The following is a 55,941-nucleotide window of genomic DNA, read 5'->3' on the forward strand; positions in this document are numbered from 1 at the left end:
AAGCGGCGCCACCCCCGTGGCGCCGCTTCCGGCCTCCCTTAGGGAATGATGGGTACCACCATGAGTGCAGCAGAATCCGAGAACACAGGCAACGGCGACAGCAAGGGCGCTTCCGTCATCGTCAACGCCATCGCCGTCCTCCGGACTTTCTCGGCGGACGAGCCGCTGCTCGGCGTCACCGAGATTGCCAACCGCGTGGGGCTGCACAAAAGCACCGTCTCCAGGATCCTGGCCACCTTTGAACAGGAGCACCTGGTGGAGCGGGACCCCGAGACGCGCCGCTTCCGGCTCGGCCTGGGCCTGATCGCCGTCGCCGGGCCGCTCCTCGCCGAACTCGAGGAGCGCCGCGTCGCCTACCCGGTTCTGCGGGAGCTGTCCGAGCAGACCGGTGAAACCAGTGCACTCATGGTGTGGAGCGGTGACGAATCCATCTGCGTGGAGCAGATCGCCAGCCACCACCAGATCAAGCACACCACCCCGCTGGGTGCCCGGTACAGCGACGCCCTCAGCTCCTCAGTCCAGGTCTTCCTCGCCCAGGAGTCGGAGGAAAGGGTCCGTTCCCTGCTCAGCAGCGGGACGATCAGCTATCCCGGCCTGGACGAATCCAGCCTGGATGCCTACCTGGTCCGGCTGAAGGACGACCTCCGCCGCGGCTGGGCCGTCAACTACGGGGAAACCTCCATCGATGAGGTGGGACTGGCGGCCCCCGTTTACGACCATCGGGGTGAGGTGGTGGCTGCCGTCCTTATCCCCGCGCCGCGGTTCCGGGTTTCCACGGAGCGGCTCCAGGCCTTGGGGGAGGCATGTGCTGCAGCTGCTGCCAAGGTCACTGCGCGCCTGGGCGGCAGGCCGCGCCAAGCTGCCGGGCGCGTCTCCGGCCAGCGGCAGCGCGGAAAATAAAGCTTGTAGCTTCAAGTAAGCTCGGGTATCGTTAGGTTGAAAGTTCAACTAATGCCTGAGGACCCGAAATGCCCCTGACCAGTGACCAGTACGTCAGCCGCGGGCTCGGTAGCGCCACCGTTCGCAGCCGGGTCAGCGTTCCCCTGCGCTTTCCGGACGGCTATGCCGCAACCGCCGACGTCCTCACCTTCCACGGGCTTGCCGACGGCAAGGAGCACCTCCTGCTTGGACTCGGCGGCTGGGAACAGGCCCTGCTGCTCCACGGGGAATCGGCGCAGTCCGCGCCCCTTGTCCGGCTCCACAGTGAATGCCTCACGGGCGATGTGTTCGGCAGCGAGCGGTGCGACTGCGGCCCCCAACTGCGCGAAGGGGTGGAGGAGATCGCGGCCACCGGCGGGTTCCTGCTGTACCTGCGCCAGGAAGGCAGGGGCATCGGCCTGTACTCAAAGCTCGATGCGTACGCGTTGCAGGACGCAGGCCTGGACACCTACGAAGCGAACGTGGCCCTGGGTCACGGCGAGGACGAGCGGGACTACACGGCCGCTGCCCAGATGCTCGCCGCGCTTGGCGCCACGTCAGTCCGCCTCCTCAGCAACAACCCGGACAAGACGGCCCAACTGAAGGCGCTGGGCATAGAGGTCACCGAGCAGGTCCCCACGGGAGTGCACCTGTCTCCGGCAAACCACCGCTACCTGGCCGCCAAGCGGGACCGCACCGCCCACACCCTGGACTTTGCGGCCTGAGGCGGGCGGGACAGGCATGACAATCTATATCGACGATGTTTCCGCCGGCGTGTCCACCGTTCCTGGATCCGCGTCTTCGGGGATCCCAACACATGAGGAACTGCTGGCCAGGGTTGATGCCCTGGTTCCCCGGCTGAGGGAGCGGGCGGAGGAAACGGAGAACCTGCGGCGCATCCCGGACATCACACTGCTGGAACTGCAGGACGCCGGCGTCTTCAGGATCCTCGCCCCCATCGGTGTCGGCGGTTATGGCATGGGCGTGGAAACCTATGGTGAGGTGGTGCGGAGGCTGGCCCGGGGCTGCCCCTCCACGGCCTGGAACGCCGGGCACCTGATGGAGCACGTCTGGATGCTCGCACGCTGGCCGCAAGCGGTGCAGGATGAAGTGTTCGCAGGCGGCCCGGCGCCCCTGGCAGCCGCCACCGGCGCGCCGGTCGGCATTGCCGAGGAGGCGCCCGGCGGTTACCTCATCACCGGCCGCTGGAGCTTCGCCTCCGGCGTGCTGCACTCCCAGTGGGCGCTCCTGGCGGTGGACCACAACGGCGTGCGCCTGCAGTGCCTTGTCCCCATCAACGATGTGGAGATAGTGGACACCTGGCACACCGCCGGCCTGAGGGGAACCGGAAGCAACGACATCCACGCACAGCAACTGTTTGTGCCTGCCCGCCGGGCAGCGGCCTGGACCCTGCTGACGGCTGAGGACAATCCCGGCAGCCGCATTCATCCGGACCCCATCATCAGCACGCCCATGGGCACGCTGTTGAACATTGTTGCCCCTTCGGCCGCACTGGGAGCCGCGGAACACGCCCTGGAGCTGTTCCGGGAACAGATGCTCAGGCGCAAGGTCAAGAACACTGCGGAGAGCCGCCAGGCGGACTCTGCCGTTGCGCAGGCGCGCTTCGCCCAGGCTTACGGGCTGGTTGCCACCGCACGGCTGCACTGGGCGGAGGCGGTGCGGCTGGTGGATGCGTCCCATCGACGGCAGCCGAGGACCATGGCGGAGGGGACGAGGGCGCAGTATCGCCTGTCCTTTGCCCTCAGCGGCGAGGCCGCTGCCCAGGCCGTCAACCTGATCATGGCCCGCTCCGGCGGAAGCGCCCACCGGCTTTCGCATCCGCTCCAGCGGATCCAGCGGGATGCGGGCGTCCTGCTTAACCATCCAACCCTGGCCACCGATCCCATCCTTGAGCAGGCGGGCCGGGGGCTCCTTGGCCTGGGTCTGTCGGTCTCCAGTTTCTAGCAGGCACCGACGGCGGCGCTGGCCCCGGGGACCGCCACGTAGACTGGCATGATGCGGTTGGTAGCAAGCGACATTGACGGAACGATCCTCGGCCACGACGGAAAAATCAGCGACCGCACCGTCCGCGCCTTCCACGCATGCCGGGAGGCCGGCGTCGAACTCGTTTTTGTCACCGGCCGGCCGCCGCGCTGGCTGCACCCGCTGCAGGACCGGCTCGGCCATGCGGGAACCGTCATCTGCTCCAATGGCGCCGTGGTCTGGGACCTTGAGGCGGACAAGCTGGTCTCGGCCCGCACCTTGACCATCGATGCCGTGCTGGAGGTGCGCCGCATCATCAAGCGGCTGCGCCCCGCCGCCCTGTTCGCCGCCGAAACGCTGGGCGGGTTCCATCTGGAGCCCGGTTTTATCGAAAACGGCTCCAGCGAGCTGCTCTCCGAATTCACCCCGGCGCCGCTCGCCCAATCGCTGGCGGCGGACGACGCGGTGGTGAAGTTCCTGGCCATTGTCCGCGAGGGCACCGCAGATGACTTCCTCGCAGAGGTGGCTCCCGCCGTCGAACACCTCGCGTCCGCCACGCACTCATCGCCGGGCGTGCCGATGCTCGAGCTCGCGGTTCCCGGGGTCAACAAGGCCGTCACCCTGGCCGAATACGCGGCCAGCCTGGGAATCCGGGCTGCGGACGTGGTGGCCTTCGGAGACATGCCCAACGACATCGAAATGCTCCGCTGGGCAGGCCAGGGCTACGCCATGGCCAGCGGCCACCCTGAAGCAATCCGCGCGGCAGGGCAGCAGGCCCCGCATTTTGACGACGACGGCGTGGCCCAGGTCCTGGAGGCGCGGCTGGCCTCGCTGGGTGTCCAACTGTCCTGACTCTTAGGTGCCGGCGCCGTTTACACAGCTGGCGCTCACCTCGCGTTTACCTTTGCTCCCTAACGTGGGAAACGGAGAGCCCAACCTCTCCGTTCCGGCACAGGGGGAAGCAATGGGAAGAAAAGCGAAGCTTGGAAATGCTGAGGCGCCGCTCCGCGAGGCCGCGCCTGCTCCGCACTGGAAGAAGCTGCGGCAGGGCGACCGCGTCCGCGTCCTCCTGGCCCCGGGTTTCGAAGCCAGCGGCCTGGTGGATGCGGTCACCGCCGACCATGCGGCGGTATGGATCGATTTCGACGGCGGGCGCGGCCGTACGCTGCTGCACTGCAGCGACGGCGTGGACATAGTCCTTCAGGAGGGCTGACCGCCGCGGCCCTGCCGCCCGCCCCCGGGCCGGTGCCGCCTGGGGTACGCTCGCATTGTGGCCCTCCCCTTCTTCGAGCATGCTGATGCAGACGGGTCGCCGCTGCCCATCCCGATGGCCCACCGTGGATTTTCGCGTGAGGGTTTGGAGAACTCGATGGCCGCGTTCCGCGCCGCCGTCGACCTCGGTTACCGGTACCTCGAAACCGATGTCCACACCACGGCCGACGGCGTGGTGTTCCTCTTCCATGACGAGACGCTGGACCGGGTGACCGACGGCAGCGGGAAGGTGTCCGAGCTTCCCGCCCATAAGGTGGCCGAGGCGCGGATCGGCGGACGCGAGCCCATCCCGCGGTTCGATGAACTGCTCGTCGAGCTGCCGGGCGTCCGGCTGAACGTGGACGTCAAGGACTGGAATTCCGTACGCAGCATCGCCGCTGGAATTGAATACCACCAAGTGCACCACCGGGTGCTGCTGACCAGCTTCTCGGACCGGAGGCGGCGGGCGGTGCTGAAGCTGCTGAGCCAGCCGGTGGCAGCGTCAGCCGGAGTGGTTTCGGTGGGCTTGTTCACGGTGCTGGGCCCGATACTCCCCGGACCGGTGTTCAGGTGGAGCATGCGCCTGAACCTGCGAGGAGTCCACGCCCTGCAGGTTCCGGTGCGTTACGGCAGGGTGGAAGTGGTGACGCCCGGGTTTGTCCGCCGCGCCCACACCTTGGGCCTGGTGGTCCATGCCTGGACGATCAACGATCCCGGTGAAATGCGCCGGCTCCTTGACATGGGCGTGGACGGTCTGGTGACCGACCGCGCGGACCTGCTCCGCGAGGTCCTGCTGGAACGCGGAAAGTGGCCGCGCGGCTGAGGTCACCTACGCCCGGCCACTACCCCCGACCCGTGCTGGTGCCCCCGCTACCGCCATTGCTGCCGGTCGGCTCGTCAGGCCCCGCATCCCCGCCGAAGGGATTCTCCGATACGGGCCCGGGGGCTGCGCCGGTCTTGAGTCCCGGAGCCTCTTCCTTCTCCGCTTCCATCGCGTTGGAGCCCTCGCTCAGGGAGGAGTGCACTTCCACGTCATCGTTGGGATCCGCGGGATCAGGAACATGTGCTTTCTCCGTGGGCTTTGATGTCCCTGCCAGATCCTCCATGGCGTTTTCTGCTGCCTTGCCGATGCTGTCGCCGATACCCATGTGGCTGCTCCTTCCGACCTTGCCTGCCGGGCAATCCAGCGGATGCCCGAAGCATTACCCTTCCAGAATTATCAGCATGCTTACAATTAGTCCAGAGCCGGGGTGAGGAACCCCGGCCGTACAGGAAGGACGCATGCACCGTGAGCAGCTACCATCCGGAAAATGATCCCGCGAACCCTGACCAGCCGGGCAAGCAGGGAAGCGGGGACTCCGCCGCATCACCGAATCCGGACCCCGCCGAAGGCAACGTCACCGGGCTGGAGCCGGGTGGGGGAGTGCCTCCCGGCGAGACGCCGCCGGCTGAGGACCAAATGAGCCGCGACCAGGGCCACAGCGAATAGCCCCGCCGGCTGAGGCCTTGTGCCAGTGCGGTTAGCTTGTGTGTGGCTTGCCGGCGGCCTGATCGGGTCCCGCCACGTGGCGGCTGATCCCGTCCAGGTCCAGCCGGCTGTTCCAGCTGGCCCAGTCCTTGGGCCGCACCGAAGGCCGGCCGAGGAGATAGCCCTGCCCGGCTGTGATTCCCAGTTCGGTGAGGACCTTGAGCTCCCCGACAGTCTCGATGCCCTCTGCCACGAGGGAGGTGCCGATCTGGTCCGCAAAGTCCACCAGGCAGGCGGCAAGGGCGCGCTGGAGGCCGTCTTTGTCGACATCGCCGATGACGTTCCGGCCCACCTTCAGGAAGTCCGGGCGGAGGTGCACCATCCGGCTCAGTGCCCCTGCCCCTGAATGGGTGTCATCCACGGCGATCCGCAGGCCCTGGTCGCGCAACGGATTGATGGCGGCGATGAACTGCGGGTATTCCTCGTCCGTGATGGTTTCCGTCAGTTCGAGCACTACGCGGCTGACGGGAAGCTCGATGTGCTCGAACAGTTCCGGAAGCCTGGGGTCAAGGCATGAATCGGGCGAGATGTTGAGTGACACGAACAGGTTCTCGGGAAGCGTCTTAGCTGCGGCGGCAGCAGATCCCAGTGCCGAAAATTCGAGGTTCGCTCCCAGCCCCACAGCGGCTGCCTCAGCGAACCACAGTTCTGCCGCAGCACCGTCGTCGCTGACGAACCGGGACAACGCCTCGACTCCCACCACGATTTTTTCTTCCAGCCCGTAAATGGGCTGGAAGGCTGTCATCAGCATCTGGCTCTCAAGCAGGGCGCTGATGCGTGACATGCTGCGGATTGCATCGATCTGTTCCGCCACTTTGGGCGGGACGGCGGGTGTGAGGCGCATCTGCCTGGCAGTCTCCAGCGTTTCCGCCGTGTTGGCGTCACTCCGCCGGGTCTCAAGGAGGTATTCGAGGAGCGCACGCTCGGGCACTCCGGGATTTTCGTCCAAGCGGTTGCTAAGGCGCTGCCGGACAGCCGCTCCGGCCGGATCCGTGTCCGCCAGCACAGCGGCGATAATTCCCCATGCCTGTATTCGAACCGACATTAGCTACGCCCCCAGTTGACGAAGTAATGACCCAATGGCCCTTTGATGTTCAATTTGTAAACGCCTTTAAAGTCCGGTGCCCAGTTCAACACTGATTTTCGCGGCGACGAAAACCCACACACCGCATCATGATCGTATATCGCAGGAAACAAATGCGCAGTAGTTTCAGCCTTGCTGCTTTGCGCGTTCCGGCTGTTTTGCCACTAATTCCGGAATTTGTTCCGGCGGGACCGGCCTGCTGAAGAAATAGCCCTGGGCGCTGAGGCAGCCCAGGCCGCGAAGGATCTCAGCCTGCTCTGCTGTTTCCACGCCTTCCCACACCGCTTCCAGCCCGCACGCCCGGACCAGCTGCAGGACCGCCGCCACCAGGGCGGGCTGCGTGGGATCGGTTCCCAGCCCGGTGATCAGTGACCGGTCCACCTTGACCCGGTCCACCGGAAGCCGGCGCAGGTAGCTGATGGACGAGTAGCCGGTGCCGAAATCGTCGATCTCGATCCCCACGCCCAGGCCCCGCAGTCCGCCCAGCGAGTACCGGTCAAGATCGTTGCCTTTGACGATGGCAAGTTCCGTCAGCTCCAGCACCACCTGGTCCGGCCGAACGCCGGTTTCCTTCAGGACATTCCTGACATCCTCGATGAACTGCAGGCTCTGCAGGTCTGTGGCGGAGATATTGATCCGGACTGAGAACCGGCTGTCCACGACGGAGGCGTTGACCCAGTCGCGGAGCTGGTGAACTGCCGCCCGGAGCACCCACAGCCCCAGCTCGGAGATCAGCCCGGCTTCTTCCGCCAGCGGAATGAACTCGTCCGGCATGATCAGGCCGCGGGTCGGATGGTTCCAGCGGACCAGGGCCTCAACGCCCTCGATCCGGCCTGAGCCCAGTTCCACGACCGGCTGGTAGTTGAGCGTCAGGCCGTCCGTGCTGATGGCGGTACGCAAATCCTCCACCAGCTGGCTGCGGAGCCTGCGGACAAGCAGGAGTCCCGGCTCGAAGCGGTGCAGCTTGTTCTGGCCTTCCGCCTTGGACGCGTACATGGCGACGTCGGCCTCCATCAGCATGTCCTCCGGCGTCTTGCCCGGCTCGCCGGCGCTGAGCCCGATGCTGGCACCGCAGCGGAGGCTCCGTCCCGGCAGCTCAATGGGCTCACGTACGGCTGCCAGGATGCGGTGGCCCACAAAGCCGGCCTGGTCATGGGTGGCCGAGGGCAGGACGATGGCGAACTCGTCGCCGCCGAGGCGGGCAACGACGTCGGATTCGCGCACGGCACCGCGGATTCGTTCCCCCACGGTGATCAGGACGTGGTCCCCGGCGGAGTGGCCCAGGCTGTCGTTGATGGATTTGAACGCGTTCAGGTCCATCATGAGGAGGACCGGGCTTTCGTCCGATTCGGTGTCGGCCTCAAGGGCGGCGTTCAGTGCGTCGATCAGGGCGGAGCGGTTTGCCAGGCCCGTGAGCGGGTCCTGCATGGCCATCTTCTGCATCTCCAGATGGGCCTCGTGCAGGAGCCGGGTCCGGACCTGCACCCGCTGTTCAAGCTCCTCGTAGATGATCTGCAGGTCCTCGGCGAGCAGGTTGGTGCCCATGATGATGGCATCGAGCTCGTCACGCGCCGGAGAAACCTCGATCCGTGAGGTGAGGTCGCCGGACGCCAGCCGCACAATGCCTTCCAGGAGCCGGGAGAGCCGCGGGTCGTTATCCGCAAACATCGGAGTCCTGCATCCCGCTCAGTTTTCCTGGCTGCGTTCAGCGTCAAGGGGGAGGCTGACCGTGACCGTGGTCCCTGCGCCCAGGATCGAGGAAACGTCGATCCTGCCACCGTGCCGGGACACGATGTCCTTGGTGATGGCCAGCCCCAGCCCTGTCCCGGGAATCGCCCCCGACATGGCGTTTGATGCCCGGTAGAAGCGGGTGAAGACGTGGTCGATCTCGTCGCTCGAAATGCCGATGCCGGTGTCCGCCACACTGACCGTGGCCCACCGGGTGCCATCAGCCGCGGCGTGCGACTCGCTCCCCACCTGGATGCGCCCTCCGCTGGGGGTGAACTTGATGGCATTGGAGACCAGGTTGGTGAACACCTGCTGCAGCTGCACCTCGTCGGCAAGGATCTCCGGGTCCTCCGGAACCTGCTCCACGGCGATGGTGACGTTTTGCAGTGTGGCCAGGGGCCGAAGCGCCGCGGCCACGAGGTCCAGGGTCTGTCCCAGCCGCACCGGGGTGAGGTGCATCAGGCTGTCATCAAGGCCGTTGCGGGAAACGCTCAGCATGTCCTCGATCAGGATCCTGAGCCGCTCCGTGTTCCGGACCACGATGTCCAGCATCTGGTGGACTTCGGGAGAGACGGGCTGCTCGGTGCTTTCCTGGATCATGTCCAGGTACGCCATGATGGACGTCAGGGGCGTCCGCAGCTCATGGTTGACCGTGGCAAGGAAGTCCGTTTTGGCCTTGTCCAGCTGCTGCAGCTGCTTCACGACCTGCTGCTGGCTGCTGATCAGGTGGCTCTGGATCAGTCCGTGGGCCGCGTTGCCCGCCACATGTTGGATGAGCCCCAGTTCAGTCCCGGACCAGGTCCGCGGCTGGTCGATCATCGCAATCCAAATAATGCCCAGCGAAGAGCTGCCCTCGCCCATGGGCACGGCCAAGGAGGAAACGGCGTCGCCGATGCCCGGTGAAGCGGCCTCACCCGCCGTCGGCTCCTCCGTTCCGGGCGAAGACGAGGTCTCGGCGCCGGCCCACAGCAGGTCCGCTGCCCGGCGGGCATCCTCCTCGTCCGGCAGTGCCTCTTCGTTGAGCGGCGCCAGCCCGGGCCTGCTCCACGCGGCGTTGATGCGGGGAACCCGGCTGTCCTCGAAAGTGGTCAGCCAGACGTGGTCGGCCTTGAAGGTCCGGCCAAAGCCGGCCACCACATGGCGGGCGATCTCCTCCGGGTCGTTCGTGGCCCGGACAGCGGCAGAGACCTGCCGGAGCTGTTCGCGCAGTGCCTCGGTTTCCTGCCGGGCGGCATTGCGGCGGGCCACCATGTCGATCAGGGCAGTGGCGCGGTAGGCCAGTTCCCGGGGGGCGGGCGGCTTGGCGATGCAGTCGTGGATGCCGGACGGCTTCATGGCAGCGAGCTCTGCAGGATCGTCGAGGTCCACCACCACAAGCACCGGCGCGTCTGCTTTGACGGCGGAGAGCGACGTGTCAACCACGACGACGGAGGGGCGGCATTCTTCCAGGGAAGCAGCAAGTCCGGCAGCGTCCCTTGCGCACAGGACCGAATAGCCCGCATCCCGCAGCGCCTTGGCATATGATGCGAGGCGCGCATCGTCAGGGTCTGCCACGACGGCGGTGCGCGGCGCGCGCAAGTCACTCGGCGTGTCAGCCGCCACGGTGTCCCCTTCCCTCCCAGTTGAGTACATTGTATGGTCACGCCGGGCGGGCGGCTCCCCGGGAAAGAAATGGAGGACTTTTACCGCTCTGGCGGGCGCCGACAGGAGCTGCCAAGGGGTCATGCAGGCGGCAGATCCCGCAGCCGGGTTGTCCGGGCCCCTATATTTGATCCGTGCCCTCCCCCTCGAAGTCCCTCCCGGCAAAGTCACTGTGGTCCATCCTGCAGAAGTACCTGATGGTCCCGAAGCTCATCCGGCTGTCCCGCTCTGCCCCCAAGGACCGGCCGCTGGCATGGGACGCGTACTGGGCCGGCATCAGGGGGGCCGGAGCCGGGGGCGAGGTTCTCTGGGATTCCGGAACCGACCATGAATTCCTCGGCTACAGGGACGTGCTGCTTCGCCACCTGGACCCGGACCTGCCCGTGGTGGACGTGGGCTGCGGCCACGGCAGTTTTACCCGCGCATTGGCCGCAGTCTTCCCCGAGGTCATCGGCGTGGATGTTTCCGGGCAGGCCATAGCCTACGCGGGCGCCCAGGCACCCACGGCCGGCAGCCCAGGCCCTGTGCGCTACGTTACGCGGGACATGACCGCGCCGGGGGCGGGCAGGGGATTGGCCGGCAGCACTGACGCAAACGTCTTCATCCGGGGCGTGCTCCACGTGCTGGATCAGGCCGACCAGGCGGCGCTGGTGGAAAACCTGCGGCTGCTGGTCGGAAGCCGGGGCACCGTATTCCTCGCCGAAACGAATTTCCAGGGCAATCCCGTTGAGTACGTTTCCCACCTCGGTGCAACCCGCCAAAGCATCCCGGCCCCCCTTGAGCGCGCGATCCGCGGGCTGCCGATGCCCGGCCATTTCGGTCCCGAAGAGCGCTCGCGGGTACTTCCGCCGGAGAGTTGGGAACTCCTGGAAGACGGGGAAGTGGCCATCGAAACACATCCAATGACCGGGATCGGCGGGAAGAGCCGGGTGCCGGGGTATTTTGCTGTGCTCCGTCCGAGGCATTAGCCGGGGCTCAGCCCCTTCCGCCCGGAGGCTGGCTCCTTTCCGAAGGCGCATCGCGCCGCCACTCAAACCCTTGACACGCAGGCGGATCGGGATGCTGAATGGCAAGTACACTTACTGCCGACCGGCAGGGGAAGGGCAGGCGGAGTCATCCAAATCCCCTAAGTATTCACAGGAGGTCACCTCAACGGAGGACGAACCGGAGCGCGAGGGCCGGAGCCTGGCCGCCACGCACGACGAAGAGCGAAAAGGGCAGGATCCGGCACATCAGCCGGGGGAATGGTTTGAAAAATCCGACTCCCGGGGACTGAACTTCATTTACCAGCAACAGCGCAGCGACGGCCAGCAGTCAAACATCTTCCGGCTGGAGAATCCCGGTCGCGAAGACGCCTAAACCGCGCACCGTTCTGCCGCCAGCACCAGCACCGGCCCATGAAGCCGGCGCCGGTTTGCCGACGGTGGACGCAGACCTTACAGGAACTACCATGCGCAAACTCATTCCCTCCGGTTCCCTCCGCGGGATGCTGCTCCCGCCCACCTATGGGAACCATGTCACCCGCTCCACGGAGTTCACCGTCCTGTCCGTCGAGATCTGGTCCGCGGGATTGGTGGTCAACATCCACTTGGCCTCCGACGGTGCGCCCGAGCCGCGCATCAGCCTCCAGGACCACTTCGGAACGGCGTACTCGTTCCGGGATTCCGCCACCGTGGGGTCGAGGAACCTCCAGGTGTTCACCCCAACGGTGCCTGCCGGAACCAGGAGCCTGACCATCAGGTCCGCGGACGATCCTGAGGGGCGCCCTGTAGTGACCTTCGCGGTGCCGCTGATGGCCGTGCCGGAAGAGCCTGATTCTTCGCAGGACGGCGAATATCCCTCGGCGCCGGAACTCCGCCGCCCGGCTTGACCGAACGAAAGGCTGCCACCATGCAGGACACCGCAGGATTTGCCCCAAGCACCGCCATCGTTACCGGCTCGGACTCCGGCATTGGGAAGGCAACGGCTGTCGCCCTTGCCAGGGCCGGCATGGACGTGGGTGTCACCTGGCACTCAGACAAAGCCGGCGCTGAAGGCACGGCCGAGGAAGTGCGGCGGCTGGGGCGCAAGGCTGTGGTGCGCCGGCTTGACACCACTGAACTCCGCGCCGCCGGGGCCGTCATTGACGAATTGGCGGACGAACTGGGCGGAGTGGACGTCTTCGTCAACAATGCCGGGACCGGCGACGGCACCAAGTTCCTGGACCTGGACGTCGACACCTGGATGCGAACACTGGACACCAACCTCAACGGGGCTTTTGTTTGCCTGCAGGCCGCCGCCCGCCGAATGGTGCAGGCCGGCAAGGGCGGACGCCTGATTGCCGTCACCAGCGTGCACGAATTCCAGCCGCGGGTGGGTTCGTCCGCCTATGACGCGTCCAAGCACGGCCTGGGCGGCCTGATGAAGACGCTGGCGCTCGAGCTCGCCGAACACGGCATCACGGCCAACAGTGTGGCGCCGGGCGAAATCGCCACTCTCATGACAGGGCAGGAAGACGAGGACCCCACCACCAAGGACCGGCCGGGCGTGCCCCTGGGCAGGCCCGGTGACGCCCGGGAAATTGCCGCGGTCATCGCCTTCCTTGCCTCGGCAGGTTCCAGCTACGTCAACGGCGCATCCTGGGCGGTCGACGGCGGAATGCTGCAGATGGGGCCGCAGGCCGGCTCGCACATCACCAGCCACGAGTGGCGCGAGGGCTAGCCTCGACGCCTGGGGGTCCGTCCGGACTGCGGATCGGGCAAGCGCTTTCCTATCAGCTGCTGGCATGATGGAGCGCATGCGCATTCTTATTGCTCCGGATAAGTTCAAGGGTTCCCTGACCGCGGCCGAGGCGGCGGCTGCAATCGCCGAAGGTGCTTTGCGGGTCTATCCTGACGCCGTCGCCACGCAGTTCCCCATTGCCGACGGCGGCGAGGGGACCCTGGAGGCGGCGGTTTCGGCGGGCTACGAGGAGCGCCTCAACGCCGTCGTGGGCCCCATCCTTGCGCCAATCGGCGCCGCCTGGGCCATCAGCAAGGCGGACGACGGCAGGGTCACCGCCGTCATTGAAACGGCCCAGGCCTCGGGCCTTGCGGAGATGGACCCCACCCCGGCCAACGCCCTCCGGGCCCACAGCTACGGGTGCGGGCAGCTCATCGCGGCAGCCCTGGACGCCGGCGCCAACGAGATCGTGCTGGGCCTCGGCGGCTCGGCCATGACCGACGGCGGCAGCGGGGCACTGCGTGCCCTGGGCCTGAAGCCGCTGGACTCCGCGGGGAACATCGTGCCCCTGGGCGGCGGTTCACTCGCGGATGTCGCCGCGCTGGACACGAGCGGGCTGGACCCGCGGCTTGCCGCCACAACCTTCCGCATCGCCGTCGACGTACGCAACCCCCTCTACGGACCCGAAGGCGCCGCGCACGTCTTCGCACCGCAGAAAGGCGCGGACCCGGACACGGTGGAACTGCTCGACGCCGGCCTCCGCAACTGGGCGTCCGTCCTGCGCGAAGCCACGGGCCGGGACGTTAACGTCGCCGGGGCGGGCGCCGCCGGCGGCTTCCCGGCGTCGTTCCTTGCCTTCACCGACGCCACGCTGGAAGGCGGCTTCTCGCTTGTTGCCGGGCTGACCGGGCTGGCCGGACAGCTGGGTGAGGCAGACCTCGTCATCACCGGCGAAGGATCCATGGACTCGCAGTCACTGACCGGAAAAGCGCCCATCGCGCTCGCGGACGCAGCCCGGGAGCGAGGCATCCCGGTGATCGTGGTGGCCGGCAGGATCCTGGTCACGCCTGAAGAACTTGCCCACCATGGTGTGGTGGCTGCCGCACAGCTGCTGGACATGGCGCCCAGCCCGCAGGATGCCATGGGAAACGCCGCCAAATACCTGGCCCGCGCAACCAGCCAGGTACTCGAGGGCGCCTAAGGGCTAAACGATAGTGGTGCTGCGCTGCCGCCACCAGCAGGGGCGGTTCCCATGATGGTTCGCCGGCAGATTCCTTTCGGCTGTGCCCGGCTCAGGTGCCGGTTTCATAATGCGGCTCTGCAACGGGTTTGGACTCCGGCGATCCCTTTTCCCGCAGATAGACGGACGCGCCCACCAGGACGGCGACGGCCAGGAACTCGCTCTGCCAGTTCTGGAAGGATTCAAACCAAAAGCGGCTGGTGCCCACGTACTGAATGACCGAGACGCCCGCCTCCCCGTGGCTTTCCTGTTCCTCGTTGTACGCCGCGGCGCCGCCGAAGGCGTGCGCGGTGAACGAGCCAACGAACAGTAGGAACAGGAGGATGGACAGCGAGTGCTCGTAGAGCTTGAGGACTGCGCCGCCGCGCTTCACCGGCCAGGGGGTGGCCTTTTTGATGGCCGCCTGGCGCGGGTCCTCGTCCTGTGGCGCGTCCTTGCCTACAGGCTTGGACTCGGAAGAGCCCCTCTGGAACAGAAAGGCAGTCAGGACCACATACATGGCCATTTGCAGGAACTCCGATTCCCAGTTCTCAAAGGTGGCCTCCACGAAGTCGCCCGTGGCCAGGAATGCCAGAACTGATACAGCGGCTTCCCCGTGCGCCTGCTGCTCCTGGCTGTAGTTCGCCGCGCCGGTCAGGATCATGCCCGCAAAGAACACGAGGAACAGGCCCGCGTTCACCAGGAGCAGCCCGTGTTCCCTCACCCATTTGCTGCTCATTGTTAGCCTCCCTTCAAGCCATGAGGCGCCGTGTCTTCAGTGGCGCGCCTGTTCAAATGCATAGGGATGTAGACCAGCAGGACCACCATCACCGCCATCAGCGCCCCGCCTGCAGTAAGGCCGGCCGAGCGGCCGGCGGCCACATCGAAAACAAGCGCAGCCGTACCCGCGCTCAGGAGCGCGATTCCGGCAAGGGTCATCTTGGCGATCGAATCGCCGCTGGACACCAGGGTTTCCTTGAGCCGCTTCCGGAACAGCCGCCGGTGCACGCTCACCGGCAGGAGGATGAGTGCGGTGGTGAGGGCCGCAATCACCACGTTGGCCAGGTAGAGGTTGACCTGGAAATCGTCGAGATCCTCAAACCGCTGCTGGAAGGGGAGGGTCAGCAGGAAGCCGGCAAGGATCTGAACGCCCATCTGCAGCACCCGCAACTCCTGCAGCAGTTCTGCCCAGTTGCGGTCCAGTTGTTCCTCGCGGGTTTCGTTCCGGCCCGATCGGCCTGTGTAATCCTCCACCTCGGACACTGCTTCTCCTTCACTGCCAGCCTCTTAGTTCCCTTTCTACTCTTCCCCGATCCAGAAGCAAGGCTGGCGTTGCACCCGTCCCAACATTTGGTAAGTTTACTGATTATATTCGCACCGAACGGTGGACTTTGCTCCTCCGGCCGGGATAGCTTCGAAGGACCGGTGCACAGCGGAGCTCTTCGAAAACCGACACAGTGAGCAGGCGGACTATGAGCGACACAGGCAAGCAGACAGACCAGCCAAAGGATCCGCGGGGCGGCTACCACTCGGGTCCGTTCCCGGAGCAGGAACAGAAGCAGCCCGGCCTCACGGCGCCGATGGAACCCAAGCCCGACCATGGCGAACTGAGCTACGAGGGGCACGGGAAGCTTCAGGGCAAGGCGGCCCTCATCACGGGCGGTGATTCCGGAATCGGCAAGGCCGCCGCCATTGCCTTTGCCCGTGAGGGTGCCGATGTGGCCATTTCCTACCTCCCGGAAGAGGAGGAAGATGCGCAGGACACCGCGGACTGGATCCGCAAGGCGGGCCAGCGCGTCCTCCTGTTTGCCGGAGACGGCCGCGAGGAGGAATTCAGCACGCGCATTGCCGGGGAAACCGTGTCCGGGTTTGGGCGGCTGGACGTGGTGGTGCTCAACGCGGCCTACCAGAAGAACCGCGAGAGCCTGGAGTCCCTGGCCACCGAGGAATTCGACCGCGTCTTCAAGACCAACCTCTACTCGCTGCTCTGGACCGCGCGGGCCGCGGTACCGCACCTCAAACCGGGCGCGTCCATCATCACCACGGCATCCATCCAGGCCTTCAACCCGTCGCCGGGCCTCATTGATTACGCCATGACCAAGGCCGCGCAGGTGGCGTTCACCAAAGCGCTCGCGCAGGAACTTGGTCCCAAGGGCATCCGCGTCAACGCTGTGGCGCCCGGCCCCATCTGGACCCCGCTGATCCCGGCAACGGAGTGGCCGGATAAGCTCCCGAAATTCGGCCAGGATACCCCTTTGGGGCGGGCAGGCCAGCCGGCCGAACTTGCCGCGGCGTATGTGCTGCTGGCCTCCGAGGACGGATCCTACATTTCGGGGGCAGTCCTGCCGGTAACCGGGGGCAAGGGGCTCTAAGCCCGGGCCCCAAACCGTACGGGACCCAGCAGACCAGCTTCATCCGAACAGACAACAGGAGGAAACCATGACGCAGGAAAACCAGCACGCGCAGCCCGAAACGGACCCGGGCGGCTACGGCACCCCCACCGCTGAGCAGGAAATGGGAGGAGCCCAGGGCGCCCCGGGCAGCGTGGAAACGAACGAGCCCCAGTCGGAGGCCGGCGGGGATCCGGTACCCCACGACATGGACCTTCCTTCCAGCGCCGCCGAGATCGACGAGTCCAACGACGACTCCCGGGGATCCGCCCCGGTCTCGTCCGAGCCAGGGCAGGAAGCTGCCGGAATTCCGGACGGCAGCGGCAATGACCTGCCCCAGGAGAAGTCGCCGAAAGACGACGACGGCGAGGAGTTCAGCGCCGGCTAAGCACGCTCCGGGGCCGTCCGCGGCGGCCTCCCGCGAGCGTTGGGAAAGTTAGTTCGCATGGAGGCCTCCGCCCTGTGGTTCCCCGGCGAACCGCAGGGCGGAGGCCTCCGGCATGCCGGGACGTCCTGACGCCCACATGCAACCGTCCGGCGGAACTTGCCGTAACCCTCGCGGGCCTTGCCGCACAGGCCGAGCCCGCGTTCGCCGTCGTCATCAGTGACCAGTCAACCGGCAGCCGCGGCTGCGAAGTGTGGCTGCCCCGCAGCGTTCGCTCTGCCGCCGCGATATGCTCCACGCTGCCGGCGGGTTAGCGTTCCGGGACGACTCCCCCTCCTTTCGACCGATCGGGGGAGTAGTCTTAGAAAACAGGTTTTGCAGTAGGCCGGAGCGCTTCAACCAAGGCGTGGATCATGGCCGCTGAACCAACAGGGCAGCTCGGCTGGGGACCCCTTCCAGTACCCCCGGAACAGGTATTCGACAGCAAGGATGTCGAAACCTACCTCTGGGAAGTCACCCGTGACTTCATGGCGGACATCAAGGGCGAACAGCGCGGCATCAGCTGGGCAGCCACCCTTTTCCGCCTGGGCCAGGCCCGCACCGTCGCCGCGGGAACGGAAAAGGCGCGCGAGGCTGACCGCGAACAGTGCTCGTTCGCCGACGGTCCGGTCATGGAGGCCATCCGCAGCGGCGAGTTTGTGCTGTTGTCCGATGTCAGCCGCGACCGGCGTTGGCCCGGGTACGCAAGTGCGGCCGCCAGCCACGGGGTACAGTCGCTCCTCTCCATACCCATCGCATCCGAGGGCGGAACGAGCGCCGCCATCAACCTGTACGCGGCCTTTCCCCACACGTTCACAAGTGACGACCTCCTCCGCAGCAGGAGCTACGCCCAGCAGCTGGCGCGCGCGTTGCGGGTAGTGGTGCGGGTGGCGGAGCGCGCCGAGGCAACGGCGGGGATCGCCGTCGTGCAAAGCTCCCTGGTCCTGGTGGACCTGGCGGTGCGCAGCCTCATGGATGAGTACGGGCTAAGCCGCGAGGGGGCCCTTCGATTCCTGCAGAACCAGGCGCTGCACCACGAACTCGACCTGCGCGACGCAGCCCTGAACGTGGTTGTGCCCGGCTCCGCCCGGGAGAGCCCCAGGGCCGGGGATTCCGGCAGGGAGCCCACGGGGCTGAGGCAGGGAACGCCCGACGGCGTGGCGGACTTCCGCCTGCTGCCTCCTGCCGAGCTGGACCAGCAGGCGGAAAAACCGGGCGGCCGGAAGGCCGGACGGGGCAAGGACACACCTCATCCTGCGGAAGGGAGGACGGCATGACCGCGCAGAAGCACGAGGAGCCGGCGTCGGGAGCCATACAGCATCCCTGGCACCGCTTTGTGGCCCTCGGCGACTCGTTCACCGAGGGGGTGGGCGATCCCGAGCCGGAGAACCAGGGCGGGCTGCGGGGCTGGGCCGACCGCGTGGCCGAGGAACTCAGCGTTGGACGGCCGGATTTTGCCTATGCCAACCTCGCCATCCGGGGCCGGCGGCTGCGGGAGATCCTGGATCAGCAGGTGGGCCCGGCACTGGCCGCAAAGCCTGACCTGGTGACGCTCTCCGCTGGTGGAAACGACATTGTGTTCCGCCGCAGCGACCCGGACAAGCTTGCCGAGAAGATCGACGCCGGCGTGGAGCAGCTCGCCCGCTCCGGGGCCACCGTGGTCCTTTTTGCCGGTCCCGATTGGGGCGCCACCCCGGTCTTCGGCAAGATACGCGGCAAGGTGGCCATCTTCAACGAGAACCTGTACATAGTGGCCGCCCGGCACAACGCCGTCATGGTTGATCTGTGGTGCCTGCGCGACCTCACTGGACCAGGCATGTGGGATCCTGACCGCCTGCATTTCTCGCCGCTGGGCCACCACACCATAGCCATAGGGGTGCTGGAGGCCCTGGCCGTTCCCCACAGCCTTGAACCGATGCGGCCCAAGGCGCTCCCGCCGCGCAGCTGGAAGGCAGCCCGGGCCGAGGACCTGGCATGGGCCCGTGAATACCTTGTTCCCTGGGCCATCCGCCAGGTCAGGCACCCGGCGGCGGCCCCGCTGGCTCCCAAACGGCCCCAGCCAGGACCGGTGTTCGGGCATAGGCATTTCCAGGTCGGCCATCCGGCCGGCCATCCCGCCGAGCCGCCGTCCCTTAAGAAGGCCTAGCGCTTCTTGGGTGTCCGCTTGGCGGCGGCGTTGACGGCTGCCTTCACGGCGGGTGGAAGGCCGGCCTGTTCCGTCTCGGGCTCGGCCGCGGTGCCCCTGGCCTTCGCTATGGCCTTCATGCCGTGGTAGATCACTAGGGCCGCTGCCGAGCCCAGGGCGATGCCCGTGAACTTGAGGTCACCGATGGTCCAGGTGTAGTCCGCAATGCCGATGATCAGGGCCACGGCGGCGGTGGTCAGGTTGACCGGATTCGAGAAATTGACCTTGTTCTGGACCCAGATCTTCACGCCCAGGATGCCGATCATTCCATACAGCATGGTGGCCGCGCCGCCCAGGACGCCCGGCGGGACAGTGGCAATCAGCTCGCCGAATTTCGGGGAGAAGCTCAGCAGGATGGCGAAGATGCCGGCAACCCAGTAGGCCGCCGTCGAATACACCTTGGTGGCAGCCATGACGCCGATGTTCTCGGCGTAGGTGGTGGTGCCGGAGCCGCCGCCGAAGCCTGCCAGGACGGTGGCGGCGCCGTCGGCCATCAGCGCGCGGCCGGAAACGTCGTCGAGGTTCTGCCCTGTCATGGCGGCCACGGACTTCACATGGCCGATGTTCTCCGCCACGAGTACCAGCACCACCGGCACGAAGAGGCCCAGGACGCCCAGGTGGAATTCAGGGGTCTGGAACTGCGGGAGGCCGATCCACGCGGCGGCATCCATCTTGGCGTAGCTCACTTCGCCGCGCAGCATGGCCACGAGGTAGCCCGCTATTACGCCCACCAGGATGCTCAGGCGGCCAAGGATCCCGCGGAACAGGACGCTGACCAGGATGATGGTGGCCAGCGTGACGACGGCGGTGACGGGCGCGGCGTCGAAGTTGTTCTTTGCGGCGGGGGCAAGGTTGAGGCCGATCAGCGCCACGATGGCGCCCGTGACGATGGGCGGCATCAGCCGGTTGATCCAGCCTGCGCCGAACTTCTGCACAATGGCGCCCACCAGGGCCAGGGCCGCGCCGGCCAGCACCACGCCGCCCAGTGCCCCGGGAATGCCGAACTGCTGCTGGGACGCCATGATGGGGGCAATGAAGGCGAAGCTTGAACCCAGGTAGCTGGGAATCCGGCCCTTGGTGATCACCAGGAAAAGCAGTGTGCCGATGCCGGAGAAGAACAAAGTGGTGGCAGGCGGCATGCCTGTGATGATGGGCACCAGGAAGGTGGCGCCGAACATGGCCACCACGTGCTGCATGCCCACGCCGATGGTGAGCGGCCAGGCCAGCCGCTCATCCGGGGCCACCACGTGGCCCGGCTTAATCGACTTTCCGGTGCCGTGCAGCTTCCATTTGATTCCGAGCATGCTCATGGCGGAGGCCTTTCGGGGGCTTTCGGGGGTGCCGCGGAGGGCGAAGATTAACTGGGACAAGGATACCGCCAGCGCCGCGTTGCGGGCTGCTGTGGCGGACGTCACCCGCCGTCACGGGAAGAGGGACGGGCTGGTTGAAGTTGCAAGTATGGAAAGCAACAAGGCCGCCCCGGTAAGCGGGGAGGCACAGCGAAAGGTAAGCCCATGACAATTGCCCACGAAGAAGCGGTTATCGATTCGGCCGCCGTCGACGCCATTTTCGCCCAGGCCCGCACCGCCAACTCCTTCACCGGAGAGGTGACCGAGGATCAGGCGCAGGCAATCTACGAGCTGACCAAGTTCGGCCCCACCGCTTTCAACTCCCAGCCGCTGCGCGTGACCTACGTCCGTTCCGATGAGGCCCGCGCCAAGCTGGTGGAGGCCCTCATGCCGGGCAACCGCGCCAAGACGGCTTCCGCCCCGCTGGTGGCAATCCTCAGCTACGACACCGACTGGGCAGGGCAGTGGGACGCCTTCCTCCCCGGCTACAACGCCCCCAAGGCCATGTACGACGCCAACCCGGAACTCGCCGCCACCACCGGCAACAACAACGCCCACCTGCAGGCCGGCTACTTCATCCTGGCCGTCCGTTCCCTCGGGTTCGCCGCCGGCCCCATGACGGGCGCCGACTTTGGCGCGATCGACGCAGCGTTCTTCCCCGCCGGGGACCAGAAGAGCTTCCTGGTGGTCAACATCGGCCAGCCTGCCGAAGACGCCTGGGGCGAAGCCAAGCCCAAGTTCGCCTACGAGGACGTCGTCCGCACCGTCTGACCCCCGGGACGCTCTCTCACTTAATGCGCCTTTTCTGCCATCGCTCTCTCACCCCTGAGAGAGCGATGGCGCTTAAGCCGCATTAAGTGAGAGAGCGTCGGCAGGGGCGGTGGCAGACTGGGGCTATGCCGATGCGGAACCTCATCCTGGTGGCCTTCGTCGAGCCGGTGGCGGACGGGCTGGTCTTCCCCCGCAGCGAATGGCCGCTGCACATCACCCTGGTGAGGTTCGACGCCGACGCCCCGGACAGTGCCGACGCGGCCGAGCGCATCGCCGGCCTTGCAGAAGGCCCCGCGATGGCCGCCCTGGGCGCCCGGCTGACCGTGGGTGAGGACGCAGGCTTCGGCCGGAACGGCTCCGTGCCCGTGAACCTCATCCAGCCCCAGCCGGACCTGCAGGCCCTGCACGAGCAGCTGGTCTCTGCGGCGGGCAGCCTGGGCGGCACAATCCTGACGCCGGCCCACACGATGGCAGGCTACCGGCCCCATGTCTCGCACCAAGGTGGCAAACGGCTCAACCCGGGCGACGCCGTCGTGCTTGACCGTATTGCACTGGTGGACATGGCGCCGGACGGTGACCGCACCGTCCGGCGCATCCTGCGCCTGTGGACCCTGCCGGAAACCGAAGAGCCGCCTAGGAGATAACGCTGTCCACCAAGGCCTTGGCTTCCGCCTGGACCTGCTTGAGGTGTTCCTCGCCCTTGAAGGACTCGGCGTAGATCTTGTAGACGTCCTCGGTGCCCGAGGGGCGGGCGGCAAACCAGGCGTTCTCCGTGACCACCTTCAGCCCGCCAATGGGCGCGCCATTGCCGGGGGCCTCGGTCAGCTTGGCCAGGATGGGTTCCCCGGCCAGGGACGTCGCCGTGACGTCCGACGACGACAGCTTGCCGAGTGCCGACTTCTGCTCCCGCGTGGCTGCTGCGTCAATGCGGGCGTAGACGGGCGCGCCGAACTGGTCCGTCAGGCCCTTGTACAGCTGCGAGGGCGACTTGCCTGTAACGGCGGTGATCTCCGAGGCGAGCAGGGCCAGCAGGATGCCGTCCTTGTCCGTGGTCCAGACGGTGCCGTCCTTCTTGTTGAAGGAGGCGCCGGCCGATTCCTCGCCGCCGAACGCGCCTTCGCCGGACAGCAGGCCGGGCACGAACCACTTGAAGCCGACCGGAACCTCAACGAGCTTGCGGCCCAGGCTTTCCGCCACACGGTCGATGATGGACGACGAGACGAGGGTCTTGCCCACTACCGAGGCCGGGTTCCAGCCGCTGCGGTTGCGGTACAGGTAGTCGATGGCGACGGCGAGGTAATGGTTCGGGTTCATCAGTCCGCCGTCCGGTGTCACGATGCCGTGGCGGTCGGCGTCGGCGTCATTTCCCGTGGCGATGTCAAAGGCGGACCCGCCGTCGGACATCCGCTTGATCAGCGACGCCATCGCGGACGGCGAGGAGCAGTCCATCCGGATCTTTTCGTCCCAGTCCAGGGTCATGAACGCCCACTGGGGGTCCACCGTGGGGTTCACGACGGTCAGGTCCAGCTGGTGGCGCTCGCCGATCTCACCCCAGTAGTCAACGGATGCCCCGCCCATGGGGTCGGCACCGATCCTGACCCCGGCCTCGCGGATGGCGTCCAGGTTGAGCACGGACGGGAGGTCGTCAACATAGCTGCTGAGGAAGTCGAACTTGCCGGTGGTATCCGCGGCAAGTGCGTCGGCGACGGGAATTCGCTTCACCCCGCGCAGGTCGTTCCCGAGCAGTTCGTTGGCGCGGTTGGCGATCCACCCGGTGGCATCGGAATCGGCCGGGCCGCCGTGCGGAGGGTTGTACTTGAAGCCGCCGTCGGCCGGCGGGTTGTGGCTGGGGGTGACTACGATGCCGTCCGCCTGGGGGGCGCCGGCCGGGGCCTTCCGGTTGTAGGTGAGGATGGCGTGGCTCAGGGCGGGCGTCGGGGTGTAGCCGTGCCGGGCATCCACGAGGACCTGGACGCCGTTGGCTGCCAGCACCTCAAGTGCGGAGTTCTGCGCAGGTTCACTCAGGGCGTGCGTGTCCTTGGCCAGGAACAGCGGACCGGTGATGCCCTGCCCTGCACGGTATTCCACGATCGCCTGGGTGATGGCAACAATGTGTTTCTCGTTGAAGGACGCCTTGAGGCTGGAGCCGCGGTGCCCGGAGGTTCCGAACACCACGCGCTGGCCTGGATCACCCAGATCCGGCGTGATGTCGTAGTACGCATCGAGGAGCGCAGTGATGTCAACAAGGTCCTGGGGTTGGGCAACTGTGCCCGCGCGGCTAGCCATGCCACCAGCATGCCAGACGGGGGCCGGAGTCAAAACGATCCGTCCGGAATGCGGCCGGTGTGTCCGGCCTGTGACGGAATACCGTCATCAAGCGAGTAGTCAACCTGAGTACTGCCCCAGAAAGTACTTATATACCGCCGCCTGCGTGCCCTGTTACCTTCGAAAAAATCCGGCAAAACGTATGGAAGCAAGGCACGACGGCGGGCGGCCGCCGTCGTCCTTCCGGCAGGGAAGCAGGGACGCCATGGGGGCAGGAGACGGGGCAGCCGAGCAGTCCAGGCTGGCCGCGGAGAGGGTGGCCAGGCTCAAGCGCCGGCTCGACGAAGCGGAGCGTTCCACGAAGCCGTGGGACGCAGGCGCCGAGAAGGCAGGCGCCGAGGGCACGACGGCAGTAGCCGAGAAGCTGGGCGAGCTGGTGCCGTTGGGCTGGCACGTGCTGCATGATGTCCACTGGCCCGGCCGGCCCAAGGCAAGCCTGGACCACGTCCTGGTGGGGCCGGGCGGCGTGGTTGTGGTGGATTGCAAGGACTGGACCGGGGAGGTCCGTGTTGCCTCCGGCGTGCTGTGGCAGGGACGATACGCCCGGACCCAGGCCGTGGAGGGGGCCCTGGCCCAGTGCGCCGCCGTGACGTCCGTGGTTCCCCCGACGCACCGGAGGCTGGTGCGTCCGTTGATCTGCATGGCTACCCAGCCGGACCTCTTCGGCGTGACGAACTCGGATGTTGCAGTGGCCGGAACCGGCCGCGTCGTGGGGGCAATAGAGGCCCTGCCTCCGGTCCTGGACCAGCAGGCCGTGGAGGGTCTGTACAAACACCTCGGCCAGGAGCTGACCCACGAACAGGAAGCCGGCATCACGGCGCTGCGGAGCGTACGGCCCGGAACCGCAGTTCCGCCCGCCGGAACGGCAACAACTGATGAAGCAGGGCCAGCAGGTGTTGCCCCGAGGGCGGGCTCGCCGTCCCGTCCGGTGGTCCGGGAGAACCCCTCCGGGACCACGCCGGCCGGACTTGGCCCGGTCCGGCGGCACAATTCGGCTCGGCACAATTCGGTTCGGCACGGTGCCGGCTCGGCGGCGCGCCAGCACGGAGCCGCCGGCGCAGGAAGGCTTGCCCTCCTTGCCGCTTTTGTGATCTTTGCGGTGTACGTCCTGCCCTACTGGGGACAATAGATCCCCCAACCGGCCGGGAGTAGGCTGGAACAAAATCCAAGGGGGAAAACCATGTCCGACCAGCCCAGCCAGCGTCCCGAATCCGCAAAGCCCGAGTCCGCCGCGCCGTCGGGCTTTGAGCCGCCCCGTTTCGCCGCGCCCTCCGCCGGCGGGACACCACCGCAGCCGCAGCCGCAGTACGGGCAGGGCGGTTACGGGCAGGCCGGCTATGGGCAGGGCGCTTCCGGTCAGGACGCCTACGGCGAACCGGGCCAGTACCCGACGCCGTACGGCCAGCAGCCGAGCCCCTATGCCCAGCAGCCGGGCCCGTACGGCCAGCCTGCCAGCCCCTATGGCCAGCCGGCGTACTACGGCATGCAGGCGGAGCCGAAAACGCTGAGCATTGCCAGCATGGTGTGCGGGATCGCCTCCGTCATCATGGGCTGGCTCCTGCTGCCGCAGGTCGCCGCGATCATCACCGGACACATGGCGCTCAAGCGGGAACCGGCGGGCAGGGGCATGTCCATCGCCGGCCTGGTCCTGGGCTACCTGTGCTTGCTGGGCTACGGTGCGCTCTGGCTGCTGGCCATCATCGGGATCACCATAGCCGGCACCACCAGCGGTTCAGGCAACATGTACTGAACGCCAGTCATGGGCCAGGCCAACCGCCTGAACCAGCCGCTGGGGCGGTCCGGCGCTCCCGCGCCCGGGCCGCCGTCGTGCGTCTAAAGCGTGCCTTTACGCCCTGCGTTCACGCCGCCGTGCGTTCAGCCTCGCGGAGCCTGCGTCGGCGGGATGTTGTGGTTAAGGCGGAAGATGTTGTGGGGGTCGTACCGGTCCTTCAGGGCTGACAGCCGCTGGAACTTCTCCGGTCCGTACGCCGCGCGGGCGGCATCCGGCCCCTTGAGCCCGACTTCCGCACCCAGGAAATTGACGTACTCCCCGTGCTCTGCGAAGGGCTGCATGAGCCCGTGTGCTTTGCGGGCGAACGCGGTCAGCCGCTCGTCCTCGGAGGGATCGCGCCAGAACCCGTAGACATTCAGCCAATACCGGGCAGACCGGTTCGGGAACGCCGTGGCATCGTCAGGTACCCGTCCGAACGCCCCTTCCATATGGTGGATATCGATGCCGGTGCCTTCCCACGCAAGCTCGGAGGCGAAACCCAGCAGGACATCCACCGACTCCTCATCGAGGCGGGAAAAGGAGACGTTCTTCCAGTAACCGCGCGAGCCTTTGGGAAAGACGCTGTCCATGGCGCTCTGCCAGTCCAGCCAGGAGGTGGGGCCGACTTCCCCTTCGTCGGGCGGAGCGCCGGCCCGGAGCCGGTCGACAAGGGCGAGCCCGGCCCCGTGGTCCTCCGCGACCCACGCAAACCCGATGATCATCCACGGGTCGCTGCCCATTCCGAATTCCGCAGGGAAGACCAGGAACGAGACGATCGGGTTCATTTCATCGGGCAGGTTCCGGGTCCAGTCGGCAAAGGCAAGGAGGGCGTTCCGCCAGTGTTCCCGCCGGTAGAACAGGTTCCCGCCCAGCGGGGCCGGCGGCAGCGCGCGGGCATGGAAGGTAAAGGACGTCACCACGCCGAAGTTTCCGCCGCCGCCGCGCAGGCCCCAGAACAGCTCCGGGTTCTCGTGGGCGGCGGCGTGCAGGTGTTCTCCGGTGGCGGTGACGATGTCCACGCATTCCAGGTTGTCCAGGCTCAGGCCGCTTGACCGCGTCAGCCAGCCCACGCCCCCGCCGAGCGTCAGTCCTGCCACGCCTGTTCCGCTAATCACTCCCAGGGGGACGGCAAGGTTGTGGGCGGCAGTTTCGCGGTCGACGTCGGCAAGGGTGGCTCCGGGTTCAACGGTCACCAGTTTGCTGCCGGCGTAGACCTGGACGCGCTTGAGCTGGCCCAGATCCAGGACCAGTCCGCCGTCAACAGTGCCGTGTCCTGCAACATTGTGGCCGCCGCCGCGGACGGCCAACGCCAACCCCGTGCGCCGCACTGCGTCCAGAACGGCGTCAATATCCGGCATGGCCCCGGCCCGGACGACGGCTCGCGGCCGGAGATCGACCATGCCGTTCCACACCCGCCGGGCTTCCTCGTACAGGGCGTCATGGGGCTCGATCAGGGATCCGGACAGCTTCCCGCGCAGCTCGTGCAGTGCCTGCTGTACCGCCAGTTCCCTGGTGTTCTCATGGACTGTGGACATCGTCGGTGCTCTTCCGCTTAAGGGGCTAAGCCCCCGGGGATAAGGAAGATATGGAAGGCGTCAGGCGCCTGTGATGAGGAACTGCCGGCAAATTTGGCCGGAAGCAGGATGCGATGTCCAGAGTGTAAAACCGCCGCACCGCGGGGTCAATAAGCGCGCGCTACCCGCGCGTCAGCGGAGCAGCTCCACGTCCGAGACCAGCTCGATGTGGGCAAGCATGGCTTCGGCGGCGCCGTCGGCATCCTGCCCCCTGACGGCATCGGCGATCTTGCGGTGGGAGGCGAGGGACTGCTCGGGCCGGCCCGGCTGGCCGAGGGATTCCATCCTGGTCTCCAAAATCATTTCTGCGATGAAGGCCATGAGCTGCGCCAGCACCGAGGAGTGCGCTGCCGCCGTAATCGCCTGGTGGAACAGCTCGTCGCCGCGGGCTCCGCGGTCGCCGTCGCTGATCTCCTTCGCCATGACCTCGAGCGCCTCGTCGATGGCAGCCAGGTCTTCATCGGTACGCCGGACAGCGGCGAGGGCGGCAAGCTTCACTTCAAGGGTGCTGCGCGCCTCCACGATTTCCGGCAGCCGGCTCTGGTGCTCCCGCAGGCCCTTGATGACCGAGGCCACGCTGGGCCGCCGGGCCAGGACGGCGCCGGTACCGTGCTGCACGTCGATAACCCCGAGCACCTCAAGGGCAACGAGGGCCTGGGCTAGCGTGGCGCGGGAAACGCCTAGGCGCTCGGCAAGGTCGCGCTCCGCCGGCAGCAGGTCGCCGGGCCGCAGCTGGGCAGACTCGATGTAGGACAGGATCTGCTCCACGAGCTGTTCGTACAGCCGGGGCCGCGTGATTCGTTCCAGTCCCAGCCGTGATGCCTTCTCCACAAAGCCCTCGCTACGTCGTCGGTCCCTCCACAATACAGCCTTCTCCTATTGACAGATAGACTCGGTCTCTAGGAGGCTAGTCCAGTGAGCCAGTAACTCACGTCACACTTTCGTCCAACGGAGGACCAACGATGTCCGCTCCTGTTTTGTCCATCATCATTCTTGCGGCGATGTTCCTGCTCGCCACCGTCCTGCCCCTGAACATGGGCGCCCTTGCGTTCGTGGGCGCCTTCCTGCTGGGTACCGTTGTGCTGGGAATGTCCACCAGTGACATCCTGGCCAACTTCCCCGGCGGCCTGTTCCTGACCATCGTCGGCGTCACGTACCTCTTCGCCATCGCCCAGAACAACGGCACCATCGACCTCCTGGTGAGGGGCGCCGTGCGGCTGGTGGGCAACCGCGTAGTCCTGATTCCCTGGGTCATGTTCGCCATCACCGCCGTCATCACGGCCGTCGGCGCCCTGTCTCCGGCCGCCGTCGCCATCATTGCCCCGATCGCCCTCAGCTTCGCCGGGAAGTACAGGATCAAGCCCCTGCTCATGGGCATGATGGTGATCCACGGAGCGCAGGCAGGCGGGTTCTCGCCGATCGCCGTATACGGCGTCACGGTGAACGGCATCCTCGCCAAAACCGACCTGGACTTCAGCCCCACCGCCTTGTTCCTGTCCAGCCTCGTCTTCAACCTCGTGATCGCCCTGGTGCTCTTTGTGGTCCTGGGCGGCCGTGCACTGCTGTCCTCCAAGGTGAGCCACTTCGTGGAGCAGGCAGCCGAAGCGCGGATGGCGGTCAGTGTCGGGGCCAAGTCCGGCGACGTCCCCTTCAAGGGCTTCGGCTCCGGCATGTACGGACCCCGGGATCCGGCAGGCGACGGCGTGGCAGCCACCAAGGAGCGCTCCGAGCGCGTCCCGCAGCTGGTGACCATCGCCGGCCTCATCGCCCTGGCCGTCATCGCCCTCGGCTTCAAGGTGGACGTTGGATTTGTCTCCATCACCATTGCCATCGTGGTGGCGCTCGTCTCGCCCGCTGCCCAGAAGGGCGCCATCAACAAGATCAGCTGGTCCACCGTGCTGCTGATCTGCGGCATGCTGACGTTCGTCGGAGTGCTGGAGGAAGCCGGAACCATCGAGTTCGTCTCCAACGGCGTGGCCGGCCTGGGCATGCCGCTGCTGGCGGCCCTGCTCATTTGCTTCATCGGTGCAGTGGTCTCCGCCTTCGCATCGTCCACTGCCATCCTCGCCGCACTCATCCCGCTTGCGGTGCCGTTCCTGTCCACCGGCGAAATCGGAGCGGTCGGCGTGATCTGCGCCCTGGCAGTTGCCTCCACCATCGTGGACGTTTCGCCCTTCTCCACCAACGGTGCGCTGGTCCTGGCCAACGCGCCCGAGGGCGTGGACAAGGACCGGTTCTACAAGCAGATCCTGGGCTACAGCGGCATCGTCATCGTCGCAGGGCCCGTCCTTGCCTGGCTCGCCCTGGTGGTCCCCGGATGGCTCTAGCCACGTAACCTCAGCACCCGCCTTTCCCGTTCCACCAGAAAAGGAACCAGCGCATGAGCAGAACCGACAGTACGCAAGGACCCTTGTCCGGCCACCTCGTGGTGGACCTGAGCCGGGCCCTGGCCGGACCGCATGCCGGCATGATGATGGCGGACCTGGGCGCCCGCGTCATCAAAGTGGAGAACCCCGGCACCGGGGACGACACCCGCGGCTGGGGCCCGCCCTTCGTGGGCCCCCCTGAGGACCCCCAGTCCACCTACTTCATGTCCTGCAACCGCAACAAGGAATCCATCAGCCTGGACCTGAAGAGCGGAGATGGCCAGGCGGTGCTGCGGGGGCTGCTGGAGCGCGCCGACGTGGTGATCGAGAACTTCCGTCCCGGGGTGATGGACAGGCTGGGCTTCTCCACGGCCGCCATGCACGAACTCAACCCGCGCCTGGTAATCCTCTCCATCACCGGGTTTGGCCACGACGGGCCGGAATCCCGGCGCAGCGGCTACGACCAGATCCTCCAGGGCGAGGCCGGGCTCATGTCCCTCACGGGGTCAGGGCCGGACGACCCCCAGCGCGTCGGGGTTCCCATTGCCGACCTGCTTTCCGGCATGAACGGGGCGTTCGGAGTGGTGGCGGCGCTGGTTGAACGGGACAGGACCGGCCGCGGGCAGGTAGTGCGGACTTCACTGCTGGCATCACTGATCGGGGTGCACGCGTTCCAGGGCACCCGCACCACGGTGGCAGGGGAAGTTCCGCAGGCGCAGGGCAACCACCATCCGTCCATTGCTCCCTATGGCCTTTTTGCCTGCCGGGACGGGAGCGTGCAGATCAGCGTCGGCAGCGAAAAACTGTGGGCCTCGTTCGCCGCGGCCTTCGGCCTGGACGCGGCGGCGCCCGGCTTTGCCAGCAACGCCGAAAGGGTGGGGAACCGCTCCGGCGTGATTGCCGCCGTCGAACGCGCCTTTGCCGGCTACGGGGCAGCAGAGCTGCTGCAGAAGCTGAACGACGCCGGGATCCCCGCAGGGAAGGTGCGCTCGCTTGACGAGGTGTATGCGTGGGAACAGGTTGCGTCCCAGGGCCTGGTAGTTGACGTCGACCACCCGCTGCTCGGCAAGGTCAGCCTGCCCGGGCCGCCGCTGCGGTTCTTTGCCGCCGGTGACGCTGCGGAAACCACCGTCACCGAACACGACGCGCCGCCCTTGCTGGACGAGGACGGGCAGGCCATCCGCGAGTGGCTGGGCCTCGGCGCCGTAGCCGCGGGGGCGAAATAGCATGGCGACGACGGAAAAGGTGCGGCACCTGGGCGCCGCCGAACTGCTGGACAACGTGGTGGACCAGGGTTCCTTCGTCTCCTGGGACACGCCGGTTCAGGAGCCGCCGCTGTCCGGGGAGTACTTCCGCGACCTCGCCAAGGCAAGGGACCGGAGCGGTACGGACGAGTCCGTGATCACGGGCGCCGGGCTCATCCGGGGGCGCCGGGTGGCGGTGATCGTCAGTGAGTTTTCCTTCCTGGCGGGATCGATCGGCCACGCGGCGGCCCAGCGGATCGTGGCCGCCGTCGAACGGGCCACGGCTGAGGGGCTGCCGCTGCTGGCCGGCCCTGCGTCCGGGGGCACCCGGATGCAGGAAGGGACACTGGCCTTCCTGTCCATGGTGAAAATTACCGGGGCCGTGCGGGCGCACCGCCAGGCCGGCCTTCCCTACCTGGTCTACCTGCGGCACCCCACCACCGGCGGCGTCATGGCCTCGTGGGGATCCCTAGGCCACATCAACGTGGCAGAGCCCGGCGCCCTCCTGGGATTCCTCGGCCCCCGGGTCTACGAGGCCCTGCACGGCGAAGCCTTCCCGGAGAACGTACAGACAGCGGAGAACCTGTTCAACAAGGGACTGATCGACGGCGTGGTGGAGCCTGCCGACCTCGCCGACCTGGTGGCCAGGGCCTTGGAGATCCTGTGCGCGAAGCGGGCCGGCGTTCCGGCGAAGCCCGCAACGCTTGGCGTCCGGCCTGCTCCCGTGGATGCGTGGACATCGATCGGCATCTCCCGGCGTCCCCGGCGTCCTGACCTGCGGCAGCTGCTGAAATACGGGGCGGTGGATGCTCTGCCCCTCAACGGAACGGGCCAGGGGGAGAAGGACCCGGGGCTGCTGCTGGCCCTGGCCCGCTTCGGCGGCCAGTCCTGCATCGTCCTGGGCCACGCCCGGCCGCTCCGCAGGGACGCTGCCGGCATGGGGCCCGGATCCCTGCGGGAAGCGCGCCGCGGCATGAAGCTGGCCGAGGAGCTGCGGCTGCCGCTGCTCACAGTCATCGATACGGCGGGTGCGGCGCTCTCGCAGGATGCGGAGGAAGGCGGGCTGGCAGGGGAGATCGCGCGCTCGCTCCACGAACTCATTGGCCTGGCCGCCCCGTCGGTCTCCGTGCTGCTCGGCCAGGGCGCCGGGGGAGGGGCGCTGGCGCTGCTGCCGGCGGACCGGACCATTGCGGCGCAGCACAGTTGGCTCTCACCGCTGCCTCCCGAGGGTGCCAGCGCCATCGTGCACCGCACAACGGCACATGCCCCCGCGATGGCCCAGGCGCAGGGCGTGAACGTCGCATCGCTGTACGCTAACGGCCTCGTGGACCACATCGTGGATGAGCGGGACGACGCCTCCCTGGAGCCGCGCGAATTCTGCCAGCGCATGGCAAAGGCCATCGAGTATGAGCTGGGCTCGCTCGCTGGCCTTCCCGTTCCAGGCCTCGTTGCCGCGCGGTCCGCGAAGTATCGGAGCCTGGGCGCGGGGTGACCTGGCCCCTCCGCGCGCTACCTCCGCTGCTGGACCCTCGCGCGGTGGGCGTTCCTGCGCAGCTGGAGGATGCGGGCGCCGCCCGCCATCGCAACGAGGACGCCGCCGGTCACGCTGGCGATGAACAGGGCCATGCCCAGCGGGACCATTCCTTCCAGCCCGAAGTAGCGGACCACCACCTGGTCCTGGTTCTGCAGGATGAAGATGATCAGCAGGATCAGGATCACCAGGGCCGCCACCACGGCAGCCCACACCACCCCTGCGCGCGTCACCCGGGGCTGATCCGCAGCCGCCGGGGTACGTGTTGTAGGACTGGGGGTAACGGGCGAGCCGCTTGCCGGCCGCGCATTCGGCGCAGCCGCAGTGCCGGTTCGGTCCGCCGGCGGCATTCCTTCGCCACTCGGCTCCGGCTGCCCCTCAGGCCCCGGCGTGTACTGTCCAGCACTCATTCGTGTCCCCTTCCAAAATGCTAAGCATGCTTACAATGCCACCTTAGCGGGCGGGGTTCGGCAGGCACAACGCCAGTTCCGCTGAGCCCCGGCGCTCCGGCACCTCATATTCGCTCTTCGACGGCCGTCAGCTCACCCGCTTCGTCCGCCACAAGAGTCCACCGGGTAACAGTGCCGTCCGGGGCGGGCTGCGATCCGCGGGGCCAGTGCGTTGTCAATACGGCGGCGGACCCCACTTTCCCGCCGCGGTTCGGCGGCAAAGGTCGTCCGCAATGTCAGGGGTTTCGCCGGGACCGCGTCCGGAAGACAGCGGAAGGGCCCTCAGCGAAGACCCCTCCGTTGACTTTTCCACGGACTTTGCGCCAGCGTCATACCCTCTCCCTGCGCCGTTCGGCAGAGGTGGTGCCGGGCTTCGGTGTCTTCCACCAGGCCGGGAAAGCCCAGAACGTGAAGTCCTGCGCCTTGACTGTCTTCTCCGGCATCTCTACCGGGGTTTCCGGGGTGTCCTGCTTGGCTTCAGGCCGGCGGCGGGTTTCCTTCCTATCGCCCCACCCGAAGTCCTTGCTGGATGAATAGCACATCACAGACCTCCTTACAGTGACTGCCCTTTAATCGTCCTCCCGTTTCCGTGGGGAGTCGACACCTTTTGCGCAAAGCCTCTGCGGCGTCACTGTTCAGTCATGCCCGAAGGGTGGTTGTCCGCCGTGATCACGTCCTCGGCCTCCTGCGGTCGGTGGAACTCGCACGGGCCATGGTGCCGGAGGGGCAGGAGGCAGGTCCGTCCAGTGGGCAGGTGGACCATGCCGCAGCGGCCCCTCTCGGCCAGGTCCTCCCGGATGGTTGCGTTGTTCAGGTCCGGCCTGGCCGGGTTCGCTCCGTGGGGTGTTTCGCTGGCAGCGGCTCGGGAGTGTTCAGCATTCATGGTCGGCAACTCCTCGTTGAGTGATGGCCGGATAAGGGAAGCGAAAGCCGGGCGGACTCTGCCAGTCTGGTCCCGCACGGTTACGGGAGCATTAAGCGGGTGTTAGATCCAGGTCAACAAGCCCTCCACGCGGCTTTTAGTACCCCAACTGATTGGCCACCTGGAGCAGGAGGGCCTCGGAACCGGCCGGCCCCACCAGCTGGATGCCCATCGGCAATCCCTGGCCGGGTGCTCCTCCGGTCCAGTGGACAGGAAGGGTGACGGCCGGCAGGCCACAGACATTGACCACGGAGGACCATGGCGCGTACTCGCACTGCTTGCGGTAGTCCCCGTCGGCGTCCCCCGGCCACTGGGCCGCGGGCCACCGGTCGCCGCCGTGCATGCCGGTGAACCAGCCCACCGGACGCGGCGTCTGCGCGAGCGCCGGCATCAGCATCAGGTCCCACCGGGCGTACTGCGCCACAGTATCGTGCTGGAACTGCCGCAGGAAGGCCAGGGATTCAGCGAGTTTCGCCGGGCTGCGCTGCTGTGCCCGACGCCGGAAGGTGCGGGTCAGGGGAGCCAGCAGCGCCTCACGGTGCGGGCTGATCCTGGCCGTCCCCACTGCCGCAGTCCAGGCCGTCGTGAAGGCGTCCGGGTAGCGGTTGTCATAGCGGATGGAAGCCTCGCCGAGGGAATGCCCGGCATGTTCAAGCAGGCGGATGCCCGCATTGAGGGCATCCAGCGCTTCCTGCTCGGGGCTGAAAGGAAACGTCCCGAACCACGGGCTGTCCAGCGTAATCCCGATTCGGAGCTTCGCTGGTTCCTGCTTCAACGCCGCGAGGTAGCCGCCGTCCTTTTCGGGAACATCCCCGGGCATGCCGCGCGTGCGTGCAGCGGGCGTGGACATTGCGGAGGAGGGCCCGGCGGGCACCAGGGCGTCCATCATAAGTGCGGCATCGGCGGAGGTCCTTGCGATGGGGCCGGCCACCACCAGCCGGGCGGGATCCCCGAGGCTTTCCCCGGCCGGGACCAGGCCCCGGCCGGGCTTGAGCCCCACCAGTCCGCAGGCTGCAGCGGGAATCCGGACAGATCCACCGCCGTCGGTCCCCGGCGCGAAAGGAATCAGCCCGGCGGCCACAGCAGCCGCGCTGCCGCCGGAGGATCCCCCCGAGCTCCTGCTCAGGGCATGGGGATTGCGCGACGGCGGCGCGATCCGGTTTTCGCTGTAGGCGGTCAATCCGAACTCGGGCACTTGGGTCTTGCCCAGCGAAATAGCCCCCGCTTTACGGAGCAGGGCCACCAGTGGTGCGTCGCTGAGGGCCGGCTTGTGGTCCACCGCGGCGCTGCCGTGCGTGGTTGGCACGCCTTCCACGTCGGTCAGGTCCTTGTAAGCCAAGGGCATGCCGTGCAGGAGGGGCAACTCCCCGGCCGGAATCCGGGACCGCAGTGAGTCGGCGGAGCGGGCCTGCTCCATCGCCTGGTCCGCCGTCACGGTGACAAAGGCGCCCAGGGGGACGTTCTGCCGGTCTATCCGCTGCAGGAAATGGGCTGCCGCCTCCGCTGCTGAGACCTTCCCCTGCCGCAGCTGGTCCCGGAGGGCCACTGCGGGCAGTTCGTGGAGTTCAGCCACGGGAGCCCGCGGCCAGGGCAGGATGGCCGCGGCCCGTTCGGCCTCGGCCTCCGGCTGCGGCCAGGACGCGGTGTTCAGGAAGCAACTTTCCTCCTTGGGTTCACACAGAAGCTTAACTTGGCTGCGCGCAAGCCCCTCCGGGAGGTAAAGCACTAGGCTTAAAGCGACCCCCGATCCGCGAAGGCAGGAATCACCATGAGCGATTTCGACAACGTTCCCGTCAACGACATCCCCGATGATGCGGTCATCCTGGACGTCCGTGAGGATTACGAATGGGTGGCAGGGCATGCAGAGGGCGCCCTCCACATTCCCATGGACCAGCTTCCGGGCCGTCTGGAGGAACTCGACCCTGACGAGGACGTCTACGTCATTTGCCGCACCGGCGGCAGGTCCTTCCGCGTGGCGCAATGGCTCACGGGCCAGGGCTACACCGCCATTAACGTTTCCGGCGGCATGGACATGTGGCTGGAAGCCGGCAAGCCCCTCGTCTCGGACAACGGGCTGAAACCGATGGTGCTGTAGGCGAGGAAAATTCATGTCCGAGTCCTCCGTGACCTATGCCTTCCTCGGGCCCGCGGGTACCTTCACCGAGGCTGCCCTCATGCAGGTGCCGGATGCCGCGCAGGCTACCCGCGTGCCGTCGTCGAACGTCAATGCTGCCCTGGATAAAGTGCGTGACGGTTCGGCGTTTGCTGCCATGGTCCCAATAGAGAACTCGGTGGAGGGCGGCGTTACCGCTACCTTGGACGCAATCGCCGGCGGCAAGGAACTGCGGATTATCCGCGAGGTCCTGGTGCCCATCAGCTTCGTGCTTGTGGCCAGGCCGGGGGTCGGGCTGGCGGACGTGCGCCGGGTGTCAACCCACGGCCATGCCTGGGCGCAGTGCCGGCTGTGGATGGACAGGAATATCCCATCAGCGGAATATGTACCCGGTTCATCCACTGCCGCTTCGGCAATGGGGCTCCTGGACGAGGCCTTCCATTATGACGCGGCCATCTGCGCTCCCCTGGTAGCCCGGGAACAGCCCGGGCTGACCGTTCTGGCGGAGGACATCGGTGACAACCCGGAGGCCGTGACGCGCTTCATCCTGGTCAGCCGCCCGGGCGCGCTGCCCTCGCGCACCGGAGCGGACAAAACCACCGTTGTGGTGCCGCTTCCGGAGGACCGTCCGGGAGCCCTGATGGAGATCTTGGACCAGTTTGCCAGCCGCGGCGTAAACCTCAGCCGCATTGAGTCGCGGCCCACCGGACAGTTCCTGGGGGACTACTTCTTCAGCATCGACGCCGACGGGCACGTGGGCGACGAGCGGATGGCCGATGCCCTGGCCGGGCTCCACCGCCTCAGCCCGGCCACGCGCTTCCTCGGGTCATATCCCCGCGCGGACATGCAACGCGCAGTGGTGGAGCCGCACACGGCTGACCAGGCGTTTCGCGCAGCGCGGGAGTGGGTGGAAGGCATTCGCCGGCCTGCATGACAGGGCGGCGAAAACGGCCCTGCCCGCTTCGCCCAAAGCGTACGCAAATGCCCCCTGAAGTACTTTCGCGGGCTGTTGACAATGCGTATGCTTGCCTGATCCACATGGGGGATGGCCCCTAGCGAAGGGAGCGCGTCATGACCACCAGCGGCACCGAAAACGACGGCCAGGGGATGATCGTCAACCCCCGGCCCACTGCCGACAACCAGGACTGGGACGGCGACGACGCCGACCGTGCCGATCGCCTGCGCTTTGAAGAAGAACAAGCCATGATCCGCGAGCAGTCCGAGGCCCATGCCGCCGCCAAAGCTGCCGAGGAGCACAAACGCAGCCGCAACTGACCACTAATCCTCCCCTTTGACCCGGATCAAGAGAGACCGCGGCTCCACCTCGACCGTGAGCTTGGTGGCCTCGCCGGAGGTGTCGCCGTCCAGCTGGATGGGCATCGGTTCCGGACACTTTATGACCACTTTCCCGGAGCGGTAAACGGTCATGTCGGGCAGCTTCCCGGTGTGCTTGAACATGATTTTGACGTACATCAGCAGCCATCCGACGGCACTGCGGGGGCTCATCACCACTACGTCCAGCATGCCGTCGTCGATCATGGCCTGGGGTATGAAATCGATGCCGCCGGGGATCAGGCCGCAGTTGGCGAACAGAACGCTGCGGATGTTGCGGACCTGCCCCGGACTGCCGTCCAGGGAAATCGTTACCTTCTTCCTGGGTCCCGGGAGATGCCGCATGCCGGCCTCGGTATATGCGAGCCATCCCACGGCCTTCTTCAGTCCGGCATTGGTGTCGGCCAGGATTTCGGCATCCATGCCGATGCCCGCGATCACCAGGAACGAGTGTTCGGTTGATTCCCCGGTCCAGGAGTTTTCAATGCTCATCCGGGCGGTGTCGATGTACCGTTGCCGGCCGAAAAGCGCAGTATTGACGCTGGCATGAAGGTCGTTGACGTCCAGGTCGACGTTCCGTGCCAGCAGGTTGCCGGTGCCCAGCGGGATGAGTCCCATGGCCACGTCCGTGTGCGCGAGGGACTCGGCCACCACACGGACTGTGCCGTCGCCGCCGCCGACGAGGACGACGTCGGGCTTGTACGCCAGGGCCGCCTTGACCTGCGAATAGCCGGGGTCCTCCGCCGTCGTCTCGAAGAAGACGGGGTTCTCCCAGCCCGCCGCCAGACATCCCCGCTGGATGATGCCTTTCGCTTCGCCCGCGCGGGTTTTGATGGGGTTGAGGACTACGGCCACGCGCTGCCGGGCCAGGCCAGGTTCGTGCGCGTCGGCGCCTACGGTGCTGCGGATGTGCAGGGCCTTGAGCTTGCGCACGCCCCACCAGCTTGAGATGGCAAACGCGAGGGCCACCCCAATCAGCAGGTACAGGATCCAGTCGCTCATGGTGGTTCAACAGTAGCCCGGCGAAGCCTTCCGGTCCGGCACGCCCGCTGCCGCCCGCCGTCTTCCGCGGTATTGGATACCCTTGTGTGGTGATCGACGTAAAAGACCTCAGCGAAAACCCGGATAAATACCGTGCAAGCCAGCGTGCCCGCCGTGCGGATGAATCAGTGGTGGACGCGATCATCTCCGCGGATTCCGCCCGCCGCGCGGCGCTGATCCGCTTCGAGAACCTCCGTGCCGAGCAGAACGCTTTCGGCAAGAAGGTGGCACAGGCCAAGGGCGACGAAAAGAAGGCGCTGCTGGCCGAGGTCAAGGAGCTGGCCAACTCGGTCAAGGCCGCCTCCGCCGAGGCCGATGCCGCCCAGACGAAGCAGGAAGAACTGCTGCGCACCATCCCCAACCTGGTTGAGGACGGCGTTCCCGAGGGCGGCGAGGATGACTACGTGGTGGTCAAGACCGTCGGCACGCCCCGCGAATTCCCGGACTTCGAGCCGAAGGACCACCTGGAAATCGGCGAGCTTATCGGCGCGATCGACATGGAGCGCGGCGCCAAGGTTTCCGGCGCCCGCTTCTACTTCCTGCGCGGGGTGGGTGCCCGGCTGGAGATGGCGCTGCTGCAGATGGCCATGGACCAGGCCATCGAGGCCGGTTTCGTCCCCATGATCACGCCCACCCTGGTGCGCCCGGAGACCATGCAGGGCACCGGCTTTGACGTAAAGCACGACGCCGAGATCTACCGTCTCGCCGAAGACGACCTCTACCTGGTGGGCACCTCCGAGGTTGCCCTCGCCGGGTACCACGCGGACGAAATCCTGGACTTCGCTGCCGGCCCCATCCGCTACGCCGGCCAGAGCTCCTGCTACCGCCGCGAAGCCGGGTCGCACGGCAAGGACACCCGCGGCATCATCCGAGTCCACCAGTTCAACAAGGTGGAGATGTTCATCTACACCACCGTTGAAGAGGCCGCCGCCGAGCACCAGCGGCTGCTGGCGTGGGAAGAGGAGATGCTGGCCAAGTGCGAGCTGCCGTACCGGGTGATTGACACCGCGGCCGGCGACCTCGGCATGTCCGCCGCCCGGAAGTACGACTGCGAAGCGTGGGTTCCCACCCAGGGCGCCTACCGCGAGCTGACCTCCACCTCCAACTGCACTACCTTCCAGGCCCGCCGGCTGAACATCCGCGAACGCGCGGTGAACGCCGAGGGCGTCGCGAAGGGCACCCGGGCCGTAGCCACCTTGAATGGAACCCTGGCCACCACCCGCTGGATCGTGGCGCTGCTGGAGCACCACCAGAACGCGGACGGCTCGGTCAACGTGCCCAAGGCCCTGCAGAAGTACCTGGGCGGCCTCGAGGTCCTCCCGGTCCTCTAGCTTCGCCTGCTTCCCGGGGCATCGCACCCTCTGACGGACTTTGCACCAGGGCATTCCCGGGTGCAAAGTCCGTCAGAGGGTTCTTTTTGCCCTGGTGCCGCTGTTAGGCAGCCCGGCATTCCGCAGCACAGCGCCCAGCCTGGCTGCATCCGAAGCAGTCGCCCAGTCCCAGCGCACCACACTGAACCCGGCCGCACGGAGTTTGTCTTCGCGCTTCTTTTCAGCCAGGACGGCTTGGCGGGACGTCTGGTCGCCCAAGTACTCATCGCGCAGGTACTTCGCGTCGCCGTCGAACTCGCCAATAAGTTTGAACTGCGGCCAGAAGAAGTCGGTCCGGGCAATGAAGTGGCCTCCCGCGCGGAAGTTTGCCTGCAACAGGGGCGCGGGGAAACCCAGGAGGTGCATCTGTGCCCGGCTGAGTGATTCGCCGGCTGATCCGGAGTTGGCAACGGCGAAATTGAGCACCTGGGTGACCCATCGCCGGCGTGCGCCAGACTCCAGGCGCGCGGCGTGCCCCAGCAACTCGTCCTTGCTCACCCGGGGGCCTGAAGTACGACGCATGCCGATAGCATGATCGGCCAGCACTGTTCCGGCCGCAAAGTTCTCTCTTGCGATGACCGCCACCACCGTCTCGGGCAATGGCGTTATCTGTAGCCCTCCGAACGCGATGGTTGGTCCCCGGGAAGCATGCCGGGCGACACCATAGGAGGTGAGTCCCTCGAGTCCGCACAATCCGGATGGCATTCGAGCAGCGGACGTAGTGGGAAGGCTCCGGCCCCTATGGCCCCGTGATGCACCTGCAAGGTGGACATGGTCGGGGACAGCGAGCATCTCCAGGTTCCACAGGACAGCGGCTGTGTTGAGGCAGAACTTTGACGAAGGCAGTTCAAGGTTCACGGCAAGGATTGTCTGCCGGTACCTTTCCCATGGTGGCAGTGAGATCCACTCATCTTTGGCCGCGTACACTCCCTTGCGGACACGGACCAGTTCGCCGCGGGCATACCTTCTGCGGAGTGAGCGCGAGTCTCCGGTACTGCGGTGCAATGCGGCGGCATCAATCAGCTGCATGCCTCCATGGTCGCCGCACCACCGAGGGAAGGGCAGGACGGTTCTGCCCCATGTGGACAACGGTGGCACCCGAGCCGCACCGGGAAACGGTCCCTGCACCGGGGCGTGCGCGGGTGCTTTGTCCGTGGGAGGGTGCACGCCTCAGAACACGGAGGTTAACACTCACACCGGGGACAACCTGTGGGTATTAACCAACTGTTCAATAACTCTGTGGCGCGCGTCCTAGCGGCGTTTCGGGGCGTCTGGTTCACTATTGGAATGACAACGCTGACTGAAACCTCAGTCGCCGGCAACGATGACCGGCGAGATAACAACAACAACAACGGCCGCAAGCTGATGGTCGCACTGGACGTGGACGGCACGCTGGTGGACCACGACGGCCACATGTCCCAGGGTGTCCGGGAATCGGCGCAGGCCGTAGTGGCAGCCGGGCACGAGGTGATGATCGCCACAGGCCGTTCGCTCAACGCCACCTTGCCCATCATCGAGAAAATCGGGATTGAGCGCGGCTACGCCGTCTGCTGCAACGGCGGCGTGACGCTGCGGCTCCATCCGGCACTGGACGGCGGCTACGAGGTCATCCACAAGGCCACGTTCGACCCCGCACCCGCACTCCGGGCACTGCGCGAGCGGCTTCCTTCTGCCAAGTATGCGCTGGAGGATGCGGACGGAAACTTCCTGTCCACCGAGCGTTTCCAGGACCCGAGTTTCGGCGTCGAGGCCATCGGCGTGGATTTCCACACCATGCTTGAAGCCACGGCAGTGCGCGTGGTGGTCTTCAGCACCGAAAACACCCCGGAAGAGTTCAATGAGGCCATTGAACACGTGGGCCTCGCCGGCGTCACCTACTCCGTGGGCTGGACCGCGTGGCTGGACATCGCCGCCGCCGGCGTGACCAAAGCCAGCGCGCTGGAAAACCTCCGCGGCAGGCTCGGCATCGAACGCCACCTCACGGTGGCCATCGGCGACGGCCGCAACGACATCGAGATGCTCACCTGGGCAGGACGCGGAGTGGCCATGGGCCAGGCGCCGGAGGAAGTCATCGCCGTCGCCAACGAGGTCACCCACTCAGTGTTCGACGACGGCGCGGCCCACGTGCTGCGCAGCCTGCTGTAGCTGCGGCAAACCTCCCGAGATTCCGGTTCAGCTGGCAGCCTTACGCGGGCTTCGCCTACGCGGCAGCCGGGCTGCGCAGCTGGCTGGACCGCGCAACTGACTGTCCCCGCGTCCGGCGGAAGCCCGCCGTCGGGCAGAATGGAAAGCATGACCCTCACCACCTTCGCCCTCATCCGCCACGGCCAGACAGACTGGAATGCGCAGCGCCGCCTGCAGGGATCCACGGACATTCCACTGAACGACGTCGGCCGGGCCCAGGCGCGTGACGCCGTTGACGTTTTGTCGGCGTACGAATGGGACGCCATAGTGTCTTCGCCGCTGAGCCGCGCTGCCGAAACCGCAGATGTGATAGCCGGCGGACTCGGGCTGGGCGAGGTCCGCCGCCTGCCGGAGCTCACGGAGCGGAGCTTCGGACCGGCGGAGGGAATGCAGGCGGGCCCGGAACTGGAGGCACTCCGCATCCCCGGGGGCTTCCGCGGCGCCGAAAGCGAGGACGAGGCAGCTGACCGCGGTCTCGCCGCCCTGGAGGCACTGGCCAAGGAGTACAGCGGCAGCCGTGTTCTCGTCGTCGCGCACGGAACACTGCTCCGGGTGAGCCTCAGCCGGGCCGTAGGGACCGCTTTGGCCAGCATCGACAACGCTGTGCTGAACCTGGCGCACCACCACGCGATCGACGGCTGGCAGCTCGAATACTTCAACGGCGAGCCGGTGATGGCGGCAACCCAGGCCTGAGGGGGCCGCAGCCCCTACCGGACCGCGAGGATCAACCCCAGCAGCCGGGCTGCCGCGGGCCGGGCCGCGTGCTCCTCGTTCCACTGAGCCCGTGCCACCGCCTTGCTGACCGCCTGCGTGGTGATTCCGAGTTCCTGGGCCACAGCCTTCTGCTGGCCCCGCACGCCGGGCGTCAGCAGGTCAAGCACCCGCCACTCGGCACCGGAGCGGTCGCGCACGATATGCCCCAGCAGCCGCAGCACGGCCTCGGCGTCGTGGGCCACGTCAGCCAGCGGCCCCTCCACTGCAACCGGAACCCGGTCCTTGCTGCTTCGCAGGCGGTCCACGGCGCGCCGGGCATACACCAGCCCGTGGCCCGAAGCGTCCTTGATCTGGTTGGGCAACGGTTCATTGACGGGCCCTACGCCGATGCCCACGTACCAGGAGCCGTCCCGGAGCGCGATCAGGGCCGCCTCCACCGCCTGGTGCGGGCAGTCCACAATGCCCTGGACCTCGTCCTCCACGGACCGGTCAAAATCAAGGCGCGCAGGAATGTGCCGCAGGTCCCTGAGCAGCTGCGGCACCCGGTCGCCATCGCGCCGGCTATCGGTCTGGTTGATTGTCAGCGTGAACATCTGAATCCAAAGACTACCTGCAGGTAGCAGCGCCAAGGCAAGCGGGGTTGCCTCGGGCTGGCCCATCTGGTGCGATGGGGGAACGGCTGCACCTGGCGGATCGAAAGGGTGGGCGAACGCGACGTGAGGATGGTTATGGCCGGCAGCATGGGGCAGGGCGAACTTGAACTTGTGGACCGCTGGTGGCGCGCCGCCAACTACCTTTCCGTCGGGCAGATCTATCTCCGCTCCAACCCGCTCCTGCGCGAACCGCTGCAGGCCGAACACACCAAATCCCGGCTGCTGGGCCACTGGGGCACCACCCCCGGGCTAAATTTCGTCTATGCCCACCTGAACCGCATCATCCGCCGCGACTCCGCCGAGATGCTTTTTGTGGCGGGTCCCGGCCACGGCGGCCCCGCCGTCGTCGCCAATGCCTGGCTGGAAGGCACCTACTCCGAGGTCTACGGCCACGTGGGCAACGATGGCGACGGCATGGCCGAACTCTTCCGCCAGTTTTCCTACCCGGGCGGCATCCCCAGCCACGCGGCGCCGGAAAGCCCCGGCTCCATCAGCGAGGGCGGCGAACTCGGGTATTCCCTCGCCCACGCGTACGGCTCGGTCCTGGACAACCCCCAGCTGGTCACCGCCGTCGTGATTGGTGACGGCGAAGCGGAAACCGGCCCGCTGGCCGCCAGCTGGCACTCCCACAACTTCCTGGACCCGGCCACTGACGGTGCGGTGCTGCCCATCCTGCACCTGAACGGGTACAAAATCGCCAACCCCACCATCCTGGCCCGGATGCCCGAAGAGCAGCTGGAGCAGTTGCTGCGCGGTTACGGGCATGAGCCCTACTTCGTGACAGTGGAAGACCCGGACAACACGGAGCAGGCGCACCGCGACTTCGCGGATGCGCTGGAACGCTGCATGGCCGGCATCCGCGCCATCCAGGACTCACGGCGGTCTCCCCGGGCCGGACAGGACGGGGCGGATGCCGCTGCCCGTTGGCCCATGATCGTGCTGCGCTCGCCGAAAGGCTGGACCGGACCGCGCGTAGTGGACGGGCTGCAGGTTGAGGGGACGTGGCGCAGCCACCAGGTCCCGCTCTCCGAAGTCCGCACCAACGGGGAGCACCTGAAGCAGCTGGAAGGGTGGCTGCAGTCCTACCGCCCCGAGGAGCTGTTCGACGGCGACGGCAGGCTCCGGCCCGAGGTCGCCGAGGCCGCGCCCACGGGCGCTTTCCGGATGAGCGCAACGCCGCACGCCAACGGCGGACTGCTGCGGAAGGCGCTAAGGCTGCCTGCCTACCGGGACTACGCCGTCGAAGTCCCGGAGCCGGGGACCGAGCGCGTCAGCCCGATGGTCACGCTGGGCTCGTGGATGCGGGACGTCATCTCGCGGAACATGGAAACGTTCCGGCTCTTTGGCCCGGACGAGACCGCCTCCAACCGGCTGCAGGACGTCTACGAGGTCACGGACAAAGTATGGCAGTACAGGATTGACGACGCCGACGAGCACCTTGCGCGGTCCGGCCGCGTGATGGAGGTGCTCAGCGAACACCTGTGCCAGGGCTGGCTGGAAGGGTACCTCCTGACCGGCCGGCACGGGGTCTTCAACTGTTACGAGGCCTTCATCCACATCGTCGACTCCATGTTCAACCAGCATGCCAAGTGGCTGAAGGTGCACCGGCAGCTGCCGTGGCGCCAGCCGGTGGCATCGCTGAACTACCTGCTGTCCTCCCACGTGTGGCAGCAGGACCACAACGGCTTCTCGCACCAGGACCCGGGTTTTATTGACCATGCCGTGAACAAGAAGGCGGAGGTCATCCGGGTATACCTGCCGCCGGACGCCAACACCCTGCTGTACGTCATGGACCAATGCCTGGCCTCCACCGACTACGTGAACATCGTGGTCAGCGGAAAGCAGCCCTCGCCCACCTGGCTGGGCCCCGCCGACGCCGCCAACCACTGCCGACGGGGGCTGGGGATCTGGGCGTTCGCGGGGTCCGAGGTGCCCGGCGAGGAGCCCGACGTCGTGATGGCCTGCGCGGGTGACGTGCCCACCGTGGAGACCGTTGCGGCAGCCGAACTGCTCCGGGAAGGCGCGCCCGGACTGAAGGTCCGGGTGGTCAACGTGGTGGACCTGATGCGGCTGCAGGACGTGAGCGAGCACCCGCACGGGCTTCCGGCCCGGGATTTCGACGGGATCTTCACGGCGGACAAGCCCATCATCTTCGCCTACCACGGCTACCCCGCGCTGATCCACCGGCTTGCCTACCGCCGCTCCAACCAGGACGGGCTGCACGTGCGCGGCTACAAGGAAGAGGGGACCACCACCACGCCGTTCGACATGGCCATGCTGAACGGGATCGACCGGTTCCAGCTGGCCATCGACGCGATCGACCGCGTGCCCGGGCTGGCCGAGAGGCATTCCCTCCTCCGGCAGCACCTCCAGGACCGGCGGATGAGGGCCCGGGAACACACCCGGCTGCATGGGGAGGATCCGGAGGAGATCCGCAACTGGACCCTTGGCGGCGAGGGTCCCGCTAGCTGACGAGTTCCGTCAGCCCGCAGGAGGGCAGGTGGATCCACCCCTCGTCGAGGGCGGCTGCGGCGTGCGCGCCGTCAGGGGGCGCGGTAAGCCCGACGGCGGCCGCGCGGGCGGTGAGGGATGCGACGACGGCGTCGAACAGGTCGTCCGAGGCTGCCAGCCTGTCCTCCTGCCCGGCCAGGTCCAGCCAGGGGGCCTGCTGCCGCAGGTTCGCAAGGAGCATGGAAAGCCGCTCGGTTTCCGGGGTCCCCCGTCCTTTGTAGCCGCGGGCGACCAGTCCCCACAGTTTCAGGGAAGCAGCCGGATAGACCTCCGCGAGGCGTCCTGATCCGTCCCGGGGCTGGGGGCCGTGGAGCGCTGCGATCCTGGCCTGGATCACTGCGCACCGCATGGCCGGGTGCGCCAGCCGGTCCGCGGAGACGCTGAGGGGGATCAGTCCGGTCCGGCGGGTGACGAACCTGTCCGTGTCACGGTAGGCAAGCAGCCGCCGGCCTTCGATGCCGTCATGCGCAAGCACGGGGTCGGCGTCGAAGGTAAGGTGCCCGGTGAGGAACGGGATCAGGGCCCGAGGCCACCCCACCGGGCAGTCGATCCCCGTCATGGCGGCGCCGCCAAACAGTTCCACGATCTCCTGGTCGCCCACATCCAGCGCCAGGTGCACCAGGCTGGCGGAATCCTTGCCCCATTCGAGGACCGCCACGGCGGTTTTCCTGGTGGCGGCGGCCAGGTCGACGCCTAAAGTCCGCATCGGAACCCTCAAGCTGCCCGGTAGCGCAGCGTTCCCGGGATGGTGCCGTGTTTGCCGAGGTCATCGCCGCGGGCGAACCGTGCCCAGAGCGCCCGCAGCTCGCGTCCTGCCGCGTTGACCTCATCCCAGCTGGCGCCGGCAATCAGGCCCACGCCGTCCCACGTGTTCCGGTTGCCGAAAAGCAGCGGGAGGTCAACAGTGTGGGCAGCGCCGAAGATGTTTCCCGGGGCATGCCAGCTCAGGACGTAGCGGTGGGCCTTCCCGCCAGCCCGGGCATGGCGCCGGGCGAACCTCCGCGCCGCCTTCGCATAGACGGTCTCGGTGACAACCCAGTCAATGGCGCGGACGGCGGCAGACCCCACCAGCGGGACGCGCGCCAGCCGGCTGAGGTAGGGGCTGCGGGGCAGGAACAGCCGTGCTTCCTCGGACGTATGCCCGATCAGCACCTCAACGCCGGGCGCGGCGCGGTTCCAGGCGGCTTCAATATCCGGTTCCGCCGGCAGCGGTGCGTGGCCATACTGGGTTCCGAAAGGCATGGCGGCCAGCATGCCGAATTTCCGGGCTACCTGGGCAACGTGGTCCTCCCGCTCAACGATGTCCATGGCGGGGGTGTCCTCGTCCACGGCCTCGGCAACGATGCCCATGGCATGGTTCATTTTCGCCCTGCCGCGGGAGATTCCCAGCGGGGCGCTTTGGATGATGGCCCGCTGGAAGAGGGACGGTGCTTCGGCTGTGGCCATGAGGTGCGCGATCGCGTCACCTCCGGCCGACTGGCCGAAGGCAGTCACCCGGCCGGGGTCGCCGCCGAACGCGGCAATGTTCCGCTGCACCCAGCGGAATGCCTCAAGCTGGTCCAGGAGGCCCAGGTTCCCCGGCCGGCCGGTGCGGGTCGCCAGGAAGCCGAACAGCCCCAGGCGGTACGTCACAGAGACCACCACCACCCGGTTCTCGGACACCAGCGCCGCGGGGTCGAAGATGGCGAGGTCGCCCGAGCCGGTGGTGTAGGAGCCGCCGTGGATCCAGACCATCACGGGGAGCTGTTCGCCGGAGGCAAGGCCGGCGGGCATGGTGATGGAAAGGTTCTGGCAGTCCTCGCTCCCCGGCAGCTCCCCGTAGCGGGTGCCCAGGACGTCATCGAGGAACGGCACCGGCCCCTGCGGGCAGGCGGGCGCGGGGGAGGTGGCGGCAAACGGAACCGTCCAGCCAGGCGCCGGGGCGGGAGGCTGGAAACGTCCGGCGGTGGCGTAAGGGATCCCGGTTGCGCGGACGACGTCCCCGTCCCGCCAGCCGGTGACAGCACCGCAGGGCGGGTTGAAGACTGGCGCTGAGCTCACCAATTCACCTTAAACCACAACGCGGGGTCACTTCCGGCCCAATTCTGGCGAAGAATTCGGCGCGGAGTGACCCCGCGTTGCTTCAGGAAATCAGTGCTTGGTGGGCACGTAACGCTTGATGGAAGCTTCCAGCTCGGCCTCGGCGGCAGCGCGGTCGCCCCAGCCCTCGGCCTTGACCCACTTGCCCGGCTCCAGGTCCTTGTAGCGGGTGAAGAAGTGCTCGATCTCCTTGATCAGGAAGTCGTTGACGTCGCTGACCTCCTGGATGTGGTCGAAGCGGGCGTCCACCGGCACGCAGAGGATCTTGGCGTCTCCGCCGCCGTCGTCCGTCATGTTGAAGACGCCGATGGGGCGGGACTCAACGATGACGCCCGGGTGCAGGTCGAAGTCCTGCAGCAGCACCAGCGCATCCAACGGGTCGCCATCCTCGCCGAGTGTGTTCTCGAAGTATCCGTAGTGCGTGGGGTACTGCATGGAGGTGAAGAGGACGCGGTCCAGGCGGACGCGGCCGGTCTCGTGGTCAACTTCATACTTGACGCGTGATCCCTTGGGGATCTCGATGGTCACGTCATGCTTCATGGAATGCTCCTCGGCAATTGCAGGGGGTTCGCGGCACTTCTGACGGGCAACAAAAAGCACTGTCGGTGCCGCCGACTATTATTGAGGATATAGCGAGAGGCCCTGGAATCAGGAACTTGTGGGGAAATTTCAGGACTTGAGGACCGGCACCAGCATGACCAAGACAATCGGCACGGACCGGCAGTACGGCCGTGTCCGGCAGGCCGCGCTGAGGGGCGTCACCGGTCTGCGGAGGTCCTGGCTGCTGGTCCTGCTGGCGGCCCTCCTGGTTGCCCTTTCCGTCCCGGCGGCCCTGCTGGTGGCCCCCGGCTTCCTGGGTCCCGAGGCCCCTGCCCCCGCTCCGCCCGCGCCCGCATGGCAGCAGGCTCCCGCCACGCTCTCTGCCCGGCCGGGCCTGGCCACACTCGACCCTTCGGCGGACGTCCCGGCCCGGGCCGCCGTCACGGCGCAGCTGGATCCGCTGTTAAAGGCCGACGGCGGCGGAACGTTCACCGCGCTGGTCCAGGATGCGCTGACCGGCGAGGTCCTGTTTGACCGCGGCGGATCGGAAGGCCGCGTTCCGGCGTCCAACATGAAACTGCTCACTGCCGTCGCCGCCCTGCGGTCCCTGGGGCCCGGGCACCGTTTCAGCACAACTGTTGTTGCCGGGCCGGTGCCCGGGCAGGTGGTGCTGGTGGGCGGCGGGGACGTGCTCCTGGGGCCTGGCGAGTCGAACCCCGAACGGGCAATGGGACGCGCCGGCCTGGCATCCCTGGCTGCCGGCACGGTGGAGGCGCTGAAGGCTGACGGCGCGGCGGGGGAGCTCAAGGTCCTCGTGGACGACTCCCTTTTCACCGGACCCGCGCTGAACCCGGCCTGGGACAGCGGGGATGTGGCCGCCGGCGAAGTGGCACCCTTGTTCCCCCTGGCCCTGAACTCAGCCCGGTACGATCCCGCTGTCACCACCGGTGCACGCCCGCAGGACTCCGCCATGGCTGCCGCCGAGGAGTTTGCCGCCCGGCTGCGGACGGCAGGCGCCGCCGCGGGACTCACTGTGGCAGCCGCCGTCGAACGTTCACCCCAGCCGGCGGGAGCAGGCGCCGTGGCAGCCCGGGCGGCGGCAACGGCCGCTCCCGGGGAGGATTCCAGTGAACCGAGGCTGCTGGCGGAGGTGCAGTCCGCCACCGTGGCCGAACAGGTGGACGTGATGCTGCAGGACTCTGACAACTACCTGGCGGAAGCATTGGGCCGGCTCACGGCACTGGCGGACGGGCTGCCCGGCAGCAACGACGGCGCCACGGCGGCAGTCCGTGCGCAGCTCTCCGCAGCCGGCCTCGCCACGGATGCCCTGAAGCTGGTGGACGTCTGTGGACTGGCCATGGGCAACCAGGTCTCGGCCCGGCAGTTTACCGAGGCGGTGCGGGCCATCACCTCGGGCACGGATCCCAGGCTGCGGGCCGCGCTGGACGGATTCCCGGTGGCCGGCCTGACCGGAACCCTGGACACCCGCTACGGCGGCGACGCCACTGCCGGCGGCGCCGGGCTGGTGCGGGCCAAGACCGGCACGCTGAACACAGTGCTCGCATTGAGCGGCTATGTGGTTGACGCGGACGGCAGGCTCCTGGCCTTTTCCTTCATCGGCAACGGGCTCACCCCCGGGGCTGCGGGCAACAAGGAAGCCCTGGACCGCGCCGCCACCGCGCTCGCAGGCTGCGGCTGCCGGTAGCAGCAAGTAGGATTCGCGGCGCGCTTTCCGCATCCTGTGAATCGCCTGTGCAAGTGCGTCCGTGGCCGGCCGGGTGCCCCGAAGGGTTCGCCGGTCAGCGAACTTAAGGACTATCCACAGCATGCTGTGTTCTGATGGGAACCATGGAGCCCACTGCACGCGAGTCGTCAACCCAGACGTTGTCCGCCACGGCACAGTCCTTGATCAACTGGGACCTCGCCGCCTCCACCGCCGCACGCCTGGCCCCGGCCGGGCCCGTGCTCAGCGAGGCCGCCATGGGTGAGGCCGTGGACAGCCTGCGCCGCCTGGCGGATGTGTCCGTTGAGCACGTCCACCAGATCACCGGGCTGGAGGCGGCACGCGACCTCCGGGACTCCTCCGTGCTGGTGGTGGACCGGGCGTCATGGGCCAAGGCAAACACGCAGAGCTTCGCGGTGATGCTCAAGCCTGCCATGGAAAAGATGCTGGAAAGCCGGCGCGGCACGCTGAGCCCCGGCGCCGCCAGCGTCAGCGGGGCCATCACCGGGAGCCAGCTCGGCGCCGTCCTGGCATTCCTGGCCAGCAAGGTCCTGGGGCAGTACGATCCCTTCGCCGCACTCGCGGAAGGCTCCACCGCCCCTGCCGGCGGCAGGCTCCTCCTTGTTGCCCCGAACATCGTGGCCGTGGAGCGCGAACTCAACGTCGCCCCTGAGGATTTCCGCCTCTGGGTGTGCCTGCACGAGCAGACCCACCGCGTGCAGTTCGCAGCCGCCCCCTGGCTGCGGCACCACATGCTTGAGCAGATCGACGAACTCAGCGTTCACCTGCTGGGCAACGTCGACTCCCTGATGGAGCGGGCCACCGCCGCCGCACGCTCCCTCAAGGACCGCACCGCCTCCGGAAACACCCCCGGCCGCGGTGCCATCCTGGACCTCCTCCAGGACCCGGAGGAAAAGGCGGCCATCTCCCACCTCACCGCCGTGATGAGCCTCCTCGAAGGCCACGCGAACGTGGTGATGGATGCCGTGGACGCCAGCATCATCCCGTCCGTAAAGACCATCCGGCAGCGGTTCAACGACCGCGGCAAGGACCGCGGCGTGATCGAAAAGTTCATCCGCAGCCTCCTTGGCCTGGACGCCAAAATGCGCCAATACTCGGACGGCGCCAGGTTTGTGCGGGCCGTGGTGGATGTGGCCGGCATGGAAGGCTTTAACAAGGTGTGGGAGTCCGCAGACCACCTGCCCACCGAGCCGGAGATCCACGACGCCAAGTTGTGGCTTGACCGGATGGGACTCTGATTGCCTCGCAGCGAGTCACCTGACGCAGCATCCGGCGGCCCGGGCGGCGACAGCACCGGCGGGAGGAGCGGCTTCCAGAGCGGACGACGACGGCCCGGGAGGCTGGCGCCCGTCGTCGGCAAGGCGCGTAAGGCGCTCCAGGACGCCTTGGCGCAGGCGGGTTACCCGCGGCATGTCCTGGTGGCCTGCAGCGGCGGGCCGGACTCCCTGGCGCTGGCCGCCGTCGCCGCCTACTTTGCCCGGCGCGGGCACGTGGACGGCCACCCGGTCACGGTGGGAGCGGTGGTGGTGGACCACCAGCTGCAGGAAGGGTCCGCAGGCGTGGCTGCGGAAACCGCGCGGACACTGCGGGACCTGGGGCTGGCGCCCGTGGAGATCCGTGCCGTGACGGTGGCAACGGCCGGCATGGGTCCGGAGGCAGCGGCCCGGGAGGCCCGGCATGAAGCGCTTGAAGCCGCCGCCGCCGGCCAGGGCGCCGGAGCCATCCTGCTGGGCCACACGCTGGACGACCAGGCGGAACAGGTGCTCCTTGGCCTGGCCCGCGGCTCCGGCACGCGCTCCCTTGCCGGCATGAGGCCGGAGCGGGGACTCCTGCTGCGGCCGTTCCTGGGGCTCCGCCGGGCGGATACGGAGGAGATCTGCGAGGTGGAGCAGCTGCAGCCCTGGCACGATCCCACCAACTCGGACCCGGCCTTCGCGCGTTCCCGTACCCGGGTGGAAGTGCTCCCTCACCTTGAGGAAAAACTGGGCCCCGGCGTCGCCGAATCCCTCGCCCGGACCGCTTCAATCCTCCAGCTGGACGCCGACTACCTTGAGGACGTGGCGGAAACCACCTTCTCGGCGCTCGTTGAACGGGACGGCGCCGAAGTGAGCCTCCCGGAGGAGGCCTTGCGCGCCCTCGCCCCGGCCATCAGGTACCGCGTCATCGCCAAGGCGGCGGCCGACGTCGGCGGGCAGCAGCCCGGCTACCAGCGCCTTTTGGCGGCGGAGGCGCTGCTGCGGAGGCAGGGCTCGGCCGGGCCGGTGGAGCTGCCCGGCGGGGTGAGCGCCTACCGCCTGTCCCTCGCGGAGCTGGAGGCGGCGGGAACCGTAAGCGGCCAGGCCGCAACCGATAACGCCAACCCCGTTCCCCGCGAAGCGGCCCGCTGTGGGAAGCTAGTATTCCGGCCTCAAAAACCGCCCGCAAAATAGTCGCACCCCGCATCTACACAGGAGCCATTGGTGGATTCAAACGACGTCCAGGCAGACCTCAAGCACGTTCTCTACACCAAGGAACAGATCCAGCAGCGCATCACGGAGCTGGCTGAGCAGATCGACAAGGACTATGAGGGCCGCGAAATCCTCATCGTGGGCGTGCTCAAGGGTGCGGTGATGGTCATGGCGGACCTGGCCCGGGCGCTGCACAGCCACATCTCCATGGACTGGATGGCGGTGTCCTCCTACGGCTCAGGCACCCAGTCCTCCGGAGTGGTCCGGATCCTGAAGGACCTGGACACGGACCTGATGGGCAAGGACGTGCTGATCGTCGAGGACATCATCGATTCCGGCCTCACCCTGTCCTGGCTCAAGACCAACCTGGAATCCCGCGGCACCGCCTCCGTGGAGATCTGCACCGCTTTCCGCAAGCCCACTGCCGCGAAGGTGGAGATCGACGTCAAGTACGTCGGCTACGACATCCCCAACGAGTTCGTGGTGGGCTACGGCCTGGACTACGCGGAGAAGTACCGCAACCTGGACTTCGTGGGCACCCTGGCCCCGCACGTCTACGAGTAGGCCCCCGGCACGCCGCCGTCGGAAATAGTCCGGTGACACCACGCCCCCTGGAGCAGGTCCTCCGCCGCCCTGGCGCCACTACGCCCACAGGGAACTTTTGCCGTCCATCATGCGTGATCTACTCCGGACGGTGTATAGCTAGAAGCTGACGCAGCACCATCACGCGCGCAGACTACTCGCCGTGCAGCACTACCGGAAGGGACGGGGCCAGCCCCCGAACAGATGAAAGCTAAGAACTTCTTCAAAGGCCCGGGCATCTGGATCGTCGTCGTGGTCGGTCTGCTCCTGGTGGCCTTTGCAACGCTGGCCCCAGGCGGTGCGGCACGGATCGACACTGACAAGGGCCTGGAACTGCTCTCCGGAAACCAGGTGGAGCAGGCCAAGATCTTCGACGGCGAAAACCGCGTGGACCTGACTTTGAAGGACAACCTGCAGCTTGACGGGCAGGACAAGGGCAAGAGCGTCCAGTTCTTCTTCGTGGACGCCCGTGCGCAGGACGTGGTCAAGGCGGTAACCGAGGCCAAGCCCGCCCAGGGCTACACGGACCAGCCCATCGAGAGCAACTGGTTCTCCGGCCTGCTCTCCCTCCTGATTCCCGTCATCCTCCTGGGCGCCCTGTTCTGGTTCCTCATGACCCGCATGCAGGGCGGCGGCTCCAAGATCATGCAGTTCGGCAAGTCCAAGGCCAAGATGGTCAGCAAGGACATGCCGCAGGTGACGTTCGCCGACGTCGCAGGATCCGACGAGGCAGTGGAGGAACTCCAGGAAATCAAGGAATTCCTGCAGGAGCCCGCCAAGTTCCAGGCCGTTGGCGCCAAGATCCCCAAGGGCGTGCTGCTCTACGGCCCTCCCGGTACCGGCAAGACCCTCCTGGCCCGCGCCGTCGCGGGTGAGGCCGGCGTCCCCTTCTTCTCCATCTCCGGCTCCGACTTCGTGGAAATGTTCGTCGGCGTGGGTGCCTCCCGCGTCCGCGACCTCTTCGAGCAGGCCAAAACCAACTCCCCGGCCATCATCTTCGTCGACGAGATCGACGCCGTGGGCCGTCACCGCGGCGCGGGCATCGGCGGGGGCAACGACGAACGCGAGCAGACCCTCAACCAGCTGCTGGTGGAGATGGACGGCTTCGACGTCAAGACCAACGTCATCCTCATCGCCGCCACCAACCGGCCCGACGTGCTGGACCCCGCACTGCTGCGTCCGGGACGCTTCGACCGCCAGATCGGCGTGGACGCGCCGGACATGATCGGCCGCGACCAGATCCTGCAGGTACATGCCAAAGGCAAGCCGATGGCACCGGGCGTGGACCTCAAGGCCGTGGCCAAGAAGACCCCCGGCTACACGGGCGCGGACCTGGCCAACGTCCTGAACGAAGCCGCGCTGCTCACCGCCCGCTCCAACGCGAACCTCATCGACGACCGCGCGCTGGATGAAGCCATTGACCGCGTCATGGCCGGCCCGCAGAAGCGCAGCCGCGTCATGAAGGAACACGAGCGGAAGATCACCGCCTACCACGAAGGCGGGCACGCCCTCGTGGCAGCCGCACTGCGGAACTCCGCCCCGGTCACCAAGATCACCATCCTTCCCCGTGGCCGCGCCCTGGGCTACACCATGGTGGTCCCGGACAACGACAAGTACTCCGTGACCCGCAACGAACTGCTTGACCAGATGGCCTACGCCATGGGCGGCCGCGTAGCCGAGGAGATCGTGTTCCACGACCCCTCCACCGGCGCGTCCAATGACATCGAAAAGGCCACCGGCACCGCGCGGAAGATGGTCACCGAATACGGCATGAGCGAGCGGGTTGGCGCTGTCCGGCTGGGCCAGGGCGGCGGCGAACCGTTCCTGGGCCGCGATGCCGGCCACGAGCGCAACTACTCGGACCAGATCGCCTACGTGGTGGATGAGGAAGTGCGCCGCCTCATCGACCAGGCCCATGACGAGGCCTACGCCATCCTCACCGAGAACCGGGACGTCCTGGACCGGCTGGCCCTGGAACTGCTGGAACGCGAAACGCTGAACCAGGCCGAGATCGCCGATATCTTCAGGGACATCCGCAAGCGCGACTTCCGCGAGGTGTGGCTGTCCAAGGAGAGCCGCCCGGTCCAGATGGCGGGCCCCGTGGAGTCCCGCCAGGAAAGGGCGGAGCGCGAGGCCCAGGAAGAGGCCAAGAAGGCGCGCCTGGACGAGCCTTTGGACGCGCAGCCGCCGCACCCGCAGGGTGTTCCCGAGGATGCACCGTTCCGGGGCGGGGTAACGGACGCGGGGCCTGACGCCCTTCGCGGCTAAGCTTTCTTACGTGACCCACTTCGACGACGACGACGTTTCCGCCTCCGCCGGCTACCCGGCGGAGGGCGGCGCCCACCACTCAAAGCACAACAAAGTGGACCGGCCCCGGATCGAGGCAGCTGTCCGTGAAATTCTCCTGGCCATTGGAGAGGACCCGGACCGCGGCGGCCTCGTAGACACCCCCAGGCGTGTGGCCAAGGCCTACGCCGAGGTGTTTGCCGGGCTGCACCACGACCCCGCGGACGTCCTGTCCACCACCTTTGACCTGGACCATGAGGAACTGGTCCTCGTCAAGGACATCCCCTTCTATTCCACGTGTGAGCATCACCTGGTGCCGTTCCACGGCGTGGCCCATGTGGGCTACATCCCGTCGCATGAGGGCAAGGTGACGGGCCTCAGCAAGCTGGCCCGGCTCGTGGACATCTACGCCCGCCGCCCGCAGGTGCAGGAGCGCCTCACCACTGAAATCGTCGAAGCGATGGTCCGCCACCTCAAGCCGCGCGGCGCCATCGTCGTTGTTGAATGCGAACACATGTGCATGTCCATGCGCGGTATCCGCAAGCCCGGAGCGAAGACCGTCACCAGTGCGGTCCGCGGGCAGCTTCATGACCCGGCCACCCGCGCCGAAGCCATGAGCCTCATCCTCGGAAGGTAATCAACAGACCATGGATTCACTAGCTGCAGCGCCGGGAACCGGCCCCGCAACCTCGCCACTGCCCGTCCTGCGCAAACCGCGCCCGGCAGCCCGGTTCGAAGACCTGCCCACCGGCCGCACCCTGGTGATGGGCATCCTGAACGTCACTCCGGATTCCTTCAGCGACGGCGGCAGCCACCCCACGGCGGACACCGCCATCGCGGCAGGGCTCCGCATGTTCTACGCGGGCGCGGACATCATCGATGTCGGAGGCGAATCCACCCGGCCCGGCGCCGAGGACGTCAGCCCGGAGGAAGAACAGCGGCGCGTGGTTCCCGTCATCGAGGCGCTGGTGAAGGCCGGCGCCCTGGTCAGC

57 protein-coding genes (1 of these 57 only partly in view) are annotated in these 55,941 nt (G+C 67.1%); 37 read left to right on the plus strand and 20 right to left on the minus strand.

Translation table 11 applies throughout. The features are described from left to right. Nucleotides 1–60: 60 nt before the first annotated feature. From U7114_RS14920 to U7114_RS14945, 6 genes are all read left to right on the plus strand, one after another. Nucleotides 61–900 carry an IclR family transcriptional regulator gene (locus tag U7114_RS14920; protein ID WP_323057805.1) on the plus strand — a complete coding sequence of 280 codons (840 nt, stop codon included), beginning with the start codon at nt 61–63 and terminating at the stop codon, nt 898–900. Between the two features lie 68 nt (nt 901–968). After that, complete coding sequence (locus U7114_RS14925) at nt 969–1,643, plus strand: GTP cyclohydrolase II (RefSeq protein ID WP_321215019.1); 675 nt, start codon at nt 969–971, stop codon at nt 1,641–1,643. A gap of 16 nt (nt 1,644–1,659) precedes the next feature. Beyond that, the gene (locus U7114_RS14930) at nt 1,660–2,883 is read left to right on the plus strand and encodes an acyl-CoA dehydrogenase family protein (protein ID WP_323057806.1); all 1,224 of its coding nucleotides are present in this window, start codon (nt 1,660–1,662) and stop codon (nt 2,881–2,883) included. Nucleotides 2,884–2,934: 51 nt separating this feature from the next. Continuing rightward, nucleotides 2,935–3,753 (plus strand): HAD family hydrolase, encoded by an 819-nt coding sequence (locus tag U7114_RS14935; RefSeq protein WP_197432431.1) that lies wholly within the window; start codon nt 2,935–2,937, stop codon nt 3,751–3,753. 112 nt (nt 3,754–3,865) lie between these two features. Further along, entirely contained in the window at nt 3,866–4,114 is a 249-nt protein-coding gene (locus U7114_RS14940) for a hypothetical protein (protein WP_157239831.1), read from the plus strand. A 57-nt stretch (nt 4,115–4,171) separates the two neighbouring features. Next, nucleotides 4,172–4,975 carry a glycerophosphodiester phosphodiesterase gene (locus U7114_RS14945; protein WP_323057807.1) on the plus strand — a complete coding sequence of 268 codons (804 nt, stop codon included), beginning with the start codon at nt 4,172–4,174 and terminating at the stop codon, nt 4,973–4,975. 19 nt (nt 4,976–4,994) lie between these two features. On the opposite strand, the gene U7114_RS14950 is transcribed toward U7114_RS14945, so the two are convergent. Continuing rightward, on the minus strand, nt 4,995–5,300 hold the full coding sequence (locus U7114_RS14950) for a hypothetical protein (RefSeq protein WP_323057808.1): 306 nt from the start codon (nt 5,298–5,300) through the stop codon (nt 4,995–4,997). Nucleotides 5,301–5,440: 140 nt separating this feature from the next. Between U7114_RS14950 and U7114_RS14955 the strand changes: the two genes are divergently transcribed. Next, nucleotides 5,441–5,641, plus strand: coding sequence for a DUF6480 family protein (locus U7114_RS14955; protein WP_321215024.1), 201 nt, complete (start codon nt 5,441–5,443; stop codon nt 5,639–5,641). Nucleotides 5,642–5,672: 31 nt separating this feature from the next. Here the strand turns inward: U7114_RS14955 and U7114_RS14960 are convergent, their stop codons facing one another. The 3 genes from U7114_RS14960 to U7114_RS14970 form a co-directional block, all read right to left on the minus strand. Beyond that, complete coding sequence (locus U7114_RS14960) at nt 5,673–6,725, minus strand: EAL domain-containing protein (protein ID WP_321215025.1); 1,053 nt, start codon at nt 6,723–6,725, stop codon at nt 5,673–5,675. 165 nt (nt 6,726–6,890) lie between these two features. Further along, complete coding sequence (locus U7114_RS14965; protein ID WP_157239824.1) at nt 6,891–8,432, minus strand: putative bifunctional diguanylate cyclase/phosphodiesterase; 1,542 nt, start codon at nt 8,430–8,432, stop codon at nt 6,891–6,893. 18 nt (nt 8,433–8,450) lie between these two features. Then, on the minus strand, nt 8,451–10,124 hold the full coding sequence (locus tag U7114_RS14970) for an ATP-binding protein (RefSeq protein WP_416235561.1): 1,674 nt from the start codon (nt 10,122–10,124) through the stop codon (nt 8,451–8,453). Nucleotides 10,125–10,330: 206 nt separating this feature from the next. On the opposite strand from U7114_RS14970, the gene U7114_RS14975 reads away from it, so the two are divergent. The 5 genes from U7114_RS14975 to U7114_RS14995 all read left to right on the plus strand — a co-directional run bounded on the left by U7114_RS14975 (nt 10,331) and on the right by U7114_RS14995 (nt 14,034). Further along, entirely contained in the window at nt 10,331–11,101 is a 771-nt protein-coding gene (locus U7114_RS14975; protein WP_197432559.1) for a class I SAM-dependent methyltransferase, read from the plus strand. Between the two features lie 91 nt (nt 11,102–11,192). Beyond that, the gene (locus tag U7114_RS14980; protein ID WP_197432430.1) at nt 11,193–11,492 is read left to right on the plus strand and encodes a hypothetical protein; all 300 of its coding nucleotides are present in this window, start codon (nt 11,193–11,195) and stop codon (nt 11,490–11,492) included. 91 nt (nt 11,493–11,583) lie between these two features. After that, nucleotides 11,584–12,003 (plus strand): hypothetical protein, encoded by a 420-nt coding sequence (locus U7114_RS14985; protein WP_157239821.1) that lies wholly within the window; start codon nt 11,584–11,586, stop codon nt 12,001–12,003. Between the two features lie 20 nt (nt 12,004–12,023). Next, nucleotides 12,024–12,833 (plus strand): SDR family oxidoreductase, encoded by an 810-nt coding sequence (locus U7114_RS14990; RefSeq protein ID WP_323057811.1) that lies wholly within the window; start codon nt 12,024–12,026, stop codon nt 12,831–12,833. A 76-nt stretch (nt 12,834–12,909) separates the two neighbouring features. Next, nucleotides 12,910–14,034: a glycerate kinase gene (locus tag U7114_RS14995; protein ID WP_323057812.1), complete on the plus strand. Its 1,125-nt coding sequence runs from the start codon at nt 12,910–12,912 to the stop codon at nt 14,032–14,034. Between the two features lie 91 nt (nt 14,035–14,125). Here U7114_RS14995 and U7114_RS15000 read toward each other — a convergent pair whose 3' ends face one another. Together U7114_RS15000 and U7114_RS15005 are read right to left on the minus strand one after the other, a co-directional pair. After that, entirely contained in the window at nt 14,126–14,791 is a 666-nt protein-coding gene (locus U7114_RS15000) for a DUF6766 family protein (protein WP_157239816.1), read from the minus strand. Between the two features lie 2 nt (nt 14,792–14,793). Next, on the minus strand, nt 14,794–15,315 hold the full coding sequence (locus tag U7114_RS15005) for a DUF6328 family protein (protein ID WP_321215032.1): 522 nt from the start codon (nt 15,313–15,315) through the stop codon (nt 14,794–14,796). 209 nt (nt 15,316–15,524) lie between these two features. Between U7114_RS15005 and U7114_RS15010 the strand changes: the two genes are divergently transcribed. From U7114_RS15010 to U7114_RS15025, 4 genes are all read left to right on the plus strand, one after another. Beyond that, the gene (locus U7114_RS15010; protein WP_157239814.1) at nt 15,525–16,424 is read left to right on the plus strand and encodes an SDR family oxidoreductase; all 900 of its coding nucleotides are present in this window, start codon (nt 15,525–15,527) and stop codon (nt 16,422–16,424) included. 67 nt (nt 16,425–16,491) lie between these two features. Next, nucleotides 16,492–16,830, plus strand: coding sequence for a hypothetical protein (locus U7114_RS15015; protein ID WP_157239812.1), 339 nt, complete (start codon nt 16,492–16,494; stop codon nt 16,828–16,830). A gap of 410 nt (nt 16,831–17,240) precedes the next feature. Continuing rightward, nucleotides 17,241–18,143 (plus strand): GAF domain-containing protein, encoded by a 903-nt coding sequence (locus U7114_RS15020; RefSeq protein ID WP_321215034.1) that lies wholly within the window; start codon nt 17,241–17,243, stop codon nt 18,141–18,143. Continuing rightward, a complete protein-coding gene (locus U7114_RS15025; RefSeq protein ID WP_323057813.1) occupies nt 18,140–19,012 on the plus strand; it encodes an SGNH/GDSL hydrolase family protein in 873 nt (290 codons plus the stop codon). The genes U7114_RS15020 and U7114_RS15025 overlap by 4 nt, the downstream gene beginning before the upstream one ends. Here U7114_RS15025 and U7114_RS15030 read toward each other — a convergent pair. Beyond that, nucleotides 19,009–20,361 carry a uracil-xanthine permease family protein gene (locus tag U7114_RS15030; protein WP_321215036.1) on the minus strand — a complete coding sequence of 451 codons (1,353 nt, stop codon included), beginning with the start codon at nt 20,359–20,361 and terminating at the stop codon, nt 19,009–19,011. The two genes, U7114_RS15025 and U7114_RS15030, sit on opposite strands and share 4 nt — an antisense overlap. 204 nt (nt 20,362–20,565) lie before the next feature. On the opposite strand from U7114_RS15030, the gene U7114_RS15035 reads away from it, so the two are divergent. After that, a complete protein-coding gene (locus U7114_RS15035; protein WP_323057814.1) occupies nt 20,566–21,171 on the plus strand; it encodes a malonic semialdehyde reductase in 606 nt (201 codons plus the stop codon). Nucleotides 21,172–21,302: 131 nt separating this feature from the next. After that, the gene (locus U7114_RS15040) at nt 21,303–21,815 is read left to right on the plus strand and encodes a 2'-5' RNA ligase family protein (RefSeq protein WP_323057887.1); all 513 of its coding nucleotides are present in this window, start codon (nt 21,303–21,305) and stop codon (nt 21,813–21,815) included. Here U7114_RS15040 and pgm read toward each other — a convergent pair. Then, on the minus strand, nt 21,805–23,457 hold the full coding sequence (gene pgm / locus U7114_RS15045; protein ID WP_157239802.1) for a phosphoglucomutase (alpha-D-glucose-1,6-bisphosphate-dependent): 1,653 nt from the start codon (nt 23,455–23,457) through the stop codon (nt 21,805–21,807). The two genes, U7114_RS15040 and pgm, sit on opposite strands and share 11 nt — an antisense overlap. Nucleotides 23,458–23,638: 181 nt before the next feature. On the opposite strand from pgm, the gene U7114_RS15050 reads away from it, so the two are divergent. Continuing rightward, nucleotides 23,639–24,625, plus strand: a complete 987-nt coding sequence (locus tag U7114_RS15050) for an NERD domain-containing protein (RefSeq protein ID WP_323057815.1) — start codon at nt 23,639–23,641, stop codon at nt 24,623–24,625. 51 nt (nt 24,626–24,676) lie between these two features. Then, nucleotides 24,677–25,246, plus strand: a complete 570-nt coding sequence (locus tag U7114_RS15055; RefSeq protein ID WP_323057816.1) for a DUF4190 domain-containing protein — start codon at nt 24,677–24,679, stop codon at nt 25,244–25,246. A 125-nt stretch (nt 25,247–25,371) separates the two neighbouring features. Here U7114_RS15055 and U7114_RS15060 read toward each other — a convergent pair whose 3' ends face one another. Both U7114_RS15060 and U7114_RS15065 read right to left on the minus strand, forming a co-directional pair. Continuing rightward, entirely contained in the window at nt 25,372–26,802 is a 1,431-nt protein-coding gene (locus U7114_RS15060; protein ID WP_323057817.1) for an FAD-binding oxidoreductase, read from the minus strand. Between the two features lie 171 nt (nt 26,803–26,973). Then, nucleotides 26,974–27,672 (minus strand): FadR/GntR family transcriptional regulator, encoded by a 699-nt coding sequence (locus U7114_RS15065; RefSeq protein WP_323057818.1) that lies wholly within the window; start codon nt 27,670–27,672, stop codon nt 26,974–26,976. A 131-nt stretch (nt 27,673–27,803) separates the two neighbouring features. Here U7114_RS15065 and U7114_RS15070 point away from each other — a divergent pair, with 131 nt between their 5' ends. The 3 genes from U7114_RS15070 to U7114_RS15080 are packed head-to-tail and all read left to right on the plus strand — an operon-like array spanning nt 27,804 to nt 31,943. Beyond that, nucleotides 27,804–29,168 carry an SLC13 family permease gene (locus U7114_RS15070; RefSeq protein ID WP_323057819.1) on the plus strand — a complete coding sequence of 455 codons (1,365 nt, stop codon included), beginning with the start codon at nt 27,804–27,806 and terminating at the stop codon, nt 29,166–29,168. Between the two features lie 53 nt (nt 29,169–29,221). Then, nucleotides 29,222–30,433, plus strand: coding sequence for a CaiB/BaiF CoA transferase family protein (locus tag U7114_RS15075; RefSeq protein WP_157239792.1), 1,212 nt, complete (start codon nt 29,222–29,224; stop codon nt 30,431–30,433). Nucleotide 30,434: 1 nt separating this feature from the next. Further along, nucleotides 30,435–31,943, plus strand: coding sequence for a carboxyl transferase domain-containing protein (locus U7114_RS15080; protein WP_323057820.1), 1,509 nt, complete (start codon nt 30,435–30,437; stop codon nt 31,941–31,943). Nucleotides 31,944–31,960: 17 nt separating this feature from the next. On the opposite strand, the gene U7114_RS15085 is transcribed toward U7114_RS15080, so the two are convergent. From U7114_RS15085 to U7114_RS15100, 4 genes are all read right to left on the minus strand, one after another. Further along, complete coding sequence (locus U7114_RS15085) at nt 31,961–32,215, minus strand: lipopolysaccharide assembly protein LapA domain-containing protein (protein ID WP_321215043.1); 255 nt, start codon at nt 32,213–32,215, stop codon at nt 31,961–31,963. A gap of 545 nt (nt 32,216–32,760) precedes the next feature. Beyond that, nucleotides 32,761–32,973 carry a hypothetical protein gene (locus U7114_RS15090; RefSeq protein ID WP_323057821.1) on the minus strand — a complete coding sequence of 71 codons (213 nt, stop codon included), beginning with the start codon at nt 32,971–32,973 and terminating at the stop codon, nt 32,761–32,763. Nucleotides 32,974–33,059: 86 nt separating this feature from the next. Further along, nucleotides 33,060–33,314 carry a hypothetical protein gene (locus U7114_RS15095; protein ID WP_321215045.1) on the minus strand — a complete coding sequence of 85 codons (255 nt, stop codon included), beginning with the start codon at nt 33,312–33,314 and terminating at the stop codon, nt 33,060–33,062. A 136-nt stretch (nt 33,315–33,450) separates the two neighbouring features. Beyond that, on the minus strand, nt 33,451–34,926 hold the full coding sequence (locus U7114_RS15100) for an amidase (RefSeq protein ID WP_323057822.1): 1,476 nt from the start codon (nt 34,924–34,926) through the stop codon (nt 33,451–33,453). Between the two features lie 195 nt (nt 34,927–35,121). Here U7114_RS15100 and U7114_RS15105 point away from each other — a divergent pair, with 195 nt between their 5' ends. The 3 genes from U7114_RS15105 (at nt 35,122) to U7114_RS15115 (ending at nt 36,741) form a co-directional block, all read left to right on the plus strand. Further along, nucleotides 35,122–35,448: a rhodanese-like domain-containing protein gene (locus tag U7114_RS15105; protein ID WP_157239784.1), complete on the plus strand. Its 327-nt coding sequence runs from the start codon at nt 35,122–35,124 to the stop codon at nt 35,446–35,448. A gap of 13 nt (nt 35,449–35,461) precedes the next feature. Further along, a complete protein-coding gene (gene pheA / locus U7114_RS15110) occupies nt 35,462–36,400 on the plus strand; it encodes a prephenate dehydratase (protein WP_323057823.1) in 939 nt (312 codons plus the stop codon). Nucleotides 36,401–36,537: 137 nt separating this feature from the next. Continuing rightward, nucleotides 36,538–36,741, plus strand: coding sequence for a hypothetical protein (locus U7114_RS15115; protein WP_157239781.1), 204 nt, complete (start codon nt 36,538–36,540; stop codon nt 36,739–36,741). A 3-nt stretch (nt 36,742–36,744) separates the two neighbouring features. On the opposite strand, the gene U7114_RS15120 is transcribed toward U7114_RS15115, so the two are convergent. Next, entirely contained in the window at nt 36,745–37,800 is a 1,056-nt protein-coding gene (locus U7114_RS15120; RefSeq protein ID WP_157239779.1) for a diacylglycerol/lipid kinase family protein, read from the minus strand. 89 nt (nt 37,801–37,889) lie between these two features. Here U7114_RS15120 and serS point away from each other — a divergent pair, with 89 nt between their 5' ends. Next, on the plus strand, nt 37,890–39,170 hold the full coding sequence (serS, locus tag U7114_RS15125; RefSeq protein ID WP_323057824.1) for a serine--tRNA ligase: 1,281 nt from the start codon (nt 37,890–37,892) through the stop codon (nt 39,168–39,170). Nucleotides 39,171–39,242: 72 nt separating this feature from the next. On the opposite strand, the gene U7114_RS15130 is transcribed toward serS, so the two are convergent. Then, nucleotides 39,243–40,067, minus strand: coding sequence for a hypothetical protein (locus tag U7114_RS15130; protein ID WP_323057825.1), 825 nt, complete (start codon nt 40,065–40,067; stop codon nt 39,243–39,245). A gap of 429 nt (nt 40,068–40,496) precedes the next feature. On the opposite strand from U7114_RS15130, the gene U7114_RS15135 reads away from it, so the two are divergent. Together U7114_RS15135 and U7114_RS15140 are read left to right on the plus strand one after the other, a co-directional pair. After that, nucleotides 40,497–41,354, plus strand: coding sequence for an HAD family hydrolase (locus U7114_RS15135; protein ID WP_323057826.1), 858 nt, complete (start codon nt 40,497–40,499; stop codon nt 41,352–41,354). 147 nt (nt 41,355–41,501) lie between these two features. After that, a complete protein-coding gene (locus U7114_RS15140) occupies nt 41,502–42,086 on the plus strand; it encodes a histidine phosphatase family protein (protein ID WP_157239774.1) in 585 nt (194 codons plus the stop codon). A gap of 14 nt (nt 42,087–42,100) precedes the next feature. Here the strand turns inward: U7114_RS15140 and U7114_RS15145 are convergent, their stop codons facing one another. Then, nucleotides 42,101–42,700 (minus strand): hypothetical protein, encoded by a 600-nt coding sequence (locus U7114_RS15145; protein ID WP_157239772.1) that lies wholly within the window; start codon nt 42,698–42,700, stop codon nt 42,101–42,103. 135 nt (nt 42,701–42,835) lie between these two features. Here U7114_RS15145 and U7114_RS15150 point away from each other — a divergent pair, with 135 nt between their 5' ends. Then, entirely contained in the window at nt 42,836–45,232 is a 2,397-nt protein-coding gene (locus U7114_RS15150) for a phosphoketolase family protein (RefSeq protein WP_323057827.1), read from the plus strand. Here the strand turns inward: U7114_RS15150 and U7114_RS15155 are convergent. The 3 genes from U7114_RS15155 to U7114_RS15165 form a co-directional block, all read right to left on the minus strand. Further along, the gene (locus U7114_RS15155; protein ID WP_323057828.1) at nt 45,225–45,977 is read right to left on the minus strand and encodes a DUF429 domain-containing protein; all 753 of its coding nucleotides are present in this window, start codon (nt 45,975–45,977) and stop codon (nt 45,225–45,227) included. The two genes, U7114_RS15150 and U7114_RS15155, sit on opposite strands and share 8 nt — an antisense overlap. 8 nt (nt 45,978–45,985) lie before the next feature. Further along, nucleotides 45,986–47,314, minus strand: coding sequence for a carboxylesterase family protein (locus U7114_RS15160; RefSeq protein WP_416235562.1), 1,329 nt, complete (start codon nt 47,312–47,314; stop codon nt 45,986–45,988). 87 nt (nt 47,315–47,401) lie between these two features. Then, on the minus strand, nt 47,402–47,890 hold the full coding sequence (locus U7114_RS15165) for an inorganic diphosphatase (RefSeq protein ID WP_157239765.1): 489 nt from the start codon (nt 47,888–47,890) through the stop codon (nt 47,402–47,404). 154 nt (nt 47,891–48,044) lie between these two features. Here U7114_RS15165 and dacB point away from each other — a divergent pair, with 154 nt between their 5' ends. The 7 genes from dacB to folP all read left to right on the plus strand — a co-directional run. After that, complete coding sequence (gene dacB / locus U7114_RS15170) at nt 48,045–49,595, plus strand: D-alanyl-D-alanine carboxypeptidase/D-alanyl-D-alanine-endopeptidase (RefSeq protein ID WP_323057830.1); 1,551 nt, start codon at nt 48,045–48,047, stop codon at nt 49,593–49,595. 143 nt (nt 49,596–49,738) lie between these two features. Continuing rightward, nucleotides 49,739–50,872 carry a zinc-dependent metalloprotease gene (locus U7114_RS15175; RefSeq protein ID WP_321215056.1) on the plus strand — a complete coding sequence of 378 codons (1,134 nt, stop codon included), beginning with the start codon at nt 49,739–49,741 and terminating at the stop codon, nt 50,870–50,872. 102 nt (nt 50,873–50,974) lie between these two features. Further along, nucleotides 50,975–52,063 (plus strand): tRNA lysidine(34) synthetase TilS, encoded by a 1,089-nt coding sequence (tilS, locus tag U7114_RS15180; protein WP_157242780.1) that lies wholly within the window; start codon nt 50,975–50,977, stop codon nt 52,061–52,063. 30 nt (nt 52,064–52,093) lie between these two features. Then, nucleotides 52,094–52,645 (plus strand): hypoxanthine phosphoribosyltransferase, encoded by a 552-nt coding sequence (gene hpt / locus U7114_RS15185; protein WP_104996440.1) that lies wholly within the window; start codon nt 52,094–52,096, stop codon nt 52,643–52,645. Nucleotides 52,646–52,867: 222 nt separating this feature from the next. Beyond that, complete coding sequence (gene ftsH, locus U7114_RS15190) at nt 52,868–54,931, plus strand: ATP-dependent zinc metalloprotease FtsH (protein WP_323057831.1); 2,064 nt, start codon at nt 52,868–52,870, stop codon at nt 54,929–54,931. A gap of 10 nt (nt 54,932–54,941) precedes the next feature. Then, nucleotides 54,942–55,586 carry a GTP cyclohydrolase I FolE gene (folE, locus tag U7114_RS15195; protein WP_321215057.1) on the plus strand — a complete coding sequence of 215 codons (645 nt, stop codon included), beginning with the start codon at nt 54,942–54,944 and terminating at the stop codon, nt 55,584–55,586. Between the two features lie 10 nt (nt 55,587–55,596). After that, a protein-coding gene (gene folP, locus U7114_RS15200; RefSeq protein ID WP_323057832.1) for a dihydropteroate synthase crosses the window boundary here: on the plus strand, nt 55,597–55,941 show its 5' end (the start). The gene runs 576 nt beyond the window's last position; the window shows 345 of its 921 coding nt (coding positions 1–345); the start codon lies at nt 55,597–55,599; its stop codon lies off the right edge, out of view.

This window comes from Pseudarthrobacter sp. C1, from assembly GCF_034720455.1.
In the GTDB taxonomy this organism is placed as follows: domain Bacteria; phylum Actinomycetota; class Actinomycetes; order Actinomycetales; family Micrococcaceae; genus Arthrobacter.

Coding starts and splice junctions, on each gene's coding strand:
- U7114_RS14920 (WP_323057805.1), top strand. CDS start 61: ATGAGTGCAGCAGAATCCGAGAACACAGGCAACGGCGACAGCAAGGGC.
- U7114_RS14925 (WP_321215019.1), top strand. CDS start 969: ATGCCCCTGACCAGTGACCAGTACGTCAGCCGCGGGCTCGGTAGCGCC.
- U7114_RS14930 (WP_323057806.1), top strand. CDS start 1,660: ATGACAATCTATATCGACGATGTTTCCGCCGGCGTGTCCACCGTTCCT.
- U7114_RS14935 (WP_197432431.1), top strand. CDS start 2,935: ATGCGGTTGGTAGCAAGCGACATTGACGGAACGATCCTCGGCCACGAC.
- U7114_RS14940 (WP_157239831.1), top strand. CDS start 3,866: ATGGGAAGAAAAGCGAAGCTTGGAAATGCTGAGGCGCCGCTCCGCGAG.
- U7114_RS14950 (WP_323057808.1), bottom strand. CDS start 5,300: ATGGGTATCGGCGACAGCATCGGCAAGGCAGCAGAAAACGCCATGGAG.
- U7114_RS14960 (WP_321215025.1), bottom strand. CDS start 6,725: ATGTCGGTTCGAATACAGGCATGGGGAATTATCGCCGCTGTGCTGGCG.
- U7114_RS14965 (WP_157239824.1), bottom strand. CDS start 8,432: ATGTTTGCGGATAACGACCCGCGGCTCTCCCGGCTCCTGGAAGGCATT.
- U7114_RS14970 (WP_416235561.1), bottom strand. CDS start 10,124: ATGTACTCAACTGGGAGGGAAGGGGACACCGTGGCGGCTGACACGCCG.
- U7114_RS14975 (WP_197432559.1), top strand. CDS start 10,331: ATGGTCCCGAAGCTCATCCGGCTGTCCCGCTCTGCCCCCAAGGACCGG.
- U7114_RS14980 (WP_197432430.1), top strand. CDS start 11,193: ATGCTGAATGGCAAGTACACTTACTGCCGACCGGCAGGGGAAGGGCAG.
- U7114_RS14985 (WP_157239821.1), top strand. CDS start 11,584: ATGCGCAAACTCATTCCCTCCGGTTCCCTCCGCGGGATGCTGCTCCCG.
- U7114_RS14990 (WP_323057811.1), top strand. CDS start 12,024: ATGCAGGACACCGCAGGATTTGCCCCAAGCACCGCCATCGTTACCGGC.
- U7114_RS14995 (WP_323057812.1), top strand. CDS start 12,910: ATGCGCATTCTTATTGCTCCGGATAAGTTCAAGGGTTCCCTGACCGCG.
- U7114_RS15000 (WP_157239816.1), bottom strand. CDS start 14,791: ATGAGCAGCAAATGGGTGAGGGAACACGGGCTGCTCCTGGTGAACGCG.
- U7114_RS15010 (WP_157239814.1), top strand. CDS start 15,525: ATGAGCGACACAGGCAAGCAGACAGACCAGCCAAAGGATCCGCGGGGC.
- U7114_RS15015 (WP_157239812.1), top strand. CDS start 16,492: ATGACGCAGGAAAACCAGCACGCGCAGCCCGAAACGGACCCGGGCGGC.
- U7114_RS15020 (WP_321215034.1), top strand. CDS start 17,241: ATGGCCGCTGAACCAACAGGGCAGCTCGGCTGGGGACCCCTTCCAGTA.
- U7114_RS15025 (WP_323057813.1), top strand. CDS start 18,140: ATGACCGCGCAGAAGCACGAGGAGCCGGCGTCGGGAGCCATACAGCAT.
- U7114_RS15030 (WP_321215036.1), bottom strand. CDS start 20,361: ATGAGCATGCTCGGAATCAAATGGAAGCTGCACGGCACCGGAAAGTCG.
- U7114_RS15035 (WP_323057814.1), top strand. CDS start 20,566: ATGACAATTGCCCACGAAGAAGCGGTTATCGATTCGGCCGCCGTCGAC.
- U7114_RS15040 (WP_323057887.1), top strand. CDS start 21,303: ATGCGGAACCTCATCCTGGTGGCCTTCGTCGAGCCGGTGGCGGACGGG.
- pgm (WP_157239802.1), bottom strand. CDS start 23,457: ATGGCTAGCCGCGCGGGCACAGTTGCCCAACCCCAGGACCTTGTTGAC.
- U7114_RS15050 (WP_323057815.1), top strand. CDS start 23,639: ATGGAAGCAAGGCACGACGGCGGGCGGCCGCCGTCGTCCTTCCGGCAG.
- U7114_RS15055 (WP_323057816.1), top strand. CDS start 24,677: ATGTCCGACCAGCCCAGCCAGCGTCCCGAATCCGCAAAGCCCGAGTCC.
- U7114_RS15060 (WP_323057817.1), bottom strand. CDS start 26,802: ATGTCCACAGTCCATGAGAACACCAGGGAACTGGCGGTACAGCAGGCA.
- U7114_RS15070 (WP_323057819.1), top strand. CDS start 27,804: ATGTCCGCTCCTGTTTTGTCCATCATCATTCTTGCGGCGATGTTCCTG.
- U7114_RS15075 (WP_157239792.1), top strand. CDS start 29,222: ATGAGCAGAACCGACAGTACGCAAGGACCCTTGTCCGGCCACCTCGTG.
- U7114_RS15080 (WP_323057820.1), top strand. CDS start 30,435: ATGGCGACGACGGAAAAGGTGCGGCACCTGGGCGCCGCCGAACTGCTG.
- U7114_RS15090 (WP_323057821.1), bottom strand. CDS start 32,973: ATGTGCTATTCATCCAGCAAGGACTTCGGGTGGGGCGATAGGAAGGAA.
- U7114_RS15095 (WP_321215045.1), bottom strand. CDS start 33,314: ATGAATGCTGAACACTCCCGAGCCGCTGCCAGCGAAACACCCCACGGA.
- U7114_RS15105 (WP_157239784.1), top strand. CDS start 35,122: ATGAGCGATTTCGACAACGTTCCCGTCAACGACATCCCCGATGATGCG.
- pheA (WP_323057823.1), top strand. CDS start 35,462: ATGTCCGAGTCCTCCGTGACCTATGCCTTCCTCGGGCCCGCGGGTACC.
- U7114_RS15115 (WP_157239781.1), top strand. CDS start 36,538: ATGACCACCAGCGGCACCGAAAACGACGGCCAGGGGATGATCGTCAAC.
- U7114_RS15120 (WP_157239779.1), bottom strand. CDS start 37,800: ATGAGCGACTGGATCCTGTACCTGCTGATTGGGGTGGCCCTCGCGTTT.
- U7114_RS15135 (WP_323057826.1), top strand. CDS start 40,497: ATGACAACGCTGACTGAAACCTCAGTCGCCGGCAACGATGACCGGCGA.
- U7114_RS15140 (WP_157239774.1), top strand. CDS start 41,502: ATGACCCTCACCACCTTCGCCCTCATCCGCCACGGCCAGACAGACTGG.
- U7114_RS15145 (WP_157239772.1), bottom strand. CDS start 42,700: ATGTTCACGCTGACAATCAACCAGACCGATAGCCGGCGCGATGGCGAC.
- U7114_RS15150 (WP_323057827.1), top strand. CDS start 42,836: ATGGCCGGCAGCATGGGGCAGGGCGAACTTGAACTTGTGGACCGCTGG.
- U7114_RS15155 (WP_323057828.1), bottom strand. CDS start 45,977: ATGCGGACTTTAGGCGTCGACCTGGCCGCCGCCACCAGGAAAACCGCC.
- U7114_RS15165 (WP_157239765.1), bottom strand. CDS start 47,890: ATGAAGCATGACGTGACCATCGAGATCCCCAAGGGATCACGCGTCAAG.
- dacB (WP_323057830.1), top strand. CDS start 48,045: ATGACCAAGACAATCGGCACGGACCGGCAGTACGGCCGTGTCCGGCAG.
- U7114_RS15175 (WP_321215056.1), top strand. CDS start 49,739: ATGGAGCCCACTGCACGCGAGTCGTCAACCCAGACGTTGTCCGCCACG.
- ftsH (WP_323057831.1), top strand. CDS start 52,868: ATGAAAGCTAAGAACTTCTTCAAAGGCCCGGGCATCTGGATCGTCGTC.